The sequence below is a fragment of the Streptomyces sp. NPDC001714 genome (assembly GCF_042892755.1).
Classification (GTDB): domain Bacteria; phylum Actinomycetota; class Actinomycetes; order Streptomycetales; family Streptomycetaceae; genus Streptomyces.
The window spans coordinates 173,587-230,508 of the sequence record NZ_JBIAUL010000006.1 but is presented as its reverse complement, the minus strand read 5'-3'; the positions used below and the strand labels follow the sequence as shown (position 1 = coordinate 230,508).

The 56,922-nt window shown below is 71.7% G+C and carries 54 protein-coding genes (1 of these 54 only partly in view); 20 read left to right on the top strand and 34 right to left on the bottom strand.

Annotated features, from left to right (window positions below; genetic code table 11):
• Both gltB and ACFY0P_RS17880 read right to left on the bottom strand, forming a co-directional pair.
• Positions 1–1,560: the 5' portion of a glutamate synthase large subunit gene (gene gltB / locus ACFY0P_RS17885; protein WP_388913340.1), read on the bottom strand. 2,979 nt of this gene lie to the left of the window's left edge; only the first 1,560 of its 4,539 coding nucleotides appear in the window; the start codon lies at positions 1,558–1,560; the stop codon falls past the left edge of the window.
• A 430-nt stretch (positions 1,561–1,990) separates the two neighbouring features.
• A complete protein-coding gene (locus tag ACFY0P_RS17880; RefSeq protein WP_351489454.1) occupies positions 1,991–2,722 on the bottom strand; it encodes a VIT1/CCC1 transporter family protein in 732 nt (243 codons plus the stop codon).
• Positions 2,723–3,021: 299 nt separating this feature from the next.
• Between ACFY0P_RS17880 and ACFY0P_RS17875 the strand changes: the two genes are divergently transcribed.
• Genes ACFY0P_RS17875 through ACFY0P_RS17845 form a run of 7 tightly spaced genes read left to right on the top strand, consistent with a single transcriptional unit; the run spans position 3,022 to position 11,046 of the window.
• A complete protein-coding gene (locus tag ACFY0P_RS17875) occupies positions 3,022–4,188 on the top strand; it encodes an ADP-ribosylglycohydrolase family protein (RefSeq protein ID WP_388913337.1) in 1,167 nt (388 codons plus the stop codon).
• Positions 4,185–5,303 (top strand): ADP-ribosylglycohydrolase family protein, encoded by a 1,119-nt coding sequence (locus ACFY0P_RS17870; protein WP_388913334.1) that lies wholly within the window; start codon positions 4,185–4,187, stop codon positions 5,301–5,303. The genes ACFY0P_RS17875 and ACFY0P_RS17870 overlap by 4 nt, the downstream gene beginning before the upstream one ends.
• A gap of 8 nt (positions 5,304–5,311) precedes the next feature.
• Complete coding sequence (locus ACFY0P_RS17865) at positions 5,312–6,487, top strand: ADP-ribosylglycohydrolase family protein (protein ID WP_388913331.1); 1,176 nt, start codon at positions 5,312–5,314, stop codon at positions 6,485–6,487.
• A gap of 20 nt (positions 6,488–6,507) precedes the next feature.
• Complete coding sequence (locus tag ACFY0P_RS17860; protein WP_388914125.1) at positions 6,508–8,094, top strand: ADP-ribosylglycohydrolase family protein; 1,587 nt, start codon at positions 6,508–6,510, stop codon at positions 8,092–8,094.
• On the top strand, positions 8,091–8,984 hold the full coding sequence (rbsK, locus tag ACFY0P_RS17855; RefSeq protein WP_388913329.1) for a ribokinase: 894 nt from the start codon (positions 8,091–8,093) through the stop codon (positions 8,982–8,984). Before ACFY0P_RS17860 ends, rbsK begins: the two co-directional genes overlap by 4 nt.
• Positions 8,981–10,228 (top strand): CaiB/BaiF CoA transferase family protein, encoded by a 1,248-nt coding sequence (locus ACFY0P_RS17850; protein ID WP_388913327.1) that lies wholly within the window; start codon positions 8,981–8,983, stop codon positions 10,226–10,228. The genes rbsK and ACFY0P_RS17850 overlap by 4 nt, the downstream gene beginning before the upstream one ends.
• Positions 10,225–11,046 carry an HpcH/HpaI aldolase/citrate lyase family protein gene (locus ACFY0P_RS17845; RefSeq protein ID WP_388913325.1) on the top strand — a complete coding sequence of 274 codons (822 nt, stop codon included), beginning with the start codon at positions 10,225–10,227 and terminating at the stop codon, positions 11,044–11,046. The genes ACFY0P_RS17850 and ACFY0P_RS17845 overlap by 4 nt, the downstream gene beginning before the upstream one ends.
• 195 nt (positions 11,047–11,241) lie before the next feature.
• Here ACFY0P_RS17845 and lgt read toward each other — a convergent pair whose 3' ends face one another.
• The 11 genes from lgt to hisI form a co-directional block, all read right to left on the bottom strand.
• On the bottom strand, positions 11,242–12,210 hold the full coding sequence (gene lgt, locus ACFY0P_RS17840; RefSeq protein WP_388913322.1) for a prolipoprotein diacylglyceryl transferase: 969 nt from the start codon (positions 12,208–12,210) through the stop codon (positions 11,242–11,244).
• A 92-nt stretch (positions 12,211–12,302) separates the two neighbouring features.
• Positions 12,303–13,079 (bottom strand): DsbA family protein, encoded by a 777-nt coding sequence (locus tag ACFY0P_RS17835; RefSeq protein ID WP_388913319.1) that lies wholly within the window; start codon positions 13,077–13,079, stop codon positions 12,303–12,305.
• A 104-nt stretch (positions 13,080–13,183) separates the two neighbouring features.
• Positions 13,184–14,002, bottom strand: coding sequence for a tryptophan synthase subunit alpha (trpA, locus tag ACFY0P_RS17830; protein WP_388913316.1), 819 nt, complete (start codon positions 14,000–14,002; stop codon positions 13,184–13,186).
• Positions 13,999–15,282, bottom strand: a complete 1,284-nt coding sequence (trpB, locus tag ACFY0P_RS17825) for a tryptophan synthase subunit beta (RefSeq protein WP_388913314.1) — start codon at positions 15,280–15,282, stop codon at positions 13,999–14,001. The genes trpA and trpB overlap by 4 nt, the downstream gene beginning before the upstream one ends.
• A 71-nt stretch (positions 15,283–15,353) precedes the next feature.
• Positions 15,354–15,560 (bottom strand): tryptophan biosynthesis modulator TrpM, encoded by a 207-nt coding sequence (trpM, locus tag ACFY0P_RS17820; protein ID WP_388913312.1) that lies wholly within the window; start codon positions 15,558–15,560, stop codon positions 15,354–15,356.
• A gap of 21 nt (positions 15,561–15,581) precedes the next feature.
• On the bottom strand, positions 15,582–16,391 hold the full coding sequence (trpC, locus tag ACFY0P_RS17815) for an indole-3-glycerol phosphate synthase TrpC (RefSeq protein WP_362581573.1): 810 nt from the start codon (positions 16,389–16,391) through the stop codon (positions 15,582–15,584).
• Between the two features lie 147 nt (positions 16,392–16,538).
• Complete coding sequence (locus ACFY0P_RS17810) at positions 16,539–16,988, bottom strand: DUF2752 domain-containing protein (RefSeq protein ID WP_388913309.1); 450 nt, start codon at positions 16,986–16,988, stop codon at positions 16,539–16,541.
• Between the two features lie 76 nt (positions 16,989–17,064).
• Complete coding sequence (locus ACFY0P_RS17805; protein ID WP_388913307.1) at positions 17,065–17,328, bottom strand: HGxxPAAW family protein; 264 nt, start codon at positions 17,326–17,328, stop codon at positions 17,065–17,067.
• Between the two features lie 254 nt (positions 17,329–17,582).
• The gene (locus ACFY0P_RS17800; RefSeq protein ID WP_388913304.1) at positions 17,583–18,227 is read right to left on the bottom strand and encodes a TIGR02234 family membrane protein; all 645 of its coding nucleotides are present in this window, start codon (positions 18,225–18,227) and stop codon (positions 17,583–17,585) included.
• A 51-nt stretch (positions 18,228–18,278) separates the two neighbouring features.
• Complete coding sequence (locus ACFY0P_RS17795; RefSeq protein ID WP_388913301.1) at positions 18,279–19,757, bottom strand: anthranilate synthase component I; 1,479 nt, start codon at positions 19,755–19,757, stop codon at positions 18,279–18,281.
• 11 nt (positions 19,758–19,768) lie between these two features.
• Complete coding sequence (gene hisI, locus ACFY0P_RS17790; protein ID WP_388914122.1) at positions 19,769–20,209, bottom strand: phosphoribosyl-AMP cyclohydrolase; 441 nt, start codon at positions 20,207–20,209, stop codon at positions 19,769–19,771.
• A 73-nt stretch (positions 20,210–20,282) separates the two neighbouring features.
• Between hisI and ACFY0P_RS17785 the strand changes: the two genes are divergently transcribed.
• Entirely contained in the window at positions 20,283–20,918 is a 636-nt protein-coding gene (locus tag ACFY0P_RS17785) for a TIGR03085 family metal-binding protein (RefSeq protein WP_388913298.1), read from the top strand.
• A gap of 10 nt (positions 20,919–20,928) precedes the next feature.
• The gene (locus tag ACFY0P_RS17780; RefSeq protein ID WP_388913295.1) at positions 20,929–21,327 is read left to right on the top strand and encodes a VOC family protein; all 399 of its coding nucleotides are present in this window, start codon (positions 20,929–20,931) and stop codon (positions 21,325–21,327) included.
• A gap of 6 nt (positions 21,328–21,333) precedes the next feature.
• On the opposite strand, the gene ACFY0P_RS17775 is transcribed toward ACFY0P_RS17780, so the two are convergent.
• Genes ACFY0P_RS17775 through hisD form a run of 9 tightly spaced genes read right to left on the bottom strand, consistent with a single transcriptional unit; the run spans position 21,334 to position 27,203 of the window.
• A complete protein-coding gene (locus ACFY0P_RS17775) occupies positions 21,334–21,489 on the bottom strand; it encodes a hypothetical protein (RefSeq protein WP_388913292.1) in 156 nt (51 codons plus the stop codon).
• A complete protein-coding gene (gene hisF / locus ACFY0P_RS17770) occupies positions 21,486–22,241 on the bottom strand; it encodes an imidazole glycerol phosphate synthase subunit HisF (protein ID WP_388913289.1) in 756 nt (251 codons plus the stop codon). The genes ACFY0P_RS17775 and hisF overlap by 4 nt, the downstream gene beginning before the upstream one ends.
• A complete protein-coding gene (locus ACFY0P_RS17765) occupies positions 22,238–22,642 on the bottom strand; it encodes a RidA family protein (RefSeq protein ID WP_388913286.1) in 405 nt (134 codons plus the stop codon). The genes hisF and ACFY0P_RS17765 overlap by 4 nt, the downstream gene beginning before the upstream one ends.
• On the bottom strand, positions 22,639–23,364 hold the full coding sequence (priA, locus tag ACFY0P_RS17760) for a bifunctional 1-(5-phosphoribosyl)-5-((5-phosphoribosylamino)methylideneamino)imidazole-4-carboxamide isomerase/phosphoribosylanthranilate isomerase PriA (RefSeq protein ID WP_388913283.1): 726 nt from the start codon (positions 23,362–23,364) through the stop codon (positions 22,639–22,641). The genes ACFY0P_RS17765 and priA overlap by 4 nt, the downstream gene beginning before the upstream one ends.
• On the bottom strand, positions 23,361–24,011 hold the full coding sequence (gene hisH, locus ACFY0P_RS17755; RefSeq protein ID WP_388913280.1) for an imidazole glycerol phosphate synthase subunit HisH: 651 nt from the start codon (positions 24,009–24,011) through the stop codon (positions 23,361–23,363). The genes priA and hisH overlap by 4 nt, the downstream gene beginning before the upstream one ends.
• Positions 24,002–24,166, bottom strand: a complete 165-nt coding sequence (locus ACFY0P_RS17750) for a hypothetical protein (RefSeq protein WP_361283681.1) — start codon at positions 24,164–24,166, stop codon at positions 24,002–24,004. The genes hisH and ACFY0P_RS17750 overlap by 10 nt, the downstream gene beginning before the upstream one ends.
• A 3-nt stretch (positions 24,167–24,169) precedes the next feature.
• Positions 24,170–24,763 carry an imidazoleglycerol-phosphate dehydratase HisB gene (gene hisB / locus ACFY0P_RS17745; protein ID WP_028422551.1) on the bottom strand — a complete coding sequence of 198 codons (594 nt, stop codon included), beginning with the start codon at positions 24,761–24,763 and terminating at the stop codon, positions 24,170–24,172.
• Positions 24,760–25,881 carry a histidinol-phosphate transaminase gene (locus ACFY0P_RS17740; protein ID WP_388913277.1) on the bottom strand — a complete coding sequence of 374 codons (1,122 nt, stop codon included), beginning with the start codon at positions 25,879–25,881 and terminating at the stop codon, positions 24,760–24,762. Before ACFY0P_RS17740 ends, hisB begins: the two co-directional genes overlap by 4 nt.
• Positions 25,878–27,203, bottom strand: a complete 1,326-nt coding sequence (gene hisD / locus ACFY0P_RS17735; RefSeq protein WP_388913274.1) for a histidinol dehydrogenase — start codon at positions 27,201–27,203, stop codon at positions 25,878–25,880. The genes ACFY0P_RS17740 and hisD overlap by 4 nt, the downstream gene beginning before the upstream one ends.
• Positions 27,204–27,450: 247 nt before the next feature.
• On the opposite strand from hisD, the gene ACFY0P_RS17730 reads away from it, so the two are divergent.
• The 4 genes from ACFY0P_RS17730 to ybaK all read left to right on the top strand — a co-directional run bounded on the left by ACFY0P_RS17730 (position 27,451) and on the right by ybaK (position 31,530).
• Positions 27,451–29,028, top strand: coding sequence for an oxidoreductase (locus tag ACFY0P_RS17730; RefSeq protein WP_388913271.1), 1,578 nt, complete (start codon positions 27,451–27,453; stop codon positions 29,026–29,028).
• 162 nt (positions 29,029–29,190) lie between these two features.
• On the top strand, positions 29,191–30,255 hold the full coding sequence (locus ACFY0P_RS17725) for a hypothetical protein (protein ID WP_388913268.1): 1,065 nt from the start codon (positions 29,191–29,193) through the stop codon (positions 30,253–30,255).
• Between the two features lie 11 nt (positions 30,256–30,266).
• The gene (locus ACFY0P_RS17720) at positions 30,267–31,007 is read left to right on the top strand and encodes an LON peptidase substrate-binding domain-containing protein (protein ID WP_388913265.1); all 741 of its coding nucleotides are present in this window, start codon (positions 30,267–30,269) and stop codon (positions 31,005–31,007) included.
• Between the two features lie 16 nt (positions 31,008–31,023).
• Positions 31,024–31,530 (top strand): Cys-tRNA(Pro) deacylase, encoded by a 507-nt coding sequence (ybaK, locus tag ACFY0P_RS17715; RefSeq protein WP_388913262.1) that lies wholly within the window; start codon positions 31,024–31,026, stop codon positions 31,528–31,530.
• An 810-nt stretch (positions 31,531–32,340) separates the two neighbouring features.
• Here ybaK and ACFY0P_RS17710 read toward each other — a convergent pair.
• The 4 genes from ACFY0P_RS17710 to ACFY0P_RS17695 form a co-directional block, all read right to left on the bottom strand.
• Entirely contained in the window at positions 32,341–32,997 is a 657-nt protein-coding gene (locus ACFY0P_RS17710) for an AAA family ATPase (RefSeq protein ID WP_388913259.1), read from the bottom strand.
• 34 nt (positions 32,998–33,031) lie between these two features.
• Entirely contained in the window at positions 33,032–33,859 is an 828-nt protein-coding gene (locus ACFY0P_RS17705) for an ABC transporter permease (protein WP_388913256.1), read from the bottom strand.
• 100 nt (positions 33,860–33,959) lie between these two features.
• Positions 33,960–34,934, bottom strand: coding sequence for an ABC transporter ATP-binding protein (locus ACFY0P_RS17700; RefSeq protein WP_388914120.1), 975 nt, complete (start codon positions 34,932–34,934; stop codon positions 33,960–33,962).
• 225 nt (positions 34,935–35,159) lie between these two features.
• Complete coding sequence (locus ACFY0P_RS17695) at positions 35,160–36,383, bottom strand: NYN domain-containing protein (RefSeq protein WP_388913253.1); 1,224 nt, start codon at positions 36,381–36,383, stop codon at positions 35,160–35,162.
• Between the two features lie 220 nt (positions 36,384–36,603).
• On the opposite strand from ACFY0P_RS17695, the gene ACFY0P_RS17690 reads away from it, so the two are divergent.
• Positions 36,604–36,783: a hypothetical protein gene (locus ACFY0P_RS17690; protein WP_388913250.1), complete on the top strand. Its 180-nt coding sequence runs from the start codon at positions 36,604–36,606 to the stop codon at positions 36,781–36,783.
• A gap of 109 nt (positions 36,784–36,892) precedes the next feature.
• On the opposite strand, the gene dnaE is transcribed toward ACFY0P_RS17690, so the two are convergent.
• Entirely contained in the window at positions 36,893–40,432 is a 3,540-nt protein-coding gene (dnaE, locus tag ACFY0P_RS17685; protein ID WP_388913247.1) for a DNA polymerase III subunit alpha, read from the bottom strand.
• 222 nt (positions 40,433–40,654) lie between these two features.
• Here dnaE and ACFY0P_RS17680 point away from each other — a divergent pair, with 222 nt between their 5' ends.
• The 4 genes from ACFY0P_RS17680 to ACFY0P_RS17665 all read left to right on the top strand — a co-directional run bounded on the left by ACFY0P_RS17680 (position 40,655) and on the right by ACFY0P_RS17665 (position 45,490).
• Entirely contained in the window at positions 40,655–42,004 is a 1,350-nt protein-coding gene (locus ACFY0P_RS17680; protein ID WP_388913244.1) for a DUF2252 domain-containing protein, read from the top strand.
• Between the two features lie 67 nt (positions 42,005–42,071).
• On the top strand, positions 42,072–42,764 hold the full coding sequence (locus ACFY0P_RS17675) for a hypothetical protein (protein ID WP_388913241.1): 693 nt from the start codon (positions 42,072–42,074) through the stop codon (positions 42,762–42,764).
• 118 nt (positions 42,765–42,882) lie between these two features.
• The gene (locus ACFY0P_RS17670; protein ID WP_388913238.1) at positions 42,883–43,725 is read left to right on the top strand and encodes a thioredoxin domain-containing protein; all 843 of its coding nucleotides are present in this window, start codon (positions 42,883–42,885) and stop codon (positions 43,723–43,725) included.
• Positions 43,726–43,819: 94 nt separating this feature from the next.
• A complete protein-coding gene (locus tag ACFY0P_RS17665; RefSeq protein ID WP_388913235.1) occupies positions 43,820–45,490 on the top strand; it encodes an alkaline phosphatase D family protein in 1,671 nt (556 codons plus the stop codon).
• Between the two features lie 20 nt (positions 45,491–45,510).
• Here the strand turns inward: ACFY0P_RS17665 and ACFY0P_RS17660 are convergent, their stop codons facing one another.
• Positions 45,511–46,080 carry a dienelactone hydrolase family protein gene (locus tag ACFY0P_RS17660; RefSeq protein ID WP_388913232.1) on the bottom strand — a complete coding sequence of 190 codons (570 nt, stop codon included), beginning with the start codon at positions 46,078–46,080 and terminating at the stop codon, positions 45,511–45,513.
• A gap of 152 nt (positions 46,081–46,232) precedes the next feature.
• On the opposite strand from ACFY0P_RS17660, the gene ACFY0P_RS17655 reads away from it, so the two are divergent.
• A complete protein-coding gene (locus ACFY0P_RS17655; protein WP_388914118.1) occupies positions 46,233–47,345 on the top strand; it encodes a mechanosensitive ion channel family protein in 1,113 nt (370 codons plus the stop codon).
• Positions 47,346–47,359: 14 nt separating this feature from the next.
• Here the strand turns inward: ACFY0P_RS17655 and ACFY0P_RS17650 are convergent, their stop codons facing one another.
• From ACFY0P_RS17650 to ACFY0P_RS17625, 6 genes are all read right to left on the bottom strand, one after another.
• On the bottom strand, positions 47,360–48,100 hold the full coding sequence (locus ACFY0P_RS17650; RefSeq protein ID WP_388913229.1) for an SDR family NAD(P)-dependent oxidoreductase: 741 nt from the start codon (positions 48,098–48,100) through the stop codon (positions 47,360–47,362).
• A 170-nt stretch (positions 48,101–48,270) separates the two neighbouring features.
• Positions 48,271–49,857, bottom strand: a complete 1,587-nt coding sequence (locus tag ACFY0P_RS17645) for a Na+/H+ antiporter (RefSeq protein ID WP_388913226.1) — start codon at positions 49,855–49,857, stop codon at positions 48,271–48,273.
• Between the two features lie 56 nt (positions 49,858–49,913).
• Positions 49,914–50,384, bottom strand: coding sequence for a GNAT family N-acetyltransferase (locus tag ACFY0P_RS17640; protein ID WP_388913223.1), 471 nt, complete (start codon positions 50,382–50,384; stop codon positions 49,914–49,916).
• Positions 50,381–51,325: an RluA family pseudouridine synthase gene (locus ACFY0P_RS17635; RefSeq protein ID WP_388913220.1), complete on the bottom strand. Its 945-nt coding sequence runs from the start codon at positions 51,323–51,325 to the stop codon at positions 50,381–50,383. The genes ACFY0P_RS17640 and ACFY0P_RS17635 overlap by 4 nt, the downstream gene beginning before the upstream one ends.
• Before the next feature lie 55 nt (positions 51,326–51,380).
• Positions 51,381–51,995, bottom strand: a complete 615-nt coding sequence (lspA, locus tag ACFY0P_RS17630) for a signal peptidase II (protein WP_388913217.1) — start codon at positions 51,993–51,995, stop codon at positions 51,381–51,383.
• 67 nt (positions 51,996–52,062) lie between these two features.
• On the bottom strand, positions 52,063–52,725 hold the full coding sequence (locus tag ACFY0P_RS17625; RefSeq protein WP_388913214.1) for a TraR/DksA family transcriptional regulator: 663 nt from the start codon (positions 52,723–52,725) through the stop codon (positions 52,063–52,065).
• A 719-nt stretch (positions 52,726–53,444) separates the two neighbouring features.
• Here ACFY0P_RS17625 and ileS point away from each other — a divergent pair.
• Entirely contained in the window at positions 53,445–56,582 is a 3,138-nt protein-coding gene (gene ileS / locus ACFY0P_RS17620; protein WP_388913211.1) for an isoleucine--tRNA ligase, read from the top strand.
• Positions 56,583–56,922 lie beyond the last annotated feature (340 nt).

Genomic DNA, 56,922 nt, shown 5'->3' with positions numbered 1-56,922 from the left:
GCGGATGGCGTCCAGCGGCGGGTTGGTGACCTGGGCGAACAGCTGGGTGAAGTAGTCGAAGAGCAGCCGCGGGCGCTCGCTCAGCGCGGCGATGGGCGAGTCGGTGCCCATGGAGCCGATCGGCTCGGCGCCGGCCTTGGCCATCGGCGCGAGGATGACGCGCAGCTCCTCCTCGGTGTAGCCGAAGGTCTGCTGGCGGCGGGTGACCGAGGCGTGCGTGTGCACGATGTGCTCGCGCTCGGGCAGGTCGCCCAGCTCGATCTCGCCGGCCTCCAGCCACTCCGCGTACGGCTGCGCGGCGGCGAGGCCCGCCTTGATCTCGTCGTCCTCGATGATGCGGTGCTCGACGGTGTCGACCAGGAACATCCTGCCGGGCTGCAGCCGGCCCTTGCGGACGACCTTGGCGGGGTCGATGTCGAGGACGCCGACCTCGGAGCCGAGGACGACCAGGCCCTCGTCGGTGACCCAGTAGCGGCCGGGACGCAGACCGTTGCGGTCGAGAACGGCGCCGACCTGGGAGCCGTCGGTGAAGGTGACGCAGGCGGGGCCGTCCCAGGGCTCCATCATCGTGGAGTGGTAGCCGTAGAAGGCGCGGCGGGCCGGGTCCATGGAGTCGTGGTTCTCCCACGCCTCCGGGATCATCATCAGCACGGAGTGCGGCAGCGAACGCCCGCCCAGGTGCAGGAGCTCCAGCACCTCGTCGAAGGACGCCGAGTCGGAGGCGTCGGGCGTACAGATCGGGAAGACGCGGTCGAGCTTCTCCTGCGGGCCGAACAGGTCGGAGACCAGCTGGGACTCGCGGGCGACCATCCAGTTGCGGTTGCCCTTGACGGTGTTGATCTCACCGTTGTGGGCGACGAACCGGTAGGGGTGCGCGAGCGGCCACGACGGGAAGGTGTTCGTGGAGAACCGGGAGTGCACGAGCGCGATCGCGGACGCGAAGCGGCGGTCGGACAGGTCCGGGAAGAAGGGCTCCAGCTGGCCGGTGGTCAGCATGCCCTTGTAGACGATGGTCCGCGCGGACAGCGAGGGGAAGTAGACGTCCGCCTCGCGCTCGGCGCGCTTGCGCAGCACGAACGCCTTGCGGTCCAGCGCGATGCCCTCGCTGGCGCCGTCGGTGACGAAAACCTGCCGGAAGACCGGCATGGTCGAGCGGGCGGTGGCGCCCAGCAGCTGCGGGGCGACCGGGACCTCGCGCCAGCCGAGGACGGTCAGGCCCTCGTCCGCGGCGATCGTCTCGATCTGCGAGACGGCGTCCTGGGCGCCCTCCTCGGGCAGGAAGGCGATACCGACGGCGTAGGAACCGGCCGCCGGCAGCTCGAATCCGGCCACCTCACGGAAGAAGGCGTCGGGCACCTGGGAGAGCAGGCCCGCGCCGTCGCCGGAGTCGGGCTCGGAACCGGTCGCGCCGCGGTGCTCCAGGTTGCGCAGAACCGTGAGCGCCTGCTCGACCAGCGCATGGCTCGCCTCGCCGGTGAGGGTGGCCACGAAGCCGACGCCACAGGCGTCGCGCTCGTTGCGGGGGTCGTACATACCCTGCGCAGCAGGGCGAGCATCCATGAACGACCAGTTTCGGCCGTTCGTGGAGTGCTGGGACGGCTGGCGCGGCGTACGCATCGGCTCTCCCGTCGTCGTCAGTGGCGTATAGCAGGTGCCGAGGGACGACGTTGGCCCTCTGCGTTTTTGTTGCGAAATTTCACGCAGGTTACATGATGGAGCGGTTCTCGGGAACTGGATACACCGTTCCAACATGCGGACGCCGCAGGGGTTTACGGCGAGTACCGCCCAAGGCGGTGAAGGTGGTGGGGGACCGATCCGGACAGATCCGTGTCCATCGGTCCGCAGGGGCGGGGGTGAGCGTCGCGCCACCCCACAGGTGCATGGCAGGCCTCATTGCCTGCGGCGCTTACGGCTCATGCCCAGTGGTTAAGCATTCGAAACCAGCGAGTAACGGGTATTTATGCGGCCCAACGCATAGCTACCAGTCGCACTATCCTACGGCCGTCCCGAACAGAGTACCCAGGGCGTACGTCACACCGGCCGCCGCGCCGCCCAGCGCGAGCTGCCGCAGACCGCTGAACCACCAGCTCCGCGCGGTCACCTTGGCCACCACGGCACCGCAGCCGAACAGCCCGGCGAGGGCCAGCAGCAGGGCAGGCCAGAGCGCGGTCGCGCCGAGCAGGAACGGCAGCACGGGCAACAGCGCGCCCAGCGCGAACGACCCGAAGGACGAGACGGCGGCGACCAGCGGAGAGGGCAGGTCGCCGGGGTCGATGCCGAGCTCTTCCCTGGCATGTATCTCCAGCGCCTGCTCGGGGTCGGCGGACAGCTGCCGGGCGACCTCCCGGGCCAGCGCCGGCTCGACGCCTCTCGCCTCGTACAGCGCGGCCAGCTCGGCCTCCTCGTCCTGCGGGTGCCTGCGCAGCTCCCTGCGCTCCACGTCCAGCTCGGCCTCGACGAGCTCGCGCTGCGAGGCGACGGAGGTGTACTCGCCGGCGGCCATCGAGAAGGCGCCGGCGGCCAGCCCCGCAAGCCCGGTGATCACGATGGTCTGGTGGCCGACGGCCCCGCCGGCCACGCCGGTCATCAGGGCGAGGTTGGAGACGAGCCCGTCCATGGCACCGAAGACGGCGGGCCGCAGCCAGCCCCCGTTCACATCCCGGTGGGTGTGGTTGTCACGGTGGGCTTCGTGCAGGGTCGCCTGGGTCTCGATGACGGCCATGTGGGGTCCCCCAAAAGGTCTCGCGGCCTGCCCCGGATAAGCTGAGGCAAAGCTAACTTTGGACAAGTTCTATCTTTCGACAACACCGACACTACGCCGCGACATTCCCGGCCGCCAGCAAGGAAAGGCTCGGCTAACCTGCGGTTTTACCCTTCACCGCTCACACGTGCGTGGTGTCGCACAGATGTCGACCGGGTGATGTAGGGGCCGTCCAGGCTGCGGTCAACCGCCGTTGGTGGGACACATCCGCAAACGGTTCCGCGCCCCCGGCGCGAAGCCCCTCCCGGAGAGGCCCGCCCATGTCATCGATCGTCTGCACACCGCCGGTCCCCGCTCCCGACGAGCCCGCCTCCCCCCTGCACGACCGGGCTCGGGGCGCGTTGCTGGGCCTGGCCGTGGGTGACGCGCTCGGGGCGCCGGCCGAGAACATGAAGCCCTCCGAGATCCGCGCCCGCTGGGGCCGCATCACCGGATACGTGACCGACCACCCCGCCGGTACGGACGACACCGAGTACGCGATCTTCTCCGGCCTCCTCCTCGCCCGCCACGGCTCGGCACTCACCCCGGCCCATGTCGAGGCGGCCTGGCACGAGTGGATCGCCGACCGCGCCGAGGGCCCCTTCAAGGGCGCCGGCTTCAGCGAGCGCGGCACCCTGGAGAACCTCCGCCGGGGCCTCGCCGCCCCCATCTCAGCCCAGCACCGGCACGCCTGGAGCGACGGCCTGGCCATGCGGGCGGCCCCCTTCGGCGTCTTCGCGGCGGGCCGCCCCGCCGAGGCGGCCCGGCTCGTCGCCGTCGACGGCTCGGTGAGCCACGAGGGCGAGGGCATCTACGGCGGCCAGGCGGTGGCGGCAGGGGTCGCGGCGGCGATGGCGGGAGCCCCGCCCACGGCGGTGGTGGCGGCCGCGCTCGCCGTCGTCCCCGACGACTCCTGGACGGCCCGCTCCCTGCGCCGCGCGGTGTCCGTGGCCCACCGCGGCGAACGGGCGGTCCGCTCCGCGGTGGTCATCGGCGGCTACCCGTGGACCGACCTGGCCCCGGAGGCGGTGGCCCTGGCCTTCGGCGCGTACGCCGCGGCCGACGGCGACGTCCGGGAGGCGGTGCTGACGGCCGTGAACATGGGGCGCGACGCCGACACGACGGCCGCGGTGGCCGGCGCGCTGTCCGGAGCGACCCGGGGAGAGGCCGCGATCCCGCCGGAGTGGGGGGCCGCGATCGGCCCGGCACGAGGAAGCTGTCTGCCCTCGATGGCGGGGCACCATGTGCTGGAGGTGGCGGAACTGCTGATGGCAGCGGCTTCAGGGCAGGCCGAGCCGCGCCCCGGACCAGGCGGCCCCGTCCCCACCGAGTGGCACCCCCCGGCGTCCGCCTTTCTGCCGGCCGAGCCGGATGACGGGCGGGCGAGGTCCCGGGGGTCCAGGGGGCTGAGCCCCCTGGGGGCCGGGTGCGGCGAGGGGCTCCGGTGAACGGACGTCGTATCGAGGGGCTCCTCCTCGGCCTCGCCGCCGGCGACGCCGCCGGCTGGCCTTCCGCGCGGCACCGCGCATCCCGCATGCCGGAGTGGACCCGCCGTCTCACCCGTGAGCTCGACACCTTCGCCGAGCAGAACGCGACCACCACCCTCCCCGTCCCCATCGCCCTCAACCAGCCCCCCGAGCCCCTCCGCCTCGGCCCCTCCGACGACGCCGAGTGGGCGGCCTTCGCCGCGGAAGCCGTCCTGCGCGCCGGCGACGACACGGTCCTCGGCGACCTCAGCCGTGAGCTCCGCACCCGTGCCGCCATCGACCTCACCTGGACCGCCGTCGCCTCCGAGGTCGCCGCCGCGGCCGAACGCGCCCCGGAGATCGAGTCGGCGGTACTCCCGCTGCGCGCCCGCATCTCCGTCCGCGCCGGCCTCGGCAACCTCGCCACCGGCCTGCGCCCGCCCGCCACCGGCCACGACAACCCGCACTACTTCGACGACGCCGCCTGCGTCCGCGCCTGCGCCCTCGCCGTCGCCCACCCCGGGGACCCCGAACGGGCCGCCGACCTAGCCGAGTTCGACGCCCGCTACACCCAGGACGGCGACGGGGTGCACGGCGCCCGCGCCATGGCCGCCGCCGTCGCCCTCGCCCTCGCCGGCGCCGAAGTCGAGACCTGCGTCGCCGCGGCCCTCGCCGAACTCCCCGCGACCACCGAGATCGGGCGCAACGCCCGGCACGCCCTCGCCCTCGCCGGCACCACGGACTCCGCGTTCGCCCTGATCCCCCTCCTCGAGCACCAAATCGTCGACCACGTCTACAGCTACGGCATCGCGGCCGCCGAGACCGTCCCGGTCGCCCTCGCCCTCGCCACCGCCGCGCGCGGCCGGATCGCCGAGGCCGTGCCCGCCGCCGCCTGCCTCTCCCGGGTCGCCGACTCGGCCCCCGCCCTGGCCGGCGCGCTCACCGGCGCCCTCGGCGGCGCGACGGCGATCCCCCCGTCCTGGCGGGACGCCTGCCGCACCCTCTCCGGCTGCGCCCTCCCCCGCCTCACCGGCACGGACCTCGTGGAACTCGCCGAACTCCTGGAAGCCACACAACCGGCCCGTCCCGGTGGATGATTCGGTGCATGACGCCCAAAGGAGAAGAAAGCGCCGGAGCTTCGCTCGACGACCGGATCACCGGAGCACTGGTCGGGGCCGCCGTCGGCGACGCCCTCGGCGGTCCGGTCGAGGGCTACTCCCCCGACCAGATCCTCGAACGCCACGGCGGCCGGGTCCACGGCATCGTCGGCCCCTGGAACGGCGACGCCTGGCGCACCGCCCGCCCCATCGCGCCGTACCACAAGGGCGACGGGCACGTCACCGACGACACCTTGATGACCCATGCGCTGGTACGGGTGTACGACCGGGTCCGCGACCACCTCGACGCGTACGCGATCGCCGACCACCTGGTCCCGGACCTGATGACCCACCCCCGCTGGATCCCCGAGCTGGAGGCCGAGGCCCTCCCCCTGCACCGGATCTTCCTCGCGGAGAAGTGGCTGGCGACCCGCCTCCACTACGGCCATGCCGACCCCCGCGAGGCCGGCGTCGGCAACATCGTCAACTGCGGTGCGGCGATGTACATGGCCCCGGTCGGCCTGGTCAACGCCGCGAACCCGCGGGCCGCGTACGCCGAGGCCCTGGACATCGCGGGCGCCCACCAGTCGTCGTACGGCAGGGAGGCGGCGGGCGTCTTCGCGGCGGCGGTGGCGGCGGCGACGGCGCCCGGCGCGACACCGGACTCCGTGGTCGGCGTCTGCCTGTCCCTGGCGAAGGACGGCACCCGCGAGGCGATCGAGAAGGTCTGTGAAGCGGCGGCGCACCACGCCGACTTCGAGTCGGCACTCGTCCCGCTCCGCGACGCGATCGCCCCCTACGACACCGTGGGCCCCGACTACCGGTCCCCCTCCCTCGGCGCCCGCCGCCCCTCCCGCCTCCACGCCATCGAGGAACTCCCCGTCGCCCTGGGCATGTTGCTGGTGGCGGACGGCGACTACCGGCACGCCGTCCTCGGCGCCGTCAACTACGGCCGGGACTGCGACTCCATCGCGACGATGGCGGGCGCGATCGCCGGGGCCCTGGGCTCGCCCGTTCCGGAGGACTGGTCGAAGCGGGTGGCCGAGGCCAGCCGCCTCGACCTCTGGGCACCGCCGCGCACGCTGGCCGCCGTGACCCGCGAGATCTTCATCCGGGACACGGAGCGCCGCCGCGCCCACGAGGAGTCCTTCGCCCGCCTCGGAGGCCCGAGTTGCTCCGCCTGACCTGGGTCCAGCCGGAGGACCTGCTGGGCCACGAGCTGCGCCAGGCACGGCAGGACGGGCGGGAGCCGTCGGCCGTCGAGGCGAGGTGGCGGGCGGCGGGGGGCGCGGACGCGCCGCCGCGGGCGGGCGCGTCGCCGGACCGGGCGTCCCGCTATCTCCGCCAGCTGGCGGAGGACCTCCTCGACGAACTCGCGGACCTGCCGAGCAGGTTGAACGAGCCGACGGATCTGGCCGACATCAAGGCGCTGTGTCCTGAGTGGCCGAACGCGCTACGGGGAGGGCGGTGCGGGCCGTCGTGCGACTGCGGGTGCGCGGGGGCTGATCGCGCAGTTCCTCCCCCAGCCTTCGGCCGGGGGTACCCCCAGCGCCCTGACGGGGCGCTGCCCAGCCGTGTCCTTGATCCAGCCGCGGGCAGTCGTGCCGCTGGGGCGTTGGGGGTCCCCCTGCTCGAGCGGAGCCGAGAGTGGGGGAGGGTGGGCGCTGGGGGTCCCCCCTCTGGGGGAGGCACCCGGCAAGCGCCGGTAAGCGTCCCCACCCCCGCGCCGCCCCCCGCTCCCCGCGCCTACCACGCCGCCTGGCTCGGCCGAGCCGTCGGCTGTCTGCTCGGGAAACCCGTCGAGAAGCTCCCCCTGCACGCCATCCGTGAACTCGCCCGCGCCACCGGCAACTGGCCCCTGAACCAGTACTTCACGGCCCACGGCGTCCCCGCCGAACTCCTCTCCGCCCACCCCTGGAACCGCCGCTCGGCCCCCACCTCCCTCGCCGAGAACATCGACGGCATGCCCGAGGACGACGACCTCAACTACCCCCTCCTCAACCTCCTCCTGCTCCAACGCCACACCAGGGACTTCACCACCGCCGACGTGGCCGCCCTCTGGCTCGACGAACTCCCCGCCGGCCGCACCTTCACCGCCGAACGCGTCGCCTACCGCAACCTCCTCACCGGCGTCGAGCCCCCGCACACCGCCCGGCACCGCAACCCCTTCCGCGAGTGGATCGGCGCCCTCATCCGCGCCGACGTGCACGGCTGGACCAACCCCGGCGACCCGGCCGCCGCGGCCGAACAGGCCCACCGCGACGCCACGCTCACCCACACGGCCAACGGCGTCTACGCGGCGATGTTCACGGCGGCCGTCATCGCCACCGCCGCCACCGGCACCCACGACGTCCACGCCTGCCTGCGCACCGGCCGATCCGTCGTCCCGCCCCACTCGCGCCTCGCCCACGCCGTCGACCACGCGATCCGGCTCGCCGAGGAGCACGACGACTTCGACGCCGTCGTCGACGAACTCCACACCACCCACTCCGCCACCCACCACTGGGTGCACGCCGTCCCCAACACCGCCCTGATCGCCGCCGCCCTCACCCACGCTGACGGCGACTTCACCGGCTCCGTCTGCCGTGCCGTGAGCGGCGGTTGGGACACCGACTCGAACGGCGCGGCCGCCGGCTCCGTCGCCGGCCTGCTCGCGGGAGACCCGGACGCGCTCCCCGACCGCTGGACGACCCCGCTCAAGAACCGGCTCGCCACCTCCGTCGCCGGCTTCGACGGCACCGGCTTCGACACCCTCGCCCACCTCACCCACCTGGAGGCGACCCGCTCATGACCCATATCGCCGTACTCGGCAGCATGAACATGGACCTCGTCGCATACGCCGAGAAGGCCCCGCAGCTCGGCGAGACCGTCACGGGACGAGCCTTCCGCACGATCCCCGGCGGCAAGGGCGCCAACCAGGCGATCGCCGCCGCCCGGGCCGGCGCCACCGTCTCGATGATCGGCGCGGTCGGCCACGACGCCTACGGCGCCCGGATGCGCGAGACCCTGGAACACTCCGGCGTCGACACCGACTCGCTGCGCACGATCGAAGGTCCGTCCGGCACCGCGCACATCGTCGTGGACGACGAGGGCGGCAACGCGATCGTCGTCATCCCCGGGGCGAACGGCACCGTCGACCACCTCGCCCCTGGCGACGAGGGCGTCATCGCCTCCGCCGACATGCTCCTGCTCCAGCTGGAGATCCCCCTCGCGGCGGTCGTGGCCGGTGCGCAGGCCGCCCGCCGCCACGGCGTCCGGACCATCCTCACCCCGTCGCCCGCCCGCCCGCTCCCGTCCGAGCTCCTCGACAGCATCGACCTGCTGGTGGCGAACGAGCGGGAGGCGGCCACCCTCACCGACCGCACCGACCCGCGCGACGCGGCGGGCGCGCTCCTCGACCGGGTAGCGCACGTCGTCGTCACCCTCGGCGCGGCCGGCAGCCTCTACCTCACCCGCGACGCCGCCCCCCTCGTCATCCCCGCACCCCGGGTGACCGCCGTGGACTCCACGGGCGCGGGCGACACCTTCGTCGGCGCCCTCGCGGTGGCCCTGGCCGAGGAGAAACCGATCCGCGAGGCCCTGTCCTGGGCGGCCGCCGCGGCGGCGATCTCCGTACAACGGGAAGGGGCGACGGAGTCGATGCCGTACCGCCCGGAGATCGAAACCCAGTACACCGCATGAGTACGACACCCACAGCACCCACGGGCCCGGCGGCCGACCCCCAGTCCCCGCCCCCGTCCTCCGCGCCCCTCACCGGACTGCGTGTCCTCGATCTGGCCACGCTCTTCGCCGGTCCCCTCGCCGCCACCCTGCTCGGTGACTTCGGCGCCGAGGTCGTCAAGGTCGAGCACCCCGCCAAGCCCGACCCCTCCCGGGGCCACGGCCCGGCCAAGCAGGGCGTCGGCCTGTGGTGGAAGCTGCTCGGCCGCAACAAACGCACCCTCACCCTCGACCTGTCCAAGCCCGGCGGCCGTGCCACGCTCCTCCGGCTGGCCGCCACCGCCGACGTGATCATCGAGAACTTCCGCCCCGGCACCCTGGAGAAGTGGGACCTCGGCTGGGAGGAGCTCTCCGCCGCCAACCCGCGCCTGGTCCTGGCCAGGGTCACCGCCTTCGGCCAGTTCGGCCCCTACGCCCGCCGCCCCGGCTTCGGCACCCTCGCCGAGGCGATGAGCGGCTTCGCGGCGATCACCGGCGAACCGGACGCCCCGCCGACCCTGCCCCCCTTCGGGCTCGCCGACTCCATCGCGGCGCTGGCGACCGCGTACGCCGTGATGACCGCCCTCGCGGCCCGGGACCGCACCGGCGAGGGCCAGGTCGTCGACATGGCGATCATCGAACCGATCCTGGCCGTCCTCGGCCCCCAGCCCACCTGGTACGACCAGCTCGGCTACGTCCAGGAACGCACCGGCAACCGGTCCGCCAACAACGCCCCGCGCAACACCTACCGCACGGCGGACGGGACCTGGGTCGCCGTGTCCACCTCGGCCCAGTCGATCGCGGAACGCGTGATGGGCCTGGTCGGGCGTCCGGAGCTGATCGACGAGCCGTGGTTCGCGACCGGGGCCGGCCGGGCCGCACACGCCGACGTCCTCGACAAGGCCGTCGGCGGCTGGGTCGCCGCCCGCTCCCGCGCCGAGGTGCTGGCCGAGTTCGAGAAGGCGGAAGCGGCGGTGGCGCCGGTCCAGGACGTACGGGACGTCATGGAGGACCCGCAGTACCAGGCGCTGAACACGATCACCACGGTCCCCGACCCGGACCTGGGCCCCCTGCGCATGCAGAACGTGCTCTTCCGCCTCTCGGCCACCCCCGGCGCGATCCGCTGGACCGGCCGCCCGCACGGCGCCGACACGGAGGAGGTCCTGGCCGAGCTGGGCCTGACCCCGGCCCAGGTGCGGGCCCTGCGCGAGGAGGGCGCCGTATGACCGCCGCGCCGTTCCCCCTGACCTGGCTGTACGTCCCCGGCGACCGGCCGCACGTCGTCGCCAAGGCGCTGGCCTCCGGAACCGACGTGGTGGTGATCGACCTGGAGGACGCGGTCGCCCCCGACCGCAAGGACTACGCGCGCGCCGCCACCGCCGAGCTCCTCGCCCACCCCCAGCCGGTCCCGGTCCACGTCCGGATCAACGCCCTGGACACCCCCTGGGCACAGGCCGACATCCGGGCCCTCCGCTCCCTCCCCGGCCTCGCCGGACTCCGCCTCCCGAAAGTCACCGGCCCGGAAGACATCCGCCACCTCGCGGCCCGGACCGCCGCCCTCCCCCTCTACGCCCTCCTCGAATCGGCCCTCGGCATCGAACACGCCTACGCCATCGCCGTCGCCCATCCCGCCCTGCGGGGCATCTCCCTGGGCGAGTCGGATCTACGGGCCGACCTGGGGGTACGGGACGACATCGGCCTCGACTGGTCCCGTTCCCGGATCGTGGTCGCCGCGCGGGCGGCGGGCCTCGCCCCACCGCCCCAGTCGGTCCACCCCGACACCCGCGACCTCAACGGCCTGGCCGCCTCCTGCGCCCACGGCCGCGCCCTGGGCTTCCTGGGCCGCGCCGCGATCCACCCCCGCCAGCTCCCGATCATCGAACGGGCCTACCTGCCCACCGAGGCAGAACTCGAACAAGCCGAAACGGTCATCAAGGCAGCCACCACAGAACAGGGCGCCCAGGCCCTCCCCGACGGCAGCTTCATCGACGCGGCGGTAGTGGCAGCGGCCCGCAGAACCCTCTCCCTGACCAACCGCCGCTGACCCCTCCAACCCACCCCTCCCGCCGGCGCCCCTCCCACCGGTCGTCTTTCGTCGCCGGTTCTTTCTTCCGCCGCGACGGCGAGACGCACGACGGCGCTGTCCGGCGGTGCCGGACCTGCCGCAACCCGTCGGCCCGCACGCGAAGAGGGCGCCCGGTTCGATCCCGGGCGCCCTCTTCGTCGTACGACAAGCAGGTCAGCTCTTCTTGGTCCCCGACCCGGCCTCGTCCTTGACCTCGTCGGCGGCATCGTCCTCGGCTGCGGCTGCGGCTGCGGCCTTGTCGCCGGAGGGCTCCGCCTCACCCGCACCCTCGGCCTCACCGTCGGAGACACCCTCACCGTCGGAGACACCCGGCTCGACCACCGTCTCCCGGCCCGGCCGCTTCCTCGCGGAGACCACGATGTACAGCACCGCGAGCAGGAACACGATCATCGCGGTCCAGTCGTTGAGCCGCAGACCGAGGATGTGGTGGGCGTCGTCGACGCGCATGTACTCGATCCAGCCGCGGCCCACGCAGTACGCCGCGACGTACAGGGCGAAGGCCCGCCCGTGCCCGAGCTTGAAGCGGCGGTCGGCCCAGATGACCAGGAAGCCGACGCCGATGCACCACAGCGACTCGTAGAGGAAGGTCGGGTGGTAGTAGCCGGGAACGCGGCCGCCCTCGGAGGAGGTGATGTGCAGGGCCCACGGAACGTGGGTCTCGCGGCCGTAGAGCTCCTGGTTGAACCAGTTGCCCCAGCGGCCGATCGCCTGGGCGAAGGCGATGCCGGGGGCGATGGCGTCGGCGTAGGCCGGCAGCGGGATGCCCCGGCGCCGGCAGCCGATCCACGCGCCCACCGCACCGAGCGCGATCGCGCCCCAGATGCCGAGTCCGCCCTGCCAGACCTTGAACGCGTCGACCCAGTCACGGCCCGCGCTGAAGTACAGCTCGTAGTCCGTGATCACGTGGTAGAGACGCCCGCCGACCAGGCCGAACGGCACGGCCCAGACCGCGATGTCGGCCACGGTGCCGGCCCGCCCGCCCCGGGCGATCCAGCGCTTGTTGCCGAGCCAGACGGCTACGAAGACACCGATGATGATGCAGAACGCGTAGCCGCGCAGCGGGATGGGTCCGAGGTGGATCACTCCGCGCGACGGGCTGGGAATGTAGGCAAGTTCTTCCATGGCAGGGTCGACGCTACCGTGCCGGACCGGGCCGACGGCAACCAGCCCGGCTACGGCTCCATAACGGGGGCGTGAGAATCGCTTACTCCCCCTTACTGCTTGTTCGCGTCCTCGACCAGCTGCTTCAGCTTGGCCGGGGTCATGGTCTGGTCCTGGTAGATGTTCTTGCCGTCGAGCAGGACGGTCGGCGTGCCGTCGAACTTGGCCGCCTGGAAGGCCTGGTTGGACTTGACGACCCAGGAATTGTGCGTGCCGTTCCTGACGCACTTCTGGAACGCCGGCGTGTTCAGCCCCTGCACCTTGCCGGCCAGCTCGATCAGCTTGTCGTTGCTCGCGAACGCGTCATCGGTCTCCTTCGGCTGGTTCTCGTACAGCACGTCGTGGAAGTCGCGGAACTTCCCGGCGTCCTGGGCGCAGGCCGCCGCGTTGGCCGCGTTCCTGGAGCCGCTGCCGCCGAGGTTGCCGTCGATCAGCGTGACCAGGTGGTACTCGATTCTGAGCTGACCCGCGTCGACCAGCTCGTGGAGCGTCGGGCGGTACGCCGTCTCGAAGGCCTGGCAGGCCGGGCAGCGGAAGTCCTCCCAGACGGTGAGCGTCGCCTTGGCGCCGTCCTTGCCGACCGGGATCGCGAGACTGTCCTTGCCCTGGGCGCCGGAGGGCGCCACGACCGGGCCGGAGCTCGCGCTGGTCTTGTCCTTGCCCGCGTTCGCGGCGATCACGCCGATCACCGCCGCCAGGCCCAGGACGCAGACGACGCTCGCGCCCACGATCAGCGCGCGCCGTCGCTTGTCCGCGGCCCGCTGCTTCTCCCGCTCCGCCGCCAGCCGCTCACGGGCCATCCGCTTTCCGTCACGATTCTTCTCGCTCACACCCCCAGAACGAACCGGGGAGGCGCACCGCGCCTCCCCGGTCCCAGGTCCACCCGTTCGAGTGACCGAATGTTCCGTTGTGTCCGGCAGTCCCCCTTGCGGGTCTACGCCTGTCCGCGCACGCCCTTCGCCAGGTCCCCGGCGAGTTCACGGACGGCCGCCACGCCGGCCGCGTGGTCCGGCGCGTCCAGCATCCGCTTCACGAAGGCCGAACCGACGATCACGCCGTCGGCGAAGCCGGCGACCTCGCCGGCCTGCGCCGCGTTGGAGACGCCGAGGCCGACGCAGACGGGCAGTTCGGTGCCGGTGGCCCGGGTGCGCTCGACCAGGTCCTGGGCCTGCGCCCCGACCGATTCACGCGTACCGGTGACGCCCATCAGCGAGGCCGCGTAGACGAACCCGCTGCCCGCCGCCGTGATCGTCGCGAGCCGCTCGTCCTTGCTGCTCGGCGCCACGACGAAGACCGTCGCGAGGCCGTGCTTCTCGGCGTGCTCCCTCCAGAGAGCCGACTCCTGGACCGGCAGGTCGGGCAGGATGCAGCCCGCGCCGCCCGCCTCGGCCAGCTCCGCGGTGAACCGCTCGACGCCGTAGCGGTCGATGGGGTTCCAGTACGTCATGACGAGGATCGGCCTGCCGGTGGCCTCGTAGGCCTCCTTGACCGTGCGCATGACGTCCGCGATCTTGACACCGCCGCGCAGGGCGATGTCGTCGGCGGTCTGGATGACCGGACCGTCCAGGACCGGGTCGCTGTGCGGCAGCCCGACCTCGACGACGTCCGCGCCGCCGTCCAGGGCGGCCTTGATCGCCTCGATGCCGCCGTCCACGGTCGGGAACCCGGCCGGGAGATAGGCGATGAGCGCGGCGCGGCCTTCGGCCTTGGCGGCGGCCAGGGTCTCGTCCAGCAGCTGAATGTTCCCGCTCACTTGGCGTCCCCCTCGATCTCGGCGGTGTCGGCGGCGTCGGCCGCGACCTCGGCGTCGGTGTCGTACAGCCCGAAGTAGCGCGCGGCGGTGTCCATGTCCTTGTCGCCGCGGCCGGACAGGTTGACGACGATCAGCCCGTCCTTGCCGAGTTCCCTGCCGACCTCCAGGGCGCCGGCGAGGGCGTGGGCGCTCTCGATGGCCGGGATGATGCCCTCGGTGCGGGAGAGCAGGCGCAGCGCCTGCATGGCCGAGTCGTCGGTGACCGCGCGGTACTCGCCGCGGCCGGAGTCCTTGAGGTAGGAGTGCTCGGGGCCGATGCCGGGGTAGTCCAGACCGGCCGAGATCGAGTACGGCTCGGTGATCTGGCCCTCCTCGTCCTGGAGGACGTAGGACCGGGAGCCGTGCAGGATGCCGGGCTCGCCGGCGGTGAGGGTGGCCGCGTGCTCGCCGGTCTCGATGCCGTGGCCCGCCGGCTCGCAGCCGATGAGACGGACGCCCTCGTCGGGGATGAAGGCGTGGAAGAGGCCGATGGCGTTGGAGCCGCCGCCGACGCAGGCGATCGCCGCGTCGGGGAGCCGGCCGGCCCGCTCCAGGAGCTGGCGGCGGGCCTCGACGCCGATGACCCGGTGGAAGTCGCGGACCATCGCCGGGAAGGGATGCGGTCCTGCGACCGTGCCGAAGAGGTAGTGGGTGTGGTCGACGTTGGCCACCCAGTCGCGGAACGCCTCGTTGATGGCGTCCTTGAGCGTGCGGCTGCCGGACTTCACGGCGATGACCTCGGCGCCGAGCATGCGCATCCGGGCCACGTTCAGGGCCTGGCGCTCGGTGTCGATCTCGCCCATGTAGATGGTGCAGTCGAGGCCGAACAGCGCACAGGCGGTGGCGGTCGCGACGCCGTGCTGGCCGGCGCCGGTCTCCGCGATCACGCGGGTCTTGCCCATGCGCTTGGTGAGCAGGGCCTGGCCCAGCACGTTGTTGATCTTGTGGGAGCCGGTGTGGTTGAGGTCCTCGCGCTTGAGGAAGATCCGGGCGCCCCCGGCGTGTTCCGCGAAGCGGGGGACCTCGGTGAGCGAGCTGGGGCGGCCGGTGTAGTTGACCAGCAGGTCGTCGAGTTCGCGGGCGAACTCGGGGTCGTGCTTGGCCTTGTCGTACTCGACGGCGACCTCGTCCACGGCGGCGACGAGGGCCTCCGGGATGAACTTGCCGCCGAAGGCGCCGAAATAGCCCTCGGCGCTGGGCACCTGGCCGGAGGGGTCAGGGAAGAAGAAATCGCTGGGCATGCGAAAACCTCACGGTGAGTGTGTGGAAAAAGACACTGTTCGCCGTGGGGGGCGGAGTTCGTCGTACGACCTCAGGCCGTGTGTGGCTGGTCGCGCAGTTCCCCGCGCCCCTTGGGGGCGCGCTGCCATCGACGTCCGTTGACCTGCCCGGGTTCGTCACCGATGACGTATCGCACCCTGCGGCCGTGGACACGCCTCGCCGGGGCTCGGCAGCCCCTCGGGCGGCAGCCGCGCGCGAGGCGGGCGTACCGGTCCACGGTCGTCACGGTGAGAGTCATCGGGATCAGCTTAGCGGGCGATCAGCCCCGGCCGTGCCGCAGCGCGGGGTGTTCGCCGGCCGCCACCAGGTCGGCCACCGCCGCCTTGGGGTCGCGGCCCGTGACCAGGGACTCGCCGACCAGGACCGCGTCGGCGCCGGCGTTGGCGTACGCGATCAGGTCGTGCGGGCCGCGGACGCCGGACTCGGCGACCTTGACGACGTGGGCGGGGATCTCGGGGGCGACCCGCTCGAAGGTGGAGCGGTCGACCTCCAGGGTCTTCAGGTTGCGCGCGTTCACACCGATCACCTTGGCGCCCGCGTCCACCGCGCGCTCGACCTCGTCCTCGTCGTGGACCTCGACGAGCGGGGTGAGGCCGATGGACTCGGCGCGCTCGATCAGCGACTCCAGGGCCGGCTGGTCGAGGGCGGCGACGATCAGCAGGGCGAGGTCGGCACCGTACGCGCGGGCCTCCCACAGCTGGTACGACGTGACGATGAAGTCCTTGCGCAGCACCGGGATGTCCACCCGGGCCCGGACCGCCTCCAGGTCGGCCAGCGAGCCGCCGAAACGGCGCTGCTCGGTCAGGACCGAGATGACGGCCGCGCCGCCCGCCTCGTAGTCCGCGGCGAGCCCGGCCGGGTCGGCGATCGCGGCCAGCGCGCCCTTGGACGGACTGGAGCGCTTCACCTCACAGATGACCTTGACGCCCTCACCGCGCAGCGCGGCCACGCCGTCCTTGGCGGCCCGCGCCTTCGCCGCGCGCTCCTTGAGCTCGTCGAGGCTGACGCGCGCCTGCCGTTCCGCGAGGTCGGCACGGACTCCGTCGATGATCTCGTCGAGCACACTCACGCGAGCGGCCCCCTTCCTGACGGTTCTTCCAGGCGGTCACAAACCCATGGGCCGAAAACTCATGGTCACTGCGATGGTATCCGGAGGACGGGGTAGGCCTCACATCCGGTTGACGCCGGTCCCAGTACCTGGACATTCACCAGTTGATCAAGGATGCAACCAGCCACCGAAGGGCAGGTTCCGGACAACGGTGAAGACCAGCAGCAACACACCCAGGCTCCACATCTGCACCGGCCTGAGCTCGATCCGGGCGGGCCGGCCACGCACGGCGCGCACCACCCAGACGGTCCACACCACGGCGAAGGCCACATAGGCCAGCACGCCCGCCGCGTTGTCCCGCAGCGCGGCCAGGAAGTCGCCGTGGATGAACGCGTGCGCGCTGCGCAGGCCGCCGCAGCCGGGGCAGTACAGGCCGGTGAGCCGGTAGAGCGGGCAGACCGGGTAGTGGCCGGGCTGGTCGGGGTCGACGGTGCCGACGTAGGCGAAGGCCCCGACGACGGCGCCCAGCACGGAGACGGGCACGGCCAGCCGGCCCCGCAGGGAGGGCATCACCGGTGGAGCGGCTGCGCTGTGGCTGTCGGCGTTCACGCCTCGCATTGTGCCCCGTACGGTCGGCACACGCGCGCGAGGGGCGCCCCGATCTCTCGGGACGCCCCTCGGGAAGCGGTGCGGGTCAGCTCTCGGCGGCGACCGGCTCGCGGGTGGCCGCCGGGGCGGTGGTGGTGTACACGAGGGCGCCGCTCTGCTTCGGCTGGCCGAGGCCCATGGAGCGCATGATCATGCCGACCACGCCACCGAGAAGCACGATCGCCATGCCGGCCCAGAAACCCACCGGCTGCGCCATCACCATGAAGGCGCCCGCGACGCAGAAACCGATGAAGGCGATGATGACGCCGGTCCAGGCGGCCGGGGTGTGACCGTGGCTGCTGCCCGCCATGACTTGCTCCTCGTTGCTGGTACGTGTCGTACGGGCCCGAGCTCGTACGTGTCCTTCCGGACGCTCGCCCTCCATTGTCCCGTACCCACAGGGGTGCCAGGAGCTGGGGTGGCGTCTGATTCGCCACATCGGCTGAGACATCCCCGCCGACCACAGCGCCCCGTAAGGGGCGGGGGGAACTGCGCGACCAGCCACGACGAAGCCGCAGCCGACCGACGGCGGACCCGCCCCCGCACGGCGCCCCCGGCGAAGCCTCACGCGCCAGTCGGGTCCTCGCCCCGGTCCAGCGCCTTCCAGATGTCCTCCGGCCGGTCGGGATCGACCGGCTTCGGCGCCCGCCGCGGCCGCTCCGCCCCCGTGCCGCGCTCGTAGCGGCCGGACATGGCCGGCCACAGCCGCCCGTAGCGCAGCGCCAGCAGCCCGGCGACCAGGATGAGCGCGCCGCCGGCCGCGGCGACGTACGGCCAGCCGGTGTGGCTGAGCGCGGCGACCGTGGCGGACGTGTCGCCACTGGCCTGGGCGGCCTTCTCGTCGAGCGCGGAGCCGTCGGACGCGCCCAGCAGGGCCGCGGCGACGATGCCGGCGCCGGAGAGCGCGAGGAGGCCGGAGACCAGGAAGCGGCCGGCCTTGCGGACGGCGAAGACGGCGACGAGCGCGGCGAGGCCCACTATGGCGAGGGCCGCGGGGACGCCCGTGACGTCGCTGCCCTTGGCGGTCAGCGGGAAGTCGCCGCCGGCCACCGTCGCGGTGCCCTCCGCCCAGCGCTGCCGGGTGGACAGCAGGGCGACGGCCGCGCCGAGCGCGCCGAAGAGCAGCGCGACGGCGAGGCTGCGGCGGCCGGACCGGGCGGGTTCGCCGGCTTCGGAAGAGGGGTGAGGAACAGCAGTCACGTACTCCACTATCGCCTGAACCCCGCGCGAACGGTGACCCGGGGTCGGGTGATAAGCGCCCTACTTGCCCAGTCTGTTGGCCGTGTGCACCGCCCGCAGGACCGCCGCCGCCTTGTTGCGGCACTCCTGGTCCTCGGCGACCGGGTCCGAGTCGGCGACGATGCCGGCGCCGGCCTGGACGTACGCCGTGCCGTCGCGGAGCAGGGCGGTGCGGATGGCGATGGCGGTGTCGGAGTCGCCGGCGAAGTCGAGGTAGCCGACGCAGCCGCCGTACAGCCCCCTTCGGGAGGGCTCCAGTTCGTCGATGATCTGCATCGCCCGGGGCTTGGGTGCGCCGGAGAGGGTGCCGGCCGGGAAGCAGGCGGTGAGGACGTCGAAGGCGGTGCGGCCGTCGGCGACCTTTCCGGTGACCGTCGAGACGATGTGCATGACGTGCGAGTACCGCTCGACGGACATGAAGTCGACGACCTCGACGGAGCCGGGCTCGCAGACCCGCCCCAGGTCGTTGCGCCCGAGGTCGACGAGCATCAGGTGCTCGGCGCGCTCCTTGGGGTCGGCCATCAGCTCGTCGGCGAGGGCCTGGTCCTCCTGGGGGGTGGCCCCACGCGGCCGCGTGCCCGCGATGGGGTGCACCATGGCCCGCCCGTCCTCGACCTTGACGAGGGCCTCCGGGCTGGATCCCACGACGTCGAATCCGTCGAAGCGGAACAGGTACATGTACGGCGACGGGTTGGTGGCCCTCAGGACCCGGTAGACGTCCAGCGCGCCGGCCGTGCACGGGGTTTCGAAGCGCTGGGAGGGGACGACCTGGAAGGCCTCGCCCGCGCGGATGCGCTCCTTGATGTCCTCGACGGCCACCTGGAAGTCGGGGCCGCCCCACAGGGCGGTGTACTCGGGGAGTTCGGAGGGCGGCAGGACCGCGGGCGGCTGGGCGACCGGCCGGGAGAGGTCCGCCTCCATGGCGTCCAGGCGGGCCACGGCGTCGGCGTGGGCCTCGTCGACGCCCGTGTCGAGGTCGTTGTGGTTGATCGCGTTGGCGATCAGCAGGACCGAGCCCTCCCAGTGGTCCATGACGGCGAGGTCGCTGGTGAGGAGCATGGTCAGCTCGGGGAGCCCGAGGTCGTCGCGCTCCCCCGGGCCGATCTTCTCCAGGCGGCGCACGATGTCGTAGCCGAGGTAGCCGACCATGCCGCCGGTGAAGGGGGGCAGGTCCTGGTCGTGCGGGGTGTGCAGGGCCTCGATGGTGGCGCGGAGGGCGGCCAGCGGGTCGCCGTCGACGGGCACGCCGACGGGCGGGGTGCCGAGCCAGTGGGCCTGGCCGTCGCGGGCGGTGAGGGTGGCGGCGGAGCGGACGCCCACGAAGGAGTACCGGGACCAGGAGCGGCCGTTCTCGGCGGATTCCAGCAGGAAGGTCCCGGGGCGCTCGGCGGCGAGCTTGCGGTAGAGCGCGACCGGGGTGTCGCCGTCGGCGAGGAGCTTGCGGGTGACCGGGATGACGCGCCGGTCGGTCGCGAGCTTGCGGAAGGTCTCGAGGTCCATGGCGGAAGACCTTACTGATCGGAGGCGGGTACGCCGGAATCGGCGCCTTCATGGCCGTGCTCGGCGTCCTTCAGGAGCACGTCGGCGTCGAAGCAGGTGCGGTCGCCGGTGTGGCAGGCGGCGCCGACCTGGTCGACCCTGACCAGCACGGTGTCGGCGTCGCAGTCGAGGGCGACCGACTTCACCCACTGGAAGTGGCCGGAGGTGTCGCCCTTGACCCAGTACTCCTGGCGGCTGCGCGACCAGTAGGTGCAGCGGCCGGTGGTGAGGGTCCGGTGCAGCGCCTCGTCGTCCATCCAGCCGAGCATCAGCACCTCGCCGGTGTCGTACTGCTGGGCGATGGCGGGGAGGAGCCCGTCGGCGCTGCGCTTGAGGCGGGCGGCGATCTCCGGGGCGAGGCCACTGGACGGGGGCGTACCCGTCGTACCGGTCGTACTGGTCATGGGTGCCATTGTGCCGCGCGGCACCGACAGTCACGGTCCGTGTCCACTGTCCGGACGGTGCGTGGGGTCGTAGGCTGGCGGTATGTCGACCTTCGCCAAGCGTGAACGGCTTCTGCTCGCCGACCTCTTGGAGACCGCCGGTCCCGAGGCACCGACCCTCTGCGAGGGCTGGGTGACCCGTGATCTGGCCGCGCACGTGGTGGTGCGCGAGCGCCGGCCGGACGCGGCCGGGGGCACGATGATCAAACAGCTGGCGCCGCGGCTCGAGAAGGTGACGGCCGAGTTCGCGGCGAAGCCGTACGAGGAGCTGATCCAGCTGATCCGCACCGGTCCGCCGCGGTTCTCGCCGTTCCAGCTCAAGCAGGTGGACGAGGCGGCCAACACCGTCGAGTTCTACGTGCACACCGAGGACGTCCGCCGGGCCCAGCCGGACTGGTCGCCGCGGGAGCTGGACCCGGTCTTCCAGGAAGCCCTGTGGACCCGCCTGGAGCGCACCGCCCGGCTGCTCGGCCGCGGCCTGCCGACGGGCCTGGTGCTGCGCCGCCCGGACGGCCAGACGGCGGTCGCCCATCGCGGCGCCCCCGTGGTGACGGTGACGGGCGAGCCCTCCGAGCTGCTGATGTTCGCGTTCGGCCGGCAGAACGCGGCGAAGGTCGAGGTGACCGGCGACGAGAACGCGATCGCCAAGCTGCACGAGTCCAAGAAGCTGGGCATCTGAGGAGCCCGCGGTGATCAGGGTCGCGATGACGAGCGTGTACGTGGACGACGTGCCGAAGGCGCACGCGTTCTACACGGGCGTCCTCGGCTTCGAGACCCGTACCCGCCTGGACCTGGGCGACGGCACCCTGTTCGTCACGGTCGGCGCCCCGCAGGGCGGCCAGCCGGACCTCCAGCTCCTGCTGGAGCCCGGCCAGGGCCCCCTCTCGGACCCGTACCGCAAGGCCGTCTACGAGGCGGGGCTGCCGGCCATCGTCTTCTCCGTGGACGACATCCGTTCGGAGTACGACCGCCTGCGCACCCTGGGCGTCCGCTTCCCCCACGAACCGCGGGACCAGGGCCCGGCGATCGCCGCCGTCCTGGACGACACGGTCGGCAACCTGATCCAGCTGACCCAGCCGAAGGGCTGACCGCCCTCAGCGGGGCAGCTCGGCCCGGCGCAGCCCGGGCACGGCCGGCGCGACGACGCCGCCGAGCCCGCAGACGACGGCGCTGACGACGTAGACCGTGCGGCCGTGAAAAGCCCCGGCCACCCACCAGGGCACCGGGGCCGAAGCTCGGCGCAGCGTCACCGCACCGGGTGTCCCGCTTCCCGCAGCGTCTGCTTCACCTCGCCGATCCGCAGGTCGCCGAAGTGGAAGACGGAGGCCGCGAGCACCGCGTCCGCGCCCGCTGCGACGGCCGGGGGGAAGTGGGCGAGGGCGCCCGCGCCACCGGAGGCGATCACCGGGACCGTGACGTGTTTGCGGACGGCGGCGATCATCTCCAGGTCGTAGCCGTCCTTGGTGCCGTCCGCGTCCATCGAGTTGAGCAGGATCTCGCCCGCACCCAGCTCGGCGGCCCGGTGGGCCCACTCGACGGCGTCGATGCCGGTGCCGCGGCGGCCGCCGTGGGTGGTGACCTCGAAGGATCCCGACTCGGTGCGGCGGGCGTCCACCGAGAGGACCAGGACCTGGCGGCCGAAGCGTTCCGCGATCTCCCGGATCAGGTCCGGGCGGGCGATGGCCGCCGTGTTGACGCCCACCTTGTCGGCGCCGGCGCGGAGCAGCTTGTCGACGTCCTCGGCGGTGCGGACACCGCCGCCGACCGTCAGCGGGATGAAGACCTGCTCGGCCGTGCGGCGCACCACGTCGTACGTGGTCTCCCGGTTGCCGGAGGACGCGGTGATGTCCAGGAAGGTCAGCTCGTCGGCGCCCTCCGCGTCGTACACCTTGGCCATCTCGACCGGGTCGCCCGCGTCGCGCAGGTTCTGGAAGTTGACGCCCTTGACGACCCGGCCGTTGTCCACGTCCAGGCAGGGGATGACTCGGACCGCCAGGGTCATGAATCCACGGCTCCTCTGTATGCCTCTAGCTCTGCTTCCACCAGGATGCGCGGGTCGACGAAGCCGGTCACCACGACGAACGTGGTCACCGGGCGCACCCGGTCGAAGACCTCCTTGTGGGCGCGTCCCACCGCGTCCATGTCGCGCGCGTGCGCGAGGAACAGGCGGGTGCGGATCACCGACTCCGGCCCGAGGCCGAACTCGGCGATCGCCTCCAGGGCGGTGGTGAAGGCCACCTTGGCCTGCTCGTACGGGTCGCCCTCCCCGTACAGCACGGTGCCCTTGAAGGACGTCGTACCGCCCACCACCACGCGGTCGCCCGCCGCGACGGCGCGGGCGAAACCGAAGGTCTCCTCCCAGGGACTTCCGCTCTGCACGCGCCGTACGGCATCGGACGTCATCGTGACACTGCCTCCAGTGCTTCTTCCAAGGTGAACGCCTTGGCGTACAGGGCCTTTCCGACGATGGCGCCCTCGACACCGAGGGGTACCAGGTCGGCGAGGGCCCGGAGGTCGTCCAGCGACGACACGCCGCCGGAGGCCACGACCGGCCGGTCGGTCGCGGCGCACACGTTCTTCAGAAGCTCCAGGTTCGGGCCCTGGAGGGTGCCGTCCTTGGCGATGTCGGTGACGACGTAACGCGCACAGCCCTCCTTGTCGAGACGGGCGAGCGTCTCGTAGAGGTCGCCGCCGTCGCGGGTCCAGCCGCGGCCCCTGAGGGTCGTACCGCGCACGTCCAGGCCGACCGCGATCCTGTCGCCGTGCTCGGCGATGACCTTGGCGACCCACTCGGGGGTCTCCAGGGCGGCGGTGCCGAGGTTCACGCGCGTGCAGCCGGTGGCGAGGGCCGCGGCGAGGGTGGCGTCGTCGCGGATGCCGCCGGAGAGCTCGACCTTGATGTCCATGGCCCCGGTGACCTCGGCGACCAGGGCGCGGTTGTCGCCGGTGCCGAACGCGGCGTCCAGGTCGACCAGGTGCAGCCACTCGGCGCCCGACCCCTGCCAGGCGAGGGCCGCCTCCAGCGGGGAGCCGTAGGAGGTCTCGGTCCCGGACTCGCCGTGCACGAGGCGGACGGCCTGGCCGTCGCGGACGTCGACGGCGGGAAGGAGTTCGAGCGTGCTCACAGTGTTCCGATCCAGTTGGTGAGGAGCTGGGCGCCGGCGTCGCCGGACTTCTCGGGGTGGAACTGGGTGGCCCACAGGGCGCCGTTCTCCACGGCGGCCACGAACGGCTTGCCGTGCGTCGACCAGGTCACCCTGGGGGCCTGCATGGCCGCGTTGTGCGTCTCCAGGGCCCAGTCGTGGACGGCGTAGGAGTGCACGAAGTAGAAGCGCGCGTCGGCGTCCAGGCCGGCGAACAGCTCGGAGCCGGGCGCCACGTCCACGGTGTTCCAGCCCATGTGCGGGACGATCTCGGCCTGGAGCGGCTCGACCGAGCCGGGCCACTCGTCGAGGCCCTCGGTCTCCACGCCGTGCTCGATGCCGCGCGCGAACAGGATCTGCATGCCGACGCAGATGCCCATCACCGGGCGCCCGCCGGACAGCCGGCGGTCGATGATCCAGTCCCCGCGCGCCCCGCGCAGGCCCTCCATGCAGGCGGCGAAGGCGCCGACGCCGGGCACCAGCAGGCCGTCCGCATTCATGGCCTTGTCGAAGTCACGGGTGATCTCGACGTCGGCCCCGGTGCGGGCGAGGGCGCGCTCGGCGGACCGGACGTTCCCGAAGCCGTAGTCGAAGACGACGACCTTCTTCGCGGATCCGCTCAACTCCACACCTCCAGCCTCATGACACCCGCCACCAGGCACAGTGCGGCGCTGATCGAGAGCAGCACGATCAGGCTGGTGGGCATCTTCTGCTTGACGAAGGAGATGATCCCGCCGACCAGGAAGAGGCCGACGACGATCAGTATGGTCGAGAGGCTGTTCATCGCTTACAGCGCGCCCTTCGTCGAGGGGAGGATCCCGGCCGCGCGCGGGTCGCGCTCGGAGGCGTAGCGCAGCGCCCGGGCCAGCGCCTTGAACTGGCACTCCACGATGTGGTGCGCGTTGCGCCCGTACGGCACGTGCACGTGCAGGGCGACCTGCGCCTGCGCGACGAAGGACTCCAGGATGTGCCGGGTCATGGTGGTGTCGTACTCGCCGATCATCGGTGCCATGTTCTCCGGCTCCGTGTGCACGAGGTACGGGCGGCCGGACAGGTCGACCGTGACCTGGGCGAGGGACTCGTCCAGCGGGACCGTGCAGTTGCCGAACCGGTAGATGCCCACCTTGTCGCCGAGCGCCTGCTTGAAGGCGGCGCCGAGGGCGAGGGCGGTGTCCTCGATGGTGTGGTGCGAGTCGATGTGCAGGTCGCCGTCGGTCTTCACGGTGAGGTCGAACAGACCGTGCCGGCCGAGCTGGTCGAGCATGTGGTCGTAGAAGCCGACGCCGGTGGCGATGTCGGTCTTGCCGGTGCCGTCGAGGTCGATCTCGACGAGGACCGAGGTCTCCTTCGTGGTGCGCTCCACGCGCCCTACGCGGGTCATGCGTCCAGCTCCTTCTTGACTTCACGTACCGCGTCGAGGAACGCGTCGTTCTCTTCGGGGGTTCCGGCGGACACCCGCAGGAAGCCGGGCACGCCGTTGTCCCGGACGAGGACTCCCCGGTCGAGGATCTGCTGCCACACCGCGTGCGGATCCTCGAACCGCCCGAACTGCACGAAGTTGGCGTCGGACTCGGTGACTTCGAGGCCCGCCGCGCGCAGTTCGGCGACCAGCCGGTCCCGCTCGGCCTTCAGCTGCTCGACGTACTTCAGCAGCGTGTCGGTGTGCTCCAGGGCGGCCAGCGCGGTTGCCTGGGTGATCGCCGACAGGTGGTACGGCAGCCGGACGAGCTGTACGGCGTCCACCACCGCGGGGTGCGCGGCGAGGTAGCCGAGGCGCAGGCCGGCCGCACCGAAGGCCTTCGACATGGTCCGGGAGACGACGAGATTCGGCCGACCTTCGAGCAGCGGCAGCAGCGAGGCGCCGTGGCTGAACTCGATGTAGGCCTCGTCGACCACGACGATCGCCCCGGCAGTCGCGGCCCTGGCCGCCTGGGCCGCCTCGTAGAGCGCGAGGACCGTCTCGGCCGGTACCGCGTTGCCGGTGGGGTTGTTGGGGGTGGTGATGAAGACGACGTCCGGCTTGTGCTCGGCGATGGCCGCCGAGGCCGCTTCGACGTCGAGGGTGAAGTCCTCGTTGCGGGGGCCGGAGATCCAGCGGGTGCCGGTGCCGCGCGCGATGAGCGAGTGCATCGAGTACGACGGCTCGAAGCCGATCGCCGTACGACCGGGTCCGCCGAAGGTCTGCAGCAGCTGCTGGATGACCTCGTTGGAGCCGTTGGCCGCCCACACGTTCTCGATGGAGAGCGGGTGGTTGCCGGTCTTCGTCAGGTACCTGGCCAGCTCGGTGCGGAGCTGGACGGCGTCCCGGTCGGGGTAGCGGTTCAGGTCCCGGGCGGCCTCGCGCACCCGCTCGGTGATCCGCTCGACCAGCGGCTCGGGCAGCGGGTAGGGGTTCTCGTTGGTGTTCAGCCGTACGGGGACGTCCAACTGGGGCGCGCCGTAGGGGGACTTGCCGCGCAGCTCGTCCCGAACGGGGAGATCGTCGATGCCGAAGCTCACTTGCTCGCCGGTACCTTCCATCCGAACCTCGCCTTGATCGCCGCGCCGTGCGCGGGCAGGTCCTCCGCCTCCGCCAGCGTGACCACGTGGTGCGCGACCTCGGCCAGCGCGTCCTGCGAGTAGTCGACGACGTGGATGCCGCGCAGGAAGGACTGGACGGAGAGTCCCGAGGAGTGGCAGGCGCAGCCGCCGGTGGGCAGCACGTGGTTGGAGCCGGCGGCGTAGTCGCCGAGGGAGACCGGCGCCCAGGGCCCGATGAAGATCGCACCCGCGTTCCGCACCCGGTCGGCCACGGCGGCGGCGTCGGCCGTCTGGATCTCCAGGTGTTCGGCGCCGTACGCGTCGACGACCCTGAGTCCTTCCTCGACGCCGTCCACCAGGACGATCGCGGACTGCCGGCCCTGCAGGGCGGGGACGATCCGGTCCTCGACGTGCCTGGTCGCCGCGACCTGCGGCTCCAGCTCCTTCTCGACCGCGTCCGCGAGCTCCACGGAGTCGGTGACCAGCACCGCCGCCGCGAGCGGGTCGTGCTCGGCCTGGCTGATCAGGTCGGCGGCGACGTGCACCGGGTCGGCGGTGGCGTCCGCGAGCACCGCGATCTCGGTCGGGCCGGCCTCGGCGTCGATGCCGATCCTGCCGGTGAAGTAACGCTTGGCGGCGGCCACCCAGATGTTGCCGGGGCCGGTGACCATGTTGGCGGGCGGGCAGGACTCGGTGCCGTACGCGAACATCGCGACGGCGGTGGCGCCGCCGGCCGCGTACACCTCGTCGACGCCGAGCAGGGCGCAGGCAGCGAGGATGGTCGGGTGCGGCAGGCCGCCGAACTCGGCCTGCGCCGGGGAGGCGAGCGCGATGGACTCGACGCCGGCCTCCTGGGCGGGCACCACGTTCATGACCACGGACGAGGGGTAGACCGACCGGCCGCCGGGCGCGTACAGCCCGACCCGCTCCACGGGCACCCACTTCTCGGTCACGGACCCGCCCGGCACGACCTGGGTCGTGTGGGTCGTACGACGCTGCTCGCGGTGGACGAGGCGGGCGCGCCGGATGGACTCCTCCAGGGCCGCGCGCACGGCCGGGTCGAGCTCGTCCAGCGCCTTGGCCAGGGCCTCGGCCGGGACCCGGACCTGCTCCAGCGTGACCCCGTCGAACTTCTCGGCGAAGTCGATCAGCGCCGCGTCGCCCCGATGATGCACGGCCTCGCAGATCGGACGCACCTTCTCCAGGGCGGCCTGAACGTCGAAGTCGGCTCGGGGCAGCAGGTCGCGCAGGGCGGGGCCCTCGGGAAGGGCGTCGCCGCGCAGATCGATTCGGGAGATCACGGAATCAATTCTCTCAGACGGCACTCGGGGCCCGTCCGCGCGTATCAATGGCTGATACAGAACGTGAGCCGATGGCTGCACCGTCCGCCCGTCCGTGGCTGATACAGCACGCGGGGCAGCGGCCGGTACATAGCCTGGCCGGAACCCGGAAGATCATGTTCACGTCTTGTGTTCGGGATCTCACGCACCGGGCATCACCGGTTGTACCGAACATGACTCACGAGTAGTTGAGGAAGAAGGAAAAGCCGTGACCGAGGGGGACGGCGTCCGGGACGGGGACCTGCCGGACGATCTGACCGCGGCCGAGGCCGGTATGTGGCAGGCGTTCCGCAACGGCAGCGTGTACGACCTGAGCAGCGGCGACCCGCACGTGGACGACCCGCACGGCGGCCATCCGTGGGGGCCCGAGCGGACCGTGCGGGCGCGGATCGTGTGCTGGCTGCTGCTCGACGGGCCCCCGGCGCTCGCCGGCCGGGTGTCCTCGCTGAAGCTGGCAGGCGTCCGGATCACCGGCGCGCTGGACCTGGCGGGCGGCACGGTCCTGCCGTACATGGAGCTGCGCGGCTGCCGGTTCGACGACGAGATCCTGCTGCCGGAGGCGCACTTCACGACCGCGCGGTTCGTGGACTGCGCGGCGCCACGCCTGGAGGCGGCCCGGCTGCACACGGAGGGTGACCTGCATCTGCCGCGCTGCCGCTTCCTCGGCGGGGTCCGGCTGACCGACGCGCACATCGGCACCGATCTGCTGCTGAACCAGGCGGTGGTCTACCGGGACCGCAGCGGGCGGTCGATCGCGGCGGACGGCATGACCGTCGGCCAGGACCTCCAGGCGGAGCTCCTGGAGACGCACGGGGAGCTGAGCCTGCGCAGCGCCAAGGTGGGCGTCTCGCTGAGTCTGCGCGGGGCGCGGCTGCGCAACCCCGACGGGCGGTTCGCGCTGAACGCGCCGCAGCTGACCGTCGGCCGGACCCTGTACCTGACCCCGGCCGGGGTGGGCGGCCCCTGGCAGAGCGGGACGACCCCGGCGCGCGGGACGCGGATCCAGCGGTTCGAGTGCCAGGGCGGGATCCGGCTGGACGACGGGCGGTTCGGGGACGCGGTGGACCTGGAGCGGGCGCGGCTGACCTTCACGGACGACCAGGAGCTGTCGCTGCGCCGGGTGCAGGTGCCGGAGCTGCGGTTCCTCGGGGAGGAGCCGCAGCGCGGGCGGGTGATGCTGTCCGGCGCCCGGGTCGTCAACCTGGTGGACCGGGCGACCAGCTGGCCGGGGCCCGGGCGGCTGCACATGGGCGGCTTCGGCTACGAGAACCTGGTGCCGCAGGGGCCGTTCCCGCTGACCCGGCGCCTGGACTGGGTGGCGGCGGCGACCGCCGAGTACAACCCGGAGCCGTACGAACGCCTGGCCACCGTGCTGCGGGCCGCGGGTGAGGACGAGGACGCCCGCGAGGTGCTGCTCGCCAAGCAGCGGCGGCGCCGCGAGACGCTGCCGCCGGCGGCCAAGCTCTGGGGGTACGCGCAGGACCTGACGGTGGCCTACGGCTACCGGCCGGGCCGGGCGGCGGTGTGGATGGCGGTGCTGTGGGCGGCGGGCACGCTCGCGTTCGCGCACGCCCCGCATCCGCCGATGAACTCGGGCGGCCACCCGGCCTGGGATCCGGCGCTGTTCGTCCTGGACCTGCTGCTGCCGGTGATCGACCTGGGGCAGGTGGGCCAGTGGCGGCTCACCGGCGGCTGGCAGTGGGCGGCGGCGGTGATGATCCTGCTGGGCTGGATCCTGGCGACGACCGTGGCGGCGGGGGCGACGAGGCTGCTGAGGCGAGGGTGACGACCGGTGCCACAGAGGCACCTGGGCCGCGTCGCCCGCATTTTCCGGCAGGTACCGAACAGGTGAGCAACAGTCAGCTTTTACTCGCCTTTGACCGGCGGCCGTACAACTTTCGTGGAGTTGGCCATACCGTCTGGCGCTGCCCCGACCTGCGGACTTTCAATGGTCAACGCCATGGCTTCGCTGCGCACGCTCTTCCGTTCCGCACGGAGGACAACGAACGTCTCGCCTCTCGCCGCCGGACCGCTCCCGGGCGACGACGAGGTGTTCCTCGACGCGCCCGACGAACGGCTCGCCCCCGCGCTGGTCACGGCCGGCCGGGGCGAGTACGAGGCGGCCGCGACGCTGCTGGCCGGCACCCGGAGCGCGGCCGAGTGGGAGGAGCGCGACCGGTACGTGCACCGGCTCGCCCGCTTCGCCCGCTCCCGCGCCGAGTGGCTCGGCCAGTGGGCCGCGGCCGACCCGCACGACCCCGACCTGCTGCTGGTCCAGGCCCAGCTCGCGGTGGACCGCGCCTGGCACTCCCCCGCCCGCGCGGAACTCCTGCGCCCGCTCAGCCCGCTGATCACGGCGGCCGCGCGCGGCGACGACCGGGACCCGGTGCCGTGGCGGATCGCGCTCGACCACGCCCGCGGGACGAACGCCGGCCACAAGTACTTCGAGGAGCTGTGGGAGGCTGCGGTCCGCCGCGCCCCGCACCACTACGGCTGCCATGCGGCGGCGCTGCGCTACCTGGGCACGTACTGGCACGGCTCGCACCACGAGTGCTTCGACTTCGCCGACCTGGCCGCGCAGGACGCCCCGCCGGAGTCGCTCGTCCAGGCCCTGCCGGCCCGCGCGGCCTTCGCCTACCTCACCGACGGCTGCGGGCCCGAGGTGCCGCGTGCCCGTCTGGACGCGGCGGCCGACCGGGCGATCGCCCTGTCCGCGCGGTTCCCGGCGGCCGACACCTGGCCGGCCGAGATCCGCAACAAGCTGATGTACCTGCTGGTCCGCCTGGAACGCTGGGAGGCCGCCCGCGGCCAACTGCAGCTGATCGGCCCGTACGTCACGTCCTTCCCCTGGGACCGGCTCTCCGAGGACCCGCTGGGCCATTTCGTACGCCTGCGCGCCCACCTGCTGGCCGGCACTGAACCGCTCCCCGAGGCCGTACTGATCCCCTCGCCGAGGGCCGCGGGGCGCCCACGGACCGAGCACGGCGGACATGTTCCCGCCGATGACCACTAGGCTGTGGCGCCGTGACCACCGTCCGTCTCCCTCTCTTCCCGCTGAACTCGGTGCTGTTCCCGGGGCTGGTGCTGCCGCTGAACGTCTTCGAGGAGCGCTACCGCGCCATGATGCGCGACCTGCTGAAGACGCCCGAGGAAGAACCGCGCCGGTTCGCCGTCGTGGCGATCCGCGACGGCCACGAGGTGGCACCGAGCGCGCCGGGCATGCCGGACCCGACGGCGCAACCGGACCGGGGCCCGGCGGCCGGCTTCGGGCCCGACCCCCTCAAGTCCTTCCACCGGGTGGGCTGCGTGGCGGACGCGGCGACGATCCGGGAGCGGGCGAACGGCACGTTCGAGGTGCTGGCCACCGGGACGAACCGGGTGCGCCTGCTCTCCGTCGACACGTCGGGCCCGTTCCTGACGGCGGAGCTGGAGGAGCTGCCGGAGGAACCGGGCGACGAGGCCGGCGCGCTGGCCGAGGGCGTGCTGCGGGCCTTCCGGCAGTACCAGAAGCGCCTGGCGGGCGCACGGGAGCGCTCGCTCTCCACCGGCGTCGACCTCCCCGACGAGCCGTCCGTCGTCTCCTACCTGGTCGCCGCCGCGATGATGCACGACACCCCCACCAAGCAGCGGCTGCTCCAGGCCCCCGACACCGCCTCCCGCCTCCGCGACGAACTGAAACTCCTTCGCTCGGAGACGGCGATCATCCGTAACCTGCCGTCACTGCCCGCGGCGGAGCTGACGCGGGCGCCGACGAGTCTGAACTGAGCCAAGGTTTTCTGACATGCCGAAGAAGCCGAAGAAGCATCAGCCCGGGGGCGGCGGCACCCCGGCGACGGTGGCCCTGACCACGGCGGGCGTGGACTTCACGGTCCACTCCTACGACCACGACCCCGCCCACCCGTCCTACGGCGAGGAGGCGGCGGAGGCGATGGGCGTGTCCCCCGACCGTGTCTTCAAGACCCTGGTCGCGGACGTCGACGGCGCGCTCACGGTCGCGGTCGTCCCGGTGGCCGGCAGCCTGGACCTCAAGGCCCTGGCCACGGCGGTCGGCGGCAAACGCGCGGCGATGGCGGACCCGGCCCTGGCCGAGCGCACGACGGGCTACGTCCGCGGCGGCATCTCCCCGCTCGGCCAGCGCAAGAAACTCCCCACGGTCCTGGACGCCTCCGCATCGGCCCACCCCACGATCTGCGTCTCGGCGGGCCGCCGGGGCCTGGAGGTGGAACTCGCCCCGACCGCCCTGGCGACCCTCACGAACGCGACCCTGGCCCCCATCGGTCGTGCGTGACCTCTCGACGAAGACTCCGTGGTGGGTTAAGTACGGAAGACATGTCGAAGAAGACACGGAAAAGGAAGTGGCGCCTGAAGAAGGGCCGCTCGAACCACGGTCGCCGTCCGGCATAGAGAACAGTCGGAGGCGCGGGCGACCTGCCACCGCCCGGTTCCCCGCGCCCCTGACGGCATCCGCTCGCCCACGCCAGACCTCAGGCCGACCACAGACCGCCCCGCGCCGCTCGCGCAGCTCCCCGCGCCCCCGACGGCATCCGCTCGCCCACGCCAGACCTCAGGCCGACCACAGACCGCCCCGCGCCGCTCGCGCAGCTCCCCGCACCCGCGACGGCATCCGCTCGACCACGCCAGACCTCAGGCCGACCACAGACCGCCCCGCGCCGCTCGCGCAGCTCCCCGCACCCCTGACGGCGTCCGCTCATCCACGCCAGGCCTCAGGCCGACCACAGACCGTCCCGGGCAGCTCGCGCAGTTCCCCGCGCCCCTGACGGCATCCGCTCGACCACGCCAGGCCTCAGGCCGACTGCAGACCGTCCCGGGCCGCTCGCGCAGCTCCCCGCGCCCCTGACTCTTCTGCCGCCGCCTCTGCTTTCCAGTCGCGGAACGGGGCTTATCCCCTGCCCTCCAGCCCGTCGGGCGTCTGAGGACGAAAGACGGTCCGCACCGCGTCTCAGCCCGTCCGGCGTTTGAGGACGAGGTCGTTCAGGCCGATGCGGGGGTGCGGGGGCGGCAGCCCCCGGAACGGGCGGTCGAAGGGGGCCCACCCCCTGGAGGACGGGACGGGTAGGGGCGGCGGGGGCGGAAAAACCTACGCCGGCGGAGCCGCGTACGGTCCGTCCTCGTACGGCGGTTCCGGGTCCCGCGGACCGAACAGCGCCATCAGCCCCAGATGCACCACCAACGCCGACAACGACCACGCCAGCAACGCCCCCTTCGCCCCGAGCTTCAGCGGCGCAGAGAACGTCACCCCCTTACCCACGGCTCTCGCATGGGCTATCACATCCTGCTCCGGCCCCAGCCAGACACCGACCCGCCAGGCCAGCACCGACGCCAGCAGTCCACCGACCCCCAGCGCCACCACCAGCGGCACACCCCCACGCCGCCGCCACAGAAACACCACGACCGCGCTCACAGCCCCGAAGGCCAGCGCCAGCAGCGTGAACGTCCCGTCCACCCCGGCCGCCTGCTCCCCCTCGCTGTCCTTGAGGTAGACCGCCCAGCTCTTGCCGGACCGGTCCCCCACCAGCGGCACGTGCGGCGCCAGCCACAGCCACAGCAGCCCGAGCAGCACCCCGCTCACCGCCACCGCGACAGCGATCACGGCACCTTCCCGCAGCTCGGTCTTCATACCGGGACCGTCCTGTCCGTACTCTGCTCCGGCCGCCCAGGCAGGCGGCGACGCCTCCCAGGCCTGGTGCGAGGACTGGTCGTGCGGCGGCGGAGGCGGCGTCAACGGTGCGGTCACAATGCCATCGTGCCAGGTCGGCCTGTGGGACGCGTCACCGGACGGCGGCCTTGCGGTACGCCCAGGTGGCGACGGCCAGCGAGACGACGCCCACCCCCGCGCACACGCCCAGGTCAGCGAGGACGACGGCCCAGTCGGGCCGCGCCCCGAAGGTCCGGGCGTAGGCCTCGACGCCGTACGTCGAAGGCAGCAGGTCACGCGCGAACCGGATGATCCCCGGCATCCGGTCCGGCGGCAGCACGCCGAGCAGCAGCGCCGCCGACATGCCCAGCTGCCCGAGCAGGGTGGCGAGTTCGGGACGCGGTGCGAGCAGTCCACAGGCCGCGCCGAGCCCCGCAAGGGCTGCCCCGGCGAGCGGGATCACCGCGACGAGGATCCACAGGTTCCCGAGCGGCAGTCCGAACAGCACACATCCGAAGACGGCCGTCACCAGCGTTCCCGGCACGGTGAAGGAGGCGTACGCCGCGGCCGCCCCGAGCACCACCGAGGCCGGCGGCACGGGCAGCGTGGCGTAGTGGTCGAGCCCGCCGCTCGCCCGCAGCTGCCCGAAGTACTGCGCCAGCAGGTTCAGCGCCACGAAGGCGACCACGACCACCGACGAGCCCGCCACCACGGACTGGGCCTCGCTCCGCGAGTCCACCACCCCGCGCATCATGATCATGATGCCGACGGACTGGAAGGTCGCGACGAACAGCAGCGGGATCCGGGCCACCCGGGCCCGGGACAGCTGCGCCCGGTAGACGGCCGCCAGCGACGGCCACAGCCGCGCACGCGGACCCAGCTCGGCCGCCGGACCGCCCGGCGCCGTCTCCTCCACGGCCAGGGCACCGCCCGGCAGAACCTCCGCGGGTACGACACTCACGTCGCGCTGCTCCCTTTCCGTGCGGCACCTACGGCCCGTACCGCTGCCGCGTCTTTCCGTACGCGCCCGGCCGCCGTCGTGTTCACCCTCACGTTCGCCCTCACGCCTTCACCAGCCCCTGCCGTGCGGCACCGCCGAGCGCCAGGTAGACGTCCTCGAGGCTGGGCGTGGCGAGGGTGAAGTCGTCGAGGGCGGCGAAGGCGGCCCCGCCGGTCACCGTGGCGACGACGGCCCGCGCCTCCTCGGGCGCCAGCCGCAGCGTCCAGCGCCGGCCGGACTCGACGGCGCGCTCCCGCAGGACGGCCACCTCGGGCACGTCCAGCGGCGCGTGATCACGCCAGACCAGCTCGACCCGCACCTCGCCGGCGACCCGTTCCTTGAGTCCGGCGGGGGTGTCGCAGGCGATGACCCGCCCCTGGTCGAGGACGGCGACCCGGTCGAGGACCGTCTCGGCCTCGATGACGTTGTGGGTGACCAGCACCACGGTGGCGCCCTGCTCGGCCCGCCGCCGGTCCACGGCGGCCCACACGGCCCGGCGGGCCACGGGGTCCATCCCGGTCGTCGGCTCGTCGAGCACGAGCAACGGCCGCTCCCCGACCAGCGCGGCGGCGAAACAGGCCAGCCGCCGCTGTCCTCCGGAGAGCTTCTTGAGCGCCCGCCCGGCGATCGGCGTCAGGCCCAGCTCCTCCAGCACGGCGTCGCGCTCGCGCCGCGCCCGGCGCACATCCAGGCCGCGCAGCCGCCCGGTGGTCTCGGCCGCGAGGGACACGGTCAGCTCGTCGAGGGCGCTGGACTCCTGCCCGAGGTACGCGAGGATCCGCGCGGCCCGCTCCGGGTGCCGCACGATGTCGTGCCCGAGGATCTCGACGCTGCCCGCGTCGGGGCGCAGCAGCCCGGTGAGCTGCCGTACCAGCGTCGACTTGCCGGCCCCGTTCGGCCCCAGCAGCCCGAAGATCTCCCCGCGCCGGACGTCGAGCTCCACCCCGTCGGTGGCCCGCACCTCGGGCACGGCAGGAGCACCGCGCCGCCCTTTGACCGCGGCGTAGGTCTTGGTCAGCCCACGCACCGCGCACACGACATCGCCCTGCCGCCGAAGTGCCTGACCCACGCCCGTACTCACAAGGGACGAGACTACGGGGTCGCCCCCGTTTACTCGCCTTTGGGGCGCCTCGCTTCCTGACTCCGTAAGGGCAGCGCCCCTGGAAGGGGCGCGGGGCTGCATCGAATATGCGGCTCCGCCGCCTGGGCGCGACAAGCCCCCACCGGCCCGCAAGCGAAGTCAGCCCCCGAGCCCCCTCACTCACTCCGCCGACGCATGCTCCCCGGCCCCCGCCGGCACATCGAACTCTCTCCAGAACCCCGCCCGAATGGCGTACCGGTCATGCTCGTCGATCTGGTCGTCCTTGTGCGCCAGCAACCCGAACCGCGCCGCGTACCGCAACAGCTCCCCGTCGATCCGGTGCGGAATCCGCGGATACATCCCGGACAGCTTCTGCAGATGCGCCTGGTCCCCGAGCCGCGACATCCACCGCCGGGCGAACACCTGCCCGACCTCGTACGGATCCCCGCCGACGGTCGTGATGTCCTCCTCCCGGTCGGCCCACCGCTGCTCCGCGGTGGTCAGCTGCGCCAGCGTCGGCATGGAGGCCGCCTCCGCCGACTCCGCCGCACCCCCCGGCCGGTCCACCCACCCCTTGTCGGAGGACCACCGCAGAGTGGCCGTGGTCGCCGGATGCTGGACCGGCTGCGCGCCCGGCGCCCGCAGCGCGGCGAGATCCTTGGGTGTCGGCACCCCCTTCGGCGCCGGCACCCGCTCCGGCGCCCCGTTCTCCACCACGCTCGCCGCAGGCGCCCGCTCGGCGTCCTCGGTCCCCGGCTCGGGGGCCGCCGCCAGCGACGACTCGGGCAGCGGCGCCGAGAGGATCGCGGCGATCTCCGGCCGCGGCACCGGCGGTGGCGCACAGACCGCGGTCAGCTCCTTGGCCCGTACCGCCTGGGTGATCCACGCCCGGTCCAGCACCCGCCGCTCGTCGGCCTCCGCGACCAGGTCCTCGGACTGGTTGTAGTCGCCGTCGGCGGCCTGCACGGCCCACAGGTGCACGGCGACCCCGTGCTCCTTCGCGGCCATCATGCCCGGCAGCAGGTCCCCGTCACCGGTCACCAGTACGACGTCGGAGCAGGCGCGGTTGCGGGCCAGCTCGGTCAGCTCGGCGTGCATGGCCGCGTCCACGCCCTTCTGCGCCCAGCGCCCGTCGCTGCGGGTCAGCGCGCCGAGCCGCACGGTCACCCGGGGCATCACGCGCAGCCGGCGGTGTTCCGGCTGGGGGACGCGGTCGGGGGCGCCGTCGAACCAGTAGATGCGCAGCAGCGGACGCTCGGTGTCGGACTCCGCGCGGTCGCGCAGCGCCTGGATCAGCGCGGCGTGGTCGACGGTGATCCGGGATCGGGAGGGCTCACCGGCGAGGAGACTGGCGGCGGCACCCAGCAGATACCCGGCGTCCACCAGGACGATGCAGCGGTCCACGCGACTCACCCTCTTTCCGGGAGGTTTGCTTTCGGGGCTTCCTTCGAGTCTGCCCGACCACGCGGGGGTTAACGGCCCGAACTCGATCTTCGGCGTGGCGTTTCGGGACCTCGCTCTCCGACAAACCCTGTTACACACGGTAATTATCCGAAATGCGTCTGTTGTCAGCCTATGTGAATCTGAATTCGGCCCCTAGATCCCCCACAGGAGGCAGATCACCATGGCCAAGAACAAGAACCGCAAGGGTGGCTCCCAGAACCGCACCGCGCAGCAGCCCGAGCAGACCCACGAGCACGGGCAGCGTACGTCGAGCGAGTCCCAGGACTCGCCGGTGTCGCACATCCAGGGCAGCCCGGCCGACGTTGCTCGCAAGAAGCAGAAGAGCTTCGGCCACAACTGAGCGGACCGACCAGGTCCCGGCGGGCTGTTGAAGCCCGGGCACGCGGGAGGGGCGCACCCGTTGCGGGTGCGCCCCTTCCGCGCGTGTACGGCCGGCCGGGAGCCGGGGACTATCCGGCCAGGCAGGACGGGCCGAGCAGCACCTTGAGGTCGCCGAAGAGCGCCGGGTCCGGCTTCACCCGGTGCCGGTCCAGGCGCAGCACGGTCGTCTTGGTCGGACCCTGGAGCTTGATCCGGACCTCGCTGTCGCCCTTGTGGTGACTGAGGATCTCGCCGAGACGGCTGACCATCGGCGGGGTGACCCGGGTGGCGGGGATGGTGAGGATCACGGGCGCGTTGGTGCCGGCGTTGGACAGGTCGGGGACCGCCAGCTCCATCGCCACCAGGCGCGGCACGTCCTCGCGCTTGTCGAGGCGGCCCTTGACGAACACGACCGCGTCCTCGACGAGTTGGGTCGAGATCAGCTGGTAGGTCGCCGGGAAGAACATGCACTCGATGGAGCCCGCGAGGTCCTCCACGGTGGCGATCGCCCAGGCGTTGCCCTGCTTGGTCATCTTGCGCTGGAGTCCGGAGATGATGCCGCCGATCGTCACCACCGCGCCGTCCGCGTGCTCCCCGCCGGTGAGCTGGGCGATGCCCGCGTCGGCCTTGTCGGAGAGGACGTGCTCCAGGCCGAAGAGCGGGTGGTCGGAGACGTACAGACCGAGCATCTCCCGCTCCTGGGCGAGCAGGTAGGTCTTGTCCCACTCGTCCTCGGTGAACTGCACGTCGAGTCCGAAGCCGGGCTCGTCGCTCTCCTCCTCGCCCATGCCGCCGAAGAGGTCGAACTGGCCCTCGGCCTCCTTGCGCTTGACCGCGACCACGTTGTCGATCATCGGTTCGTACTGCGCGGTGAGGCCCTTGCGGGTGTGGCCCAGGGTGTCGAACGCGCCCGCCTTGATCAGGGATTCCGTGGTGCGCTTGTTGCAGGCGACCGCCTCGACCTTGTCGAGGTAGTCGGGGAAGGAGGCGTACTTGCCCTTGGCCTTGCGGCTCTTGATGATCGACTCGACCACGTTGGTGCCGACGTTGCGCACGGCCTCCAGGCCGAACAGGATCACGTCGTCGCCCTGGGCCGCGAAGTTGTGCACCGACTCGTTGACGTTCGGCGGGAGCACCTTGATGCCCATGCGGCGGCACTCGTTGAGGTAGATCGCCGACTTGTCCTTGTCGTCCTTGACGGACGTGAGCAGGGCGGCCATGTACTCGGCGGGGTAGTTCGCCTTGAGGTAGGCGGTCCAGTAGGAGACCAGTCCGTACGCGGCCGAGTGCGCCTTGTTGAACGCGTAGCCGGCGAACGGGACCAGCACGTCCCACAGGGCCTGGATCGCCTCGTCGCTGTAGCCGTTCTTCTTGGCGCCGGCCTGGAAGATGGTGAAGTTCTTGGCCAGTTCGTCGGGCTTCTTCTTGCCCATCACGCGGCGCAGGATGTCGGCCTCGCCGAGGGAGTAGCCGGCGATGATCTGGGCGGCCTTCTGCACCTGCTCCTGGTAGACGATCAGGCCGTAGGTGACCGCGAGGACCTCTTCGAGGGGCTCCTCCAGCTCCTTGTGGATCGGGGTGATCTCCTGGAGCTTGTTCTTGCGCAGCGCGTAGTTCGTGTGCGAGTCCATGCCCATCGGGCCCGGACGGTAGAGCGCCGACACGGCGGAGATGTCTTCGAAGTTGTCGGGCTTCATCAGGCGCAGCAGGGAGCGCATGGGGCCGCCGTCGAACTGGAAGACGCCGAGGGTGTCGCCGCGCTGGAGCAGTTCGAAGGTCGTCGGGTCGTCCAGCGGGAGCGCCAGGAGGTCGATGTCGACGCCCTTGTTGGACTTCACCATCTTGACGGCGTCGTCCATGATCGTGAGGTTGCGCAGGCCGAGGAAGTCCATCTTCAGCAGGCCGAGCGACTCGCAGCTCGGGTAGTCCCACTGCGTGATGGTCACGCCGTCGGTGTGCCGCACCCACACCGGGACGTGCTCGGTGATGGTCTCGCTGGACATGATGACGCCGGCGGCGTGCACGCCCATCTGCCGGACCAGGCCCTCGACGCCCTTGGCGGTGTCGATGACCTTCTTCACGTCCGGTTCGTTCTCGTACATCCCCCGGACCTCGCCCGCCTCGTTGTAACGGGGATGCGTGGGATTGGTGATGCCGTCCAGGTCGATGCCCTTGCCGAGGACGTCGGCGGGCATGGCCTTGGTGATCCGGTCGCCCATCGCGTACGGGTAGCCCAGCACGCGTGCGGAGTCCTTGATCGCGTTCTTGGCCTTGATCTTGCCGTAGGTGCCGATCATGGCGACCTTGTCGGCGCCGTACTTCTCGGTCACGTACCTGATCACCTCGACGCGCCGGCGCTCGTCGAAGTCGATGTCGACGTCGGGCATGGAGACGCGCTCGGGGTTGAGGAACCGCTCGAAGATCAGGCCGTGCGGGATCGGGTCGAGGTCGGTGATGCCCATGGCGTAGGCGACGATCGAGCCGGCCGCGGAGCCTCGGCCGGGGCCGACCGCGATGCCGTTGTTCTTGGCCCACATGATGAAGTCGGCCACCACGAGGAAGTAGCCCGGGAACCCCATCTGGATGATGACGTCCATCTCGTACTCGACCTGCTTCTGCCGGTCTTCCGGGACGCCGCCGGGGAAACGGCGGTCCATGCCCCGGCGGACCTCCTCCTTGAACCAGGTGACCTCGGTGTAGCCGTCGGGGATGTCGAACTTCGGCATGAGGTTCTTGGCCTCGAACATGCCGGTGGTGTCGACCATCTCGGCGACCAGGAGGGTGTTGGCGCAGCCCTCCTGCCAGGCGTCCGAGGAGTCGATGGCGTACATCTCGTCCGTGGACTTGAGGTAGTAACCGGTGCCGTCGAACTTGAAGCGGTCCGGGTCGGAGAGGTTCTTGCCGGTCTGGATGCACAGCAGGGCGTCGTGGGCGGCCGCCTCGTGCGCGTAGGTGTAGTGCGAGTCGTTCGTCACCAGCGGCGGGATGCCGAGCTTCTTGCCGATCTCCAGGAGGCCGTCGCGGACCCGGTGCTCGATGTCGATGCCGTGGTCCATCAGCTCCAGGAAGTAGCGGTCCTTGCCGAAGATGTCCTGGTAGTCGGCGGCGGCCTTGAGGGCCTCGTCGTACTGGCCGAGGCGCAGCCGGGTCTGGAGCTCGCCGGAGGGGCAGCCGGTGGAGGCCACGATCCCCTCGGACCACTGGGCGATGGTCTCCTTGTCCATCCGGGGCCACTTCTGCAGCCAGCCCTCTGCGTACGCGTCCGAGGAGAGCCGGAAGAGGTTGTGCAGGCCCGTGCTGTTCACGGCCCACATCGTCTTGTGGGTGTAACCGCCGGAACCGGAGACGTCGTCCCGCTTCTGGTGCGGCTGCCCCCACTGGATCTTGCGCTTGTTGCGCCGGGACTCGGGGGCGACGTACGCCTCGATCCCGATGATCGGGGTGACCCCGGCCTTCTTCGCGGAGTGGAAGAAGTCGTACGCCCCGTGCAGGTTGCCGTGGTCGGACATGGCGATGTGCGTCATGCCCATCTCGTTGCAGGCGTTGAACATGTCCTTGAGCCGCGCGGCACCGTCCAGCAGCGAGTACTGGGTGTGGACGTGCAGGTGCGTGAAGGGCGGCTTTGACACGGTTTCGGCCTCCAAGGGAAACGGGCGTCGACGATCTCCCCACCGGCTGCGGACAGTCTGGTGGGACAGCGGAATCCTATGCCTCCGGACTGACACCGGGCGGGCTGCCCCGCGTACCTTCATGCCGAGAAAGCGGGCACTCCCGGGGACCTTCGCACGTTGGTCCGGGCGAGAGATCCGCGCCACACGTCAGGCATCACCCGTACCAGGAGGCACCCAGCGATGTCGGTCCCCCAGCTCAACGGCGAGCAGCGCGGCGAGGAGATCCTCGCCGTCTTCGACACCGCCTTCGGCGAGCTCCTGGCCGCCGACCCGGCCGCGTTCCGCGTGAAGTTCCGGAAGATGGCGGCCTCGGCCTTCGCCTTCTACCGGGGCACGGCCGCGCTCTTCTACCACGACCTGGACGCGGAGCACGCCGGTCTGGGCGCCGGGCGGATATACACCGGCCCGTACCTGGACGAGCGCACCTCGCGCGTGTGGATCCACGGCGACCTGCACGCGGAGAACTTCGGCACCTACATGGACTCCAACGGCCGTCTGGTCTTCAACGTCAACGACTTCGACGAGGCCTACGTCGGCCCGTTCACCTGGGACCTGAAGCGCTTCGCCGCCTCGATCGCGCTGATCGGGTACGCGAAGGCGCTCAGCGACGAGCAGATCACCGAGCTGGTCGAGGTGTACGCGGGCGCGTACCGCGAGCGCATCCACGCGCTGGCGACGGGCGCGAAGCGCGACGAGGTGCCGCCGTTCACCCTGGACTCCGCCGAGGGCCCGCTGCTCGGCGCGCTGCGCGCGGCCCGCTCGCTGACCCGTTTCGAGCTGCTGGACTCGATGACGGAGATCCGCGACTGGGAGCGCCGGTTCGCCTCCGGCGGCGGCTCCATCGAGCTGGACGCGGCCACCCGCTACAAGGTCCTGGCCGCCTTCGACGGCTACCTGGAGACGCTCCCGGAGTCGTCCCTGTCCCGTCCGGACTCCTACCGCGTGAAGGACGTCGTGGGCCGCCGCGGGATCGGCATCGGCTCGGCCGGCCTGCCGTCGTACAACATCCTCCTGGAGGGCGCCACGGACGCCCTGGAGAACGACGTGGTGATCTACATCAAGCAGGCCCAGACCCCGGCCGTCTCCCGGCACGTCACGGACCCGGCGATCCGGGACTACTTCCAGCACGAGGGCCACCGCACGGTGATCTCGCAGCGCGCCCTGCAGGCGCACGCCGACCCGTGGCTCGGCTGGACCGAGCTGGACGGCGCGGGGCAGCTGGTCGCCGAGGTGTCGCCGTACGCGGTGGACCTGGACTGGAGCGACATCGACGACCCGGAGGAGATCGCGGCGGTGGTCGCGGACCTCGGCCGGGCCACGGCGTCGATGCACTCGGCGGCCGACGACACCTCCGGCGAGTCCCTGGTGCCGTTCTCCACCGAGCGGGCCATCGACGCGGCGATCGCCGCCGACGAGGACGGTTTCGCGGGCCTGCTCACCGAGTTCGCGCACAGCTACGGCGCACGCGCGCGTGCCGACCACCAGATCTTCGTCGACCTCTTCCGCAACGGCCGCATTCCAGGGCTGTAACCTTCGCCGATTCTCAGGGCCTTTTTAGGGGTCCCTTACATGAGTACGTGACAGACTCTCCACCGCTATGGACATATCCGGGACCCAGCTCAGAGCCGTGCGCGCGGCGCTGTTCACGGCCTTCGTCGTGACGCTCAGCACCGCGTCGCACGTGCTGCTGTCCCGGGCCCCGCTGCCGTTCACGACGGTGGCCGCGGTCGCCGCCGGCGTGTTCGGCACGGCGTACGCGCTGGCGGGCCGCGAGCGCGGCTTCGGCCGGATCGCGGCCCTGCTGGTCCCGCTGGAGCTGGCCGCCGACACGGTCTTCACCACCGGCCAGCACGCCTGCTACGGCCGGGCCGGCGGCCCCATCGCGGGCCCGCTGCGCGCGGTCGGCCTCGACGTGCTCTGCCACGGCGGCACGGTCGGCACCCCGCTGGCCCGGATGACCGGCGGCTCCCGCGCCGCCGCGGCCCTCGCGCACGCCGACCCGACCGCCGCCTGGCTGCTGCTCGCCGCGCACGTCGGCGTCGGCCTGCTCGCCGCCGCCTGGCTGCGCCGCGGCGAGCGCGCCCTGACCCAGCTGCTGCGCGCCGTCGCCGCCACCACCTTCCGCCCGCTGCTCCTCGCGGTCGCCGCGGGCACGGTCCGGCCGGCTCCGGCACGACGGCTGCCCCGCCCGGCGCCGCGCCCGGCCGCCGCCCGCGGCCTGCTCCTCGTGCACTCCCTGGGACGGCGCGGACCGCCGTGCTCCGGGGCGCCCGCCCTGCCCTTCGCCTGAGCGCCCCGCCCACCCGAGCACGCCCCTCGTCCGAGTACTTCGAGCACTCCGAGTACGACGAGTCCCCCACACGTATCCCGCGTACGACATGTGCGCGTCCCCTATGGAGATCACCAACATGAGCAAGCGGAACAGCGCAGCTGCCAAGAACGCGGCCCGGGAGCGGCTGCGCGCCGAGCGTGAGAAGCAGGCCAAGCGCGCCAAGGTCAGGCGCCAGCTCATCGTGGCCTGCTCGGTCGTGGCCGTGCTGGCCGCGGCGGGCGGCATAGGCTACGCCGTCGTCCAGGCCAACAAGCCCAGTTACTGGGAGTCCGAGAAGGACGCCAAGGTCGTCGCCCCGGCCAACACGACGGGCACGAACGGCACCACGGTCGTCATCGGCAAGTCCACCGCCACGAAGACCCTGAAGGTCTACGAGGACCCGCGCTGCCCGATCTGCGCCCAGTTCGAGCAGACGGTCGGGTCGACGGTGAAGAAGGACATCGACGACGGCAAGTTCAAGATCCAGTACATCGGCGGTACCTTCCTCGACGGCGACGCGCTCGGCAAGGGCACGATCGGCTCCCGCGGCGAGGGCTCCAAGAACGCGCTGAGCGCCATGGGCGCCGCGCTGAACGTCAGCGACGAGGCGTTCCTGGAGTACAAGACCGCGCTGTACTCGAAGAAGTGGCACCCGGACGAGTCCACCGACAAGTTCAAGAACGACAGCTACCTCATCGAGGTCGCCGACACCGTCCCGGCGCTGAAGAACAACAAGTCCTTCCAGGCCGACGTGAAGTCCGGCAAGTACGACGCCTGGGCGCTGGCCATGTCGAAGACCTTCGACACCAACAAGGACGGCGTGACGGGCACCCCGAGCTTCGTCATGAACGGCAAGATGCTGACGGCCGACTCCAACGGCAACCCGCCGATGACGGTCGACGCCTTCAACTCCGTGGTGGACGCGGCCCTCAAGGGCTGACGCCCGACCGGAATTCCCGGCTCCACGTGAAGAGCAGGCGAACTTTCGCTGGTTCGCCTGCTCTTGTTCATACTGGTCAGTAACCTGAGCGCTCGTGACCAGTCGAAACAGATCAACACAGTCTTCCGAGAGTGCGCGCTCCCTCTCCCCCCGCCGCCGTACGGTCGTCAAGGCCGCGGCGGCGACCGCTGTCCTGGCCGCACCACTGGCCGCCGCGCTGCCGGCCCGGGCCGCCTCGGACGCGCCCGCCTTCCTGCACGGCATCGCCTCCGGCGACCCGCTCCCCGACGGCATCCTGCTGTGGACGCGGGTGACGCCGACCGCCGACGCGACGCCGGGCTCCGGGACCGGTCCGGACACCGAGGTCAGCTGGGTGGTCGCCACCGACAAGGCGCTGACGAACATCGTCTCCAAGGGCTCGACCACCGCGACCGCCGCCTCCGACCACACCGTCAAGGCGGACATCCGCGGACTCGCCCCGGCCACCGACTACTGGTTCCGCTTCTCGGCCGGCCCCACGGACTCCCCGGTGGCACGCACCCGCACCGCGCCCGCCACCGACGCCACCGTCTCCGGCCTGCGCTTCGGCGTCGTCTCCTGCGCCAACTGGGAGGCCGGCTACTTCGCCTCCTACCGCCACCTCGCCGCCCGGAGCGACCTCGACGCGTGGCTGCACCTCGGCGACTACATCTACGAGTACGGCACCGGCGAGTACGGCACCCGGGACACCGTGGTCCGGCAGCACGCGCCCACCCACGAGATCATCACGCTCGCCGACTACCGCATACGGCACGGCAAGTACAAGACCGACACCGACCTCCAGGCCCTGCACGCCAAGGCGCCGGTCATCGCCATCTGGGACGACCACGAGTTCGCCAACGACTCCTGGTCCGGCGGTGCCGAGAACCACACCGAAGGCACCGAAGGCACCTGGACGGCCCGTCAGGCCGCCGCCAAGCAGGCCTACTTCGAGTGGATGCCGGTCCGCCCGGCCATCGCCGGCACCACCTACCGCCGGCTGCGCTTCGGCAGGCTCGCCGACCTCTCCCTGCTCGACCTGCGCTCCTTCCGCTCCCAGCAGGTGTCCACGGGCAGCGGCTCGGTCGACGACCCGGACCGCACCATCACCGGCCGCGCCCAGCTCGACTGGCTCAAGGCCGGTCTGAAGGCCTCCGACACCACCTGGCGGCTGGTCGGCAACTCGGTGATGATCTCGCCGTTCGCCATCGGCTCGCTCTCCGCCGACCTGCTCAAGCCGCTCGCCAAGCTGCTCGGCCTGCCGCAGGACGGCCTCGCGCTCAACACCGACCAGTGGGACGGCTACACCGACGACCGCCGCGAGCTGCTGGCCCACCTGCGCTCCAACGCGATCGGCAACACGGTGTTCCTCACCGGCGACATCCACATGGCCTGGGCCAACGACGTGCCGGTGGACGCCGGGACCTACCCGCTGTCCGCCTCGGCCGCCACCGAGTTCGTGGTCACCTCGGTGACCTCCGACAACCTCGACGACATACTCAAGGTCTCCCCCGGCGTCGTCTCCACCGTCGCCGCCCCGATCATCCAGCTGGCCAACCGCCACGTGCACTGGGTCGACACCGACCGGCACGGCTACGGCATCCTGGACATCACGGCCGCGCGGGCGCAGATGGACTACTACGTCCTCTCCGACAAGACGAAGGCCGACGCCACCTCGTCCTGGGAGCGGTCGTACCGCACCCGCAGCGGTACCCAGAAGGTCGAGCGCACCTACGACCCGGTCTAGCCGTCGGCTACAGAAAAGTCCTACAGCGTGTCGAGGAAACCGAGCGCCACCCGCCAGGTGGCCTCGGCGGCCTCCTCGTCGTAGTCCGGCAGACCGGGGTCGGTGTAGAGGTGACCCGCCCCCGGGTACCGGTAGATCTCCACGTCGGCACCGGCCCGGCCCATCTGCAGGTACCAGGCGCTCAGCCAGTCGTCGGTCTCGAAGGCGTCCGGCTCGGCCACGTGCAGCTGCACCGGCAGCTCGTCCACCGAGGCGCTGGGCGCGATGTCCGACGTGCCGTGCAGGAGCAGCAGCCCCCGCGCCCGCTCGTCGCCCAGCGCCAGCGTCTGCGCGATCGAGGCGCCCAGCGAGAACCCCGCGTACACCAGCCCGCGCTCCGAGTACGGCGCCGCCGCCAGCACGGCCCGCTTCAGCAGTTCGTCCTTGCCGAGCGACTCGTTGAACTCCATGCCCTCCTCGACCGTGTCGAACGTGCGCCCCTCGAAGAGGTCCGGCGTCCACACCTCGTGCCCGGCGGCACGCAGCCGGTCCGCGGCCTCGCGCACCGCGGGCCTGAGCCCATAGGTCGAGTGAAAGAGCATGATGTTCATGCGCCCATGGTGCCAGCCGGCGCCGGCGACGCCCGTCCTGCCCTGCGTGCCGAGAGCCGCGGCCACGAGCGTGACGTCACGACAGTGACGTCCTTCTCACCGGTCGGCATGTTCAGGACCCCGCAGATCCGGTTACGTTCGGACCCATGGAGATGGAGAACGTACTCCGCCCGCTGATCGTGGTCGGCGGCGCCGTCGTCCTCACCCTGCTGATCGGCTGGGCGACCGACCTGCTGCTGCGCAAGGCCGACGCACGGCACAGCGAGACACCCCTGTGGGGCCTGCTGCGGCGCGGCCGCATCCCCTACCAGCTGGTGCTGTGCGCGGCCCTGCTCAGAGGCTCCTACGACCAGGCCGAGCTGATCCTGGAGCACCGGGTCGCCGTCGGCCAGCTCCTGACCCTGGTGCTGATCGGGGCGGCGGCCTGGCTGGTGGTGCGGATCGCAGCGGCCGTCGTGGAGACGACCTACACGCGCTACGCCCGCGTCCACCACGACGCGGCCCGGGTCCGCCGGGTGCGCACCCAGGTGTCGCTGATCATGCGGGTGGTGACGGCGGTCGTCGGTGTGGTGGCCGTGGCGGCGATGCTGCTGACCTTCCCGGCGATGCGCGCGGCCGGGGCCTCGCTGCTGGCCTCCGCCGGAATCCTCGGCATCGTCGCCGGTGTGGCCGCCCAGTCCACCCTGGCGAACATGTTCGCCGGGCTGCAGATCGCCTTCGGCGACATGGTGCGCCTGGGTGACACGGTCGTGGTCGACGGCGAGTGGGGCACGGTCGAGGAGATCACCCTGACCTTTCTGACGGTACGGACCTGGGACGAGCGCCGGATCACCATGCCGGTGTCGTACTTCACCTCCAAACCCTTCGAGAACTGGTCGCGGGGCACCCCGCAGATGACCGGGATCGTCTACTGGCACGTCGACCACTCGGCGCCGGTCGAGGCCATGCGGGACAAGCTCCAGGACATCCTGCGCGAGTGCCCGGCCTGGGACGGGCGGGCCTACGGCCTGGTGGTCACCGACTCCACGCCGAACACCATGCAGGTGCGGGCGCTGGTGACCGCCAAGGACGCGGACGACATCTGGACGGTCCGGGTGACCGTCCGCGAGCAGATGATCACCTGGCTGTGCGCGGAGCACCCGTACGCCCTGCCCCGGGTCAACACGGCCGACGCGGTCCTGCCGCCCAGCGGGATCATCCCCTCCCAGGACGGGGCGGCGGCCGGCCGGCGCCTGCGCGAGCCGCCCCGCACCGGCCGCGGCTGACCGCTCCCCTCGCCTCAGTGGCCGCGCTCGGCGCCGCCGTTGACCTGGATGATCTGCGAGGTGATGTGCCCGGCCGCCGGGGACGCCAGCCAGTGGAGCGTGGCGGCGACGTCACCGGGTGTGCCGGCCCGCCCGGTCGACGTCTCGGCGACGAGCTGCGCGCGCCGGGACTCCTCCACCGGGCCGCCGAAGAAGTCGGTGTCCTCGATGTACCCCGGTGCGACCACGTTCACGGTGACCCCGCGCGGGCCGAGCTCCCGGGCCAGGTCGTGGGCATACGGGTGCAGGGCCGCCTTGGAGGCGGCGTAGGAGCCGCTCCCCGAGCCCCGGAAGGCCGCTATGGAGCTGATGAACAGCACCCGGCCGCCGGGATCGGCCAACCGGTCCTTCAGCGCCTCCGTGAGCAGCACGGAGGTCAGCGTGTTCTGACGGAAGTTGCCGGTCCAGACGCGCGCGGCGGCGTCGAGCGGGTCGCCCTCCCCGGCGCCGGCCCCGCGCGCCGCGTTGCCTCCGGCGCTGTGGACGAGCACGTCCACGGTCCCGAACTCCTCGGCGACGAACCGCGCGACCGCGCGCACCTGCTCGGGTTCGGCCAGATCCGCGTCGTACACCTCCGCCCCCGGCACCCCCGCCTTCTCCAGCACCTCTCTGCGCCGCCCGAGCAGCAGCACCCGGTCACCGTCCCCGGCGAACACCCGCGCCGCGGCGAGCCCGATCCCGGTTCCTCCACCACTGATCACAATGTTCCGAGCCATGATCCGAGACTACGAGCGGGAAGCCGACGGCGCCTGCGACTGTCCACAGCCGCCACATGTTTGTATGACTGCCGCTCTGTGCGCGCTGCGGTCGGCCGCCGACGGCGCTCAGCCCCCACGGGAGACGCCCGTACCTCGAGCAACCGAACGAGCGGTGCACGGGTGGCAGATCATCTCAGGCTACGGACGTCCAGATGCCGCAGCACCCGGTCCACGATCTCCGGATCCGCCCCCGGCTCGCTGCGCGCCGCCAGTACCTCGTGCCGCGCCGCGCTCAGCATCTCCTGCTGGATCCGCCGCAACCGCTTCAGTCGCCGTATCCGCTTCTCGTGGCCCTCCCGCCGCTCGTCCTCCACCACGTCGGGACTGATCCGGAACCCGATCTCGAAGGCCCGCCGCAGCATCTGCTCCGTCACGTCCTCCGGCAGGTCCTCGACCTGCTCGATCTCCTTCAGCCGCCGCCGGGCGGCCTTCGCCGCCCGTACCGCCAGCTCCTTCTCGATCTCCTTCTCGCGGTCGATGTCGGCCCGCACCCCCAGCCGTCTCACCAGCCACGGCAGGGTCAGCCCCTGGAGGACCAGCGTCGCCATGATCACACCGAAGGCGATGAAGACGATCTCGTCCCGGTCCGGGAAGGCGGATCCGTCCGCCGTCCTCAGGGGGACGGCCAGGGCCAGGGCCACCGACGCCACGCCGCGCATCCCGGACCACCACATCACGATGGTCTCCCGCCAGCTGGTCGGGATCTCCTCGTCGTAGTCCCGCCGGGCGTGCAGCCGTTTGGTCAGCCAGGTCGCCGGCAGCAGCCAGACCAGCCGTACCACCACGACCACGGCGACGATCGCGGCCGCCCAGCCCAGCAGCTCGCCCCAGCGCCCGGACGCGGTGCGGATCGCGTTGTGCAGCTCCAGGCCGATCAGCCCGAACGCGACACCGGTGACGAGTGTGTCGACGATGTCCCAGAAGGTGTATCCGGCGAGCCGGGTCATGACGTCGTCGGCGTCGGTGGCGTACTCGGCGATGAACAGCGCGGTGGTGAGCACGGCGAGGACACCGGAACCGTGCAGTTCCTCGGCGATGACGTACGAGGCGTACGGGACGATCAGGGTCAGGCCGATCTGCAGGGTCGCGTCGCCGAGCACGTCCATCAGCTTGTTCGCGCCCCAGCCGAGTACCAGTCCCACGACGACCGCGACCACGGCGGACAGCAGGAAGTCCAGCCCGGCCCGCCACGGCGAGAACGTGCCGCTGACCACGGCCGCGATGGCCACGTGGTACAGGACGATGGCCGTGACGTCGTTGAAGAGGCCCTCGCCCTCCAGGATCGACACCAGCCGGCGCGGCAGCCCGAGCTGTCCGGCGACGGCGGTCGCGGCGACCGGGTCGGGCGGGGCGACCAGTGCGCCCAGCGCGATCGCGGCGGCGATCGGCAGCCCGGGCACGATCGCGTTGGCGACGACGGCCACGCACAGCGTCGTGACGAAGACCAGGGCCACGGCGAGCAGGAAGATCGGCCGCTTGTTGGCCGCGAACTGCCGCCACGAGGTCCGCCGTACGGCGGCGTAGAGCAGCGGCGGCAGCAGGCCGGGCAGGATCAGCTCGGGCGGGATGTTCACGTTCGGCACGAAGTCGGCGACCGCGAGGACGATCCCGAACAACGTCATCAGCACGGGCGCCGGCAGTCCGAACCGGTCCCCCACCGGAACGCTCACCAGGGCCCCGAGCAGCAGCACGAACAACAGGGCCAACTGATCCACGGCCAGCGCTCCGGGTGTAGACGATCACACAGCGGGCCTCCAGCGTGCCATGCCGGCTACAGAACCCTGCGCATCCCCCGGTGCGGGATACCCGCCTCCTCGTACTCCGGGCCGTACGGCTCGTAGCCCAGCCGCTCGTAGAAGCCCAGCGCGTGGGTCTGCGCGTGCAGGTCCACCGCGGCCAGGCCACGCGCGCGTGCGGCCTCCTCGACGGCCCGGACCAGGGCGACGCCTATGCCGAGGCCGCGGGCCTCCGCGGCGACCGCGAGCCGGCCCAGGGAGCCGAGGGACAGGTCGCCGCCGGTCTTGGCCGCGGCCCGCTCGCCGTACAGCAGCCGACCGGTGCCGAGCGGTACGCCGTCCTCGCGGACCGCCAGGACGTGCACGGCGACGGGGTCGTACGCGTCGTACTCCAGGTCCTCGGGGACGCCCTGCTCGACCACGAAGACCTGCTTGCGCACCGCGAAGCACGCCTCCAGGTCGGCGGGGTCCTCGGCGACCCGCACCGCGTACGCGCGCGTGCTCATCCGTACGTCTCCTCGCGGACCTGGTCGAGCGCCTTCTGCAGGTCGGCCGGGTAGTCGCTGGCGAACTCGACCCACTCGCCGTCCGCGGGGTGCTCGAAACCGAGCCTGACGGCGTGCAGCCACTGACGGGTCAGGCGCAGCCGCTTGGCGAGCGTCGGGTCGGCGCCGTAGGTCAGGTCGCCGACACAGGGGTGGCGGTGGGCGGCCATGTGGACGCGGATCTGGTGGGTGCGGCCGGTCTCCAGCTTCACGTCGAGCAGGGAGGCCGCGCGGAACGCCTCGATGAGGTCGTAGTGGGTCACGGAGGGCTTGCCGTCGGCCGTGACCGCCCACTTGTAGTCGTGCTGCGGGTGGCGGCCGATCGGGGCGTCGATGGTGCCGCTGGTCGGGTCGGGGTGGCCCTGCACGAGCGTGTGGTAGCGCTTGTCGACCGTGCGCTCCTTGAACTGGCGCTTCAGCGACGTGTACGCCCGCTCCGACTTGGCGACCGCCATCAGGCCCGACGTGCCGACGTCGAGGCGGTGCACGATGCCCTGGCGCTCGGCGGCACCGGACGTGGAGATGCGGTAGCCGGCGGCCGCCAGACCGCCGATCACGGTCGGGCCGGTCCAGCCGGGGCTGGGGTGCGCGGCCACGCCGACCGGCTTGACGATCACGACCACGTCCTCGTCGTCGTGTACGATCTCCATGCCCTCGACGGGCTCCGCGACGATCTGCACGGGCGCGGGCGCCCCCGGCATCTCGACCTCCAGCCAGGCCCCGCCGTGCACCCGCTCGGACTTGCCGACCACCGAGCCGTCGACCTGCACCTTTCCCGCCGCGGCCAGCTCGGCCGCCTTGGTGCGGGAGAAGCCGAACATGCGGGAGATGGCGGCGTCGACGCGCTCGCCCTCCAGGCCGTCGGGCACGGGCAGGGTTCGGATCTCGGGAAGCGTACTCACCCGTCGAGTATGCCGGACACCGCCGACCGCCCCGTACGCAAGCCCCTGGAGGCACTCAGTCCTTGTGGACGGTCCCGTCCGGGTCCAGGCCGCGGAAGGAGAGCAGCACGATCAGGATGCCGCCGCAGACGATCGCCGAGTCGGCCAGGTTGAACACCGCGAAGCCCTTGGGCGCGATGAAGTCGACGACCTGGCCCTCGAAGATCCCCGGCGAGCGGAAGATCCGGTCGGTGAGGTTGCCGAGCGCGCCGCCGAGCAGCAGGCCGAGGGCGACCGCCCAGGGGAAGCTGTAGAGCTTGCGGGCCAGGCGGAAGATCACGACGATCACGGCCGCGGCGATCAGCGTGAAGATGATCGTGAAGGCGCCGCCGAAGCCGAAGGCCGCGCCCGGGTTGCGGATGGCGTGGAACTCTAGCCAGTCGCCGACGACCTGGATCGGCGCGTGGTGCTCCAGCTTCGCGACCACGATCATCTTGCTGACCAGGTCGAGGGCGTACGCGAAGGCGGCCACCGCGAACAGCACGGCGATCCGGCGCCCGCGGCCGGGCCGCCGGTCCGCGGTGGACTGCCGATCCGCACCGGACGCATCGGAAGCGCCGGGCGCCGCCGTCCGCTCGCCGCCGTCGTCCGGGGTGCCCGGCGTACCGATGATGCGTTCCGCCTCTGCCACGTGAGTCCCTCAACCTAGGTGCCTGCCTCGGGACGAGACTACGGCACGCCCCAGGGGACCCCGATGCTCAGTAGCGGCGTTCCTGCTTCTGCTTGCACTCCACACACAGGGTGGCCCTCGGGAAGGCCTGCATCCGGGCCTTGCCGATGGGGTTCCCGCAGTTCTCACATAGGCCGTAGGTGCCCGCGTCGAGCTTCTGCAGGGCGCGCTCGGTCTGTTCGAGCATCTCGCGCGCGTTGGCGGCCAGCGCCAGTTCGTGTTCCCGGGTGATGTTCTTGGTGCCGGTGTCGGCCTGGTCGTCACCGGCGCCGTCCCCGGAGTCCCGCATCAGCCCGGCCAGGGCGCTCTCGGACGCCTCGAGCTCGGCGCGCAGCCGCATCGCCTCGGCCGTCAGCTCGGTGCGCGCCTCCTCGACCTCCTCGGGTGTCCACGGGTCCTCGCCGGGACGCACCGCGAGTTCGCCCGGAGCCGCCGTGGCGACCCGCGCCTTGGGGACGGCGGTGTCCGCCGCCGTGGCCGTGCCAGGAGTCTTCTTCGCAACCACCGTCGTGGCTCCCGTCTGCTTCGCGGCCCGCGCCGCGCCCGCTTTCTTGGCCGTGCTCTTCTTGGCCGTGCTCTTCGCCGCCACGGTCCTCGTCGCCGCGGCCTTGGACGCGCTCTTCTCCGCCTTCTCCGACCTCGCCCCGTCGGCCTTCTTCGCGGCGGCCTTCTTCTCGGCCGTCGTCCTCACCGGCACCTTCTTCGCGGCCTCTTTCTTGGCGGAACCCTTTTCACCTGGCGTTTTCCTGGAAGGAGCCGCCGCTGTCGCGCGCGTGCCCCTTTTTCCGCCGTCCCCCGCGGTCTTCTTCGCCACCATGGCCGCGGCCCCTTCACATATTGTGATCTTGCACGCGAATCGTGCTGGGACGATAAATCGACTTGAGTCCCGCGGCAACGGGGCACGCCGCCCGATCCGCCTGCCCCGCGCCCCCCACGCAGCAGGTATGCATGCGTTGTGCCCAGCTCCCCGCGCGGTAATCCGCCGAGCCGGACATCCCAGGATGCGAACACGCGTACCTCGCCATTCGGGTCATCACGGCAGGTGGACCGCTCTGCCCCGCCGGCGCCCGGAAAACGGGTCGGCCGCTGTCCGTGCGGCGCCGTACACTGGGCGGAGCGAGAAGCGTGGATGGGGACGAGTAGCGGCGTACGCAGCCCAGAGCGACCCGGGGACGGTGGAAGCCCGGGGGCGAGCGCGACGCGAAGATCACCCCGGAGCCGCCGGAAGAAAGCCCCGCAGGGGTCAGTAGAGCCGGCTTCGCGACCCCAATGAGGGGGCTCACCGGCGCGTACGGCGTCCGGAGGGCCAAGGAGGGTGGTACCGCGGGAGCGCGCCGCACACGGCGTCCGGAAGACAAGGCTCTCGTCCCTCCGACGGAAGGCAGCAAGTCCGTTGGAGGAAGCTCGCAGATGACAGCGCCGACGTACCGCCAGGTGCCCGCCCAGGTCGACCTGCCCGCCCTCGAGCACGCCGTGCTCGACTTCTGGCGCGAGCAGAAGATCTTCGCCAAGACCCTGGAGCAGTCCGAGGGCCGCCCCGAGTGGGTGTTCTACGAGGGCCCGCCCACCGCCAACGGCATGCCCGGCGCCCACCACATCGAGGCGCGCGTCTTCAAGGACGTCTTCCCCCGCTTCCGCACCATGCGCGGCTACCACGTGGCCCGCAAGGCCGGCTGGGACTGCCACGGCCTGCCGGTCGAGCTCGCGGTCGAGAAGGAGCTGGGCTTCAGCGGCAAGCCGGACATCGAGAAGTACGGCATCGCCGAGTTCAACGCCAAGTGCCGCGAGTCGGTGACCCGCCACACCGACGCCTTCGAGGCGCTGACGACCCGCATGGGGTACTGGACCGACCTGGACGACGCCTACCGCACGATGGACCCCGAGTACATCGAGTCGGTCTGGTGGTCGCTGAAGACGATCTTCGACAAGGACCTCCTGGTCCAGGACCATCGCGTCGCCCCCTGGTGCCCGCGCTGCGGCACCGGTCTGTCCGACCACGAGCTGGCGCAGGGCTACGAGACGGTCGTCGACCCCTCCGTGTACGTCCGTTTCCCGCTCACCTCCGGTCCGCTCGCCGGCCAGGCCGCGCTCCTGGTGTGGACGACCACCCCGTGGACCCTGGTGTCCAACACGGCGGTCGCCGCGCACCCGGAGGTCACCTACGTCGTCGCGACCAACGGCGAGGAGCAGCTCGTCGTCGCCGAGCCGCTGGTCGCCAAGGCGCTCGGCGAGGGCTGGGAGACCACGGGCCAGACCTTCACCGGCGCCGAAATGGAGCGCTGGAATTACCAACGTCCGTTCGAGCTCGTCGAGTTCCCGGAACCGGCGCATTATGTCGTCAACGCCGAGTACGTCACGACCGAGGACGGTACGGGTCTGGTCCACCAGTCCCCCGCCTTCGGTGAGGACGACCTCAAGGTCTGCCGCGCCTACGGCCTGCCGGTGGTGAACCCGGTCCGCCCGGACGGCACCTTCGAGGAGGACGTGCCGCTGGTCGGCGGCGTCTTCTTCAAGAAGGCCGACGAACGGCTCACCGAGGACCTCAAGCAGCGCGGCCTCCTCTTCAAGCACCTGCCGTACGAACACAGCTACCCGCACTGCTGGCGCTGCCACACCGCGCTGCTCTACTACGCGCAGCCGTCCTGGTACATCCGCACGACGGCGATCAAGGACCGCCTCCTCGCGGAGAACGAGAACACCAACTGGTTCCCGGACACGGTCAAGCACGGCCGGTACGGGGACTGGCTGAACAACAACATCGACTGGGCGCTGTCCCGCAACCGCTACTGGGGCACCCCGCTGCCGATCTGGCGCTGCGAGGACGACCACCTCACCTGCGTCGGCTCCCGCGCGGAACTGACCGAGCTGACCGGCACCGACCAGTCGGAGCTGGACCCGCACCGCCCGTTCATCGACGAGGTCACCTTCGCGTGCCCGCAGTGCGCGAAGACGGCCACGCGCGTGCCGGAGGTCATCGACGCCTGGTACGACTCGGGTTCGATGCCGTTCGCGCAGTGGGGCTACCCGTACAAGAACAAGGACCTGTTCGAGTCCCGCTACCCGGCGCAGTTCATCTCCGAGGCGATCGACCAGACGCGCGGGTGGTTCTACACCCTCATGGCCGTCGGCACGCTGGTCTTCGACAAGTCGTCGTACGAGAACGTGGTCTGCCTGGGGCACATCCTCGCCGAGGACGGCCGCAAGATGTCCAAGCACCTGGGCAACATCCTGCAGCCGATCCCGTTGATGGACCAGCACGGCGCGGACGCGGTGCGCTGGTTCATGGCGGCCGGCGGTTCCCCGTGGGCGGCCCGCCGGGTCGGGCACGGCACGATCCAGGAGGTCGTCCGCAAGACGCTGCTGACGTACTGGAACACGGTCGCCTTCCAGGCGCTGTACGCCCGTACGTCGAACTGGGCGCCGTCCGCGGCGGACCCGGCCCCGGCCGACCGCCCGGTCCTGGACCGCTGGCTGCTCTCCGAACTGCACGCGCTCACCGACCAGGTGACGCAGGCGCTGGAGGCGTACGACACCCAGCGCGCCGGCAAGCTGCTCTCCGCGTTCGTCGACGACCTGTCCAACTGGTACGTCCGACGTTCGCGGCGCCGCTTCTGGCAGGGCGACAAGGCCGCGCTGCGCACGCTGCACGAGGTCGTGGAGACCGTCACCAAGCTGATGGCCCCGCTGACCCCGTTCATCACCGAGCGGGTGTGGCAGGACCTGGTGACGCCGGTGACCCCGGGGGCCCCGGAGTCGGTGCACCTGGCGGCGTGGCCGGAGGCCGACCTGTCCGCGATCGACCCGGAGCTGTCGAAGCAGATGGTTCTGGTACGACGTCTCGTGGAGCTCGGCCGGGCCACGCGCGCGGAGTCGGGTGTCAAGACGCGGCAGCCGCTGTCCCGGGCGCTGGTCGCGGCGGTCGGGTTCGACGCGCTCGACCCGGAGCTGCACGGGCAGATCACCGACGAGCTGAACGTGTCCTCGCTGGCGTCCCTCTCCGAGGTCGGCGGCTCCCTGGTCGACACGACCGCGAAGGCCAACTTCCGGGCGCTGGGCAAGCGGTTCGGCAAGCGGGTGCAGGAGGTCGCCAAGGCGGTCGCCGCGGCGGACGCGGCTGCGCTGTCGCTGGCGCTGCGCGAGGGCACGGCGACGGTCGAGGTCGAGGGCGAGACGGTGACGCTGGCACCGGACGAGGTGATCATCACGGAGACGCCTCGTGAGGGCTGGTCGGTGGCGTCGGACTCCGGTGCGACCGTCGCGCTCGACCTGGAGATCACGGAGGAGCTGCGGCAGGCCGGGCTCGCCCGGGACGCGATCCGGCTGATCCAGGAGGCGCGCAAGAACAGCGGGCTGGATGTGGCCGACCGGATCACGCTCCGGTGGGTGTCGACCGACCCGGCGGTGATCGCGGCGCTGGCCGAGCACGCTGGGTTGATCGCCGACGAGGTGCTGGCGACCGACTTCTCCCAGGGCGAGGGGGATGACGGTTACGGCGAGCCCTTCACCGACGAAGGGTTGTCGCTGACGTTCCGTCTGCGGAAGGCGTAGCCGCAGGCTTGCTCGAGAAGGGCCCGGTCTCCACGGTGGGATCGGGCCCCTTCTCGTATGTGCGGGTCGGAGCAGGTACCGTGCGCGGTTCCCCGCGCCCCTCCAAGCACCGCCTTCTCACACCCTCGGGTCGGAGCAGACACTGCGCGCGGCTCCCCGCGCCCCTCCAAGCACCGCCTTCTCACACCCTCGGGTCGGAGCAGACACTGCGCGCGGCTCCCCGCGCCCCTCCAAGCACCGCCCTCTCACACCCTCGGGTCGGAGCAGACACTGCGCGCGGCTCCCCGCGCCCCTCCAAGCACCGCCTTCTCACACCCTCGGGTCGGAGCAGACACTGCGC

What these genes read in the sequence shown, in the direction of transcription:
- ACFY0P_RS17680 (WP_388913244.1), top strand. Translation starts at nt 40,655, where the DNA reads ATGTCGGTCCCCCAGCTCAACGGCGAGCAGCGCGGCGAGGAGATCCTC.
- ACFY0P_RS17865 (WP_388913331.1), top strand. Translation starts at nt 5,312, where the DNA reads ATGACGCCCAAAGGAGAAGAAAGCGCCGGAGCTTCGCTCGACGACCGG.
- hisB (WP_028422551.1), bottom strand. Translation starts at nt 24,763, where the DNA reads ATGACCCGCGTAGGGCGCGTGGAGCGCACCACGAAGGAGACCTCGGTC.
- ACFY0P_RS17850 (WP_388913327.1), top strand. Translation starts at nt 8,981, where the DNA reads ATGAGTACGACACCCACAGCACCCACGGGCCCGGCGGCCGACCCCCAG.
- trpB (WP_388913314.1), bottom strand. Translation starts at nt 15,282, where the DNA reads ATGCCCAGCGATTTCTTCTTCCCTGACCCCTCCGGCCAGGTGCCCAGC.
- ACFY0P_RS17805 (WP_388913307.1), bottom strand. Translation starts at nt 17,328, where the DNA reads ATGGCGGGCAGCAGCCACGGTCACACCCCGGCCGCCTGGACCGGCGTC.
- ACFY0P_RS17650 (WP_388913229.1), bottom strand. Translation starts at nt 48,100, where the DNA reads ATGGCTCGGAACATTGTGATCAGTGGTGGAGGAACCGGGATCGGGCTC.
- trpM (WP_388913312.1), bottom strand. Translation starts at nt 15,560, where the DNA reads ATGACTCTCACCGTGACGACCGTGGACCGGTACGCCCGCCTCGCGCGC.
- ileS (WP_388913211.1), top strand. Translation starts at nt 53,445, where the DNA reads ATGACAGCGCCGACGTACCGCCAGGTGCCCGCCCAGGTCGACCTGCCC.
- lgt (WP_388913322.1), bottom strand. Translation starts at nt 12,210, where the DNA reads ATGGAAGAACTTGCCTACATTCCCAGCCCGTCGCGCGGAGTGATCCAC.
- ACFY0P_RS17750 (WP_361283681.1), bottom strand. Translation starts at nt 24,166, where the DNA reads ATGAACAGCCTCTCGACCATACTGATCGTCGTCGGCCTCTTCCTGGTC.
- ACFY0P_RS17880 (WP_351489454.1), bottom strand. Translation starts at nt 2,722, where the DNA reads ATGGCCGTCATCGAGACCCAGGCGACCCTGCACGAAGCCCACCGTGAC.
- hisF (WP_388913289.1), bottom strand. Translation starts at nt 22,241, where the DNA reads ATGACCCTGGCGGTCCGAGTCATCCCCTGCCTGGACGTGGACAACGGC.
- ACFY0P_RS17785 (WP_388913298.1), top strand. Translation starts at nt 20,283, where the DNA reads ATGTCGACCTTCGCCAAGCGTGAACGGCTTCTGCTCGCCGACCTCTTG.
- ACFY0P_RS17875 (WP_388913337.1), top strand. Translation starts at nt 3,022, where the DNA reads ATGTCATCGATCGTCTGCACACCGCCGGTCCCCGCTCCCGACGAGCCC.
- ACFY0P_RS17640 (WP_388913223.1), bottom strand. Translation starts at nt 50,384, where the DNA reads ATGAGCACGCGCGCGTACGCGGTGCGGGTCGCCGAGGACCCCGCCGAC.
- ACFY0P_RS17655 (WP_388914118.1), top strand. Translation starts at nt 46,233, where the DNA reads ATGGAGAACGTACTCCGCCCGCTGATCGTGGTCGGCGGCGCCGTCGTC.
- ACFY0P_RS17725 (WP_388913268.1), top strand. Translation starts at nt 29,191, where the DNA reads ATGGTCAACGCCATGGCTTCGCTGCGCACGCTCTTCCGTTCCGCACGG.
- ACFY0P_RS17845 (WP_388913325.1), top strand. Translation starts at nt 10,225, where the DNA reads ATGACCGCCGCGCCGTTCCCCCTGACCTGGCTGTACGTCCCCGGCGAC.
- ACFY0P_RS17675 (WP_388913241.1), top strand. Translation starts at nt 42,072, where the DNA reads ATGGACATATCCGGGACCCAGCTCAGAGCCGTGCGCGCGGCGCTGTTC.
- ACFY0P_RS17690 (WP_388913250.1), top strand. Translation starts at nt 36,604, where the DNA reads ATGGCCAAGAACAAGAACCGCAAGGGTGGCTCCCAGAACCGCACCGCG.
- rbsK (WP_388913329.1), top strand. Translation starts at nt 8,091, where the DNA reads ATGACCCATATCGCCGTACTCGGCAGCATGAACATGGACCTCGTCGCA.
- ACFY0P_RS17810 (WP_388913309.1), bottom strand. Translation starts at nt 16,988, where the DNA reads ATGCGAGGCGTGAACGCCGACAGCCACAGCGCAGCCGCTCCACCGGTG.
- hisI (WP_388914122.1), bottom strand. Translation starts at nt 20,209, where the DNA reads ATGGCACCCATGACCAGTACGACCGGTACGACGGGTACGCCCCCGTCC.
- ybaK (WP_388913262.1), top strand. Translation starts at nt 31,024, where the DNA reads ATGCCGAAGAAGCCGAAGAAGCATCAGCCCGGGGGCGGCGGCACCCCG.
- ACFY0P_RS17795 (WP_388913301.1), bottom strand. Translation starts at nt 19,757, where the DNA reads ATGGACCTCGAGACCTTCCGCAAGCTCGCGACCGACCGGCGCGTCATC.
- ACFY0P_RS17670 (WP_388913238.1), top strand. Translation starts at nt 42,883, where the DNA reads ATGAGCAAGCGGAACAGCGCAGCTGCCAAGAACGCGGCCCGGGAGCGG.
- ACFY0P_RS17765 (WP_388913286.1), bottom strand. Translation starts at nt 22,642, where the DNA reads ATGACGTCCGATGCCGTACGGCGCGTGCAGAGCGGAAGTCCCTGGGAG.
- ACFY0P_RS17660 (WP_388913232.1), bottom strand. Translation starts at nt 46,080, where the DNA reads ATGAACATCATGCTCTTTCACTCGACCTATGGGCTCAGGCCCGCGGTG.